Source organism: Bradyrhizobium sp. SZCCHNRI1009, from assembly GCF_032487575.1.
Lineage (GTDB): Bacteria > Pseudomonadota > Alphaproteobacteria > Rhizobiales > Xanthobacteraceae > Bradyrhizobium.
This window is the reverse complement of sequence record NZ_JAUEUL010000005.1, coordinates 230,687-288,357: the sequence shown is the minus strand read 5'-3', so window position 1 is coordinate 288,357 and position 57,671 is coordinate 230,687. Positions and strand designations below refer to the sequence as shown.

44 protein-coding genes (2 of these 44 running past the window's edge) are annotated in these 57,671 nt (G+C 66.3%); 24 read left to right on the top strand and 20 right to left on the bottom strand.

The genetic code is table 11. The features are described from left to right. A protein-coding gene (gene rpoD, locus QX010_RS12180) for an RNA polymerase sigma factor RpoD (protein WP_315802660.1) crosses the window boundary here: on the top strand, window positions 1-1,058 show its 3' portion. It extends 1,051 nt beyond the left edge of the window; only the last 1,058 of its 2,109 coding nucleotides appear in the window; its start codon lies off the left edge, out of view; the stop codon is at window positions 1,056-1,058. Between the two features lie 121 nt (window positions 1,059-1,179). On the opposite strand, the gene QX010_RS33060 is transcribed toward rpoD, so the two are convergent. Further along, window positions 1,180-1,428: a DUF6881 domain-containing protein gene (locus tag QX010_RS33060; protein WP_410051945.1), complete on the bottom strand. Its 249-nt coding sequence runs from the start codon at window positions 1,426-1,428 to the stop codon at window positions 1,180-1,182. Window positions 1,429-1,610: 182 nt separating this feature from the next. Here QX010_RS33060 and QX010_RS12175 point away from each other — a divergent pair, with 182 nt between their 5' ends. The 3 genes from QX010_RS12175 (at window position 1,611) to QX010_RS12165 (ending at window position 5,299) form a co-directional block, all read left to right on the top strand. Beyond that, complete coding sequence (locus tag QX010_RS12175) at window positions 1,611-1,733, top strand: hypothetical protein (RefSeq protein WP_315802661.1); 123 nt, start codon at window positions 1,611-1,613, stop codon at window positions 1,731-1,733. A gap of 41 nt (window positions 1,734-1,774) precedes the next feature. Further along, on the top strand, window positions 1,775-3,958 hold the full coding sequence (locus tag QX010_RS12170; RefSeq protein WP_316179720.1) for a tetratricopeptide repeat protein: 2,184 nt from the start codon (window positions 1,775-1,777) through the stop codon (window positions 3,956-3,958). A gap of 405 nt (window positions 3,959-4,363) precedes the next feature. Next, window positions 4,364-5,299 (top strand): DUF817 domain-containing protein, encoded by a 936-nt coding sequence (locus QX010_RS12165; RefSeq protein WP_316179718.1) that lies wholly within the window; start codon window positions 4,364-4,366, stop codon window positions 5,297-5,299. A 147-nt stretch (window positions 5,300-5,446) separates the two neighbouring features. On the opposite strand, the gene QX010_RS12160 is transcribed toward QX010_RS12165, so the two are convergent. Beyond that, window positions 5,447-5,683 carry a hypothetical protein gene (locus tag QX010_RS12160; protein WP_315802663.1) on the bottom strand — a complete coding sequence of 79 codons (237 nt, stop codon included), beginning with the start codon at window positions 5,681-5,683 and terminating at the stop codon, window positions 5,447-5,449. A gap of 207 nt (window positions 5,684-5,890) precedes the next feature. Here QX010_RS12160 and QX010_RS12155 point away from each other — a divergent pair, with 207 nt between their 5' ends. Next, on the top strand, window positions 5,891-6,265 hold the full coding sequence (locus QX010_RS12155) for a thiol-disulfide oxidoreductase DCC family protein (RefSeq protein ID WP_316179837.1): 375 nt from the start codon (window positions 5,891-5,893) through the stop codon (window positions 6,263-6,265). 100 nt (window positions 6,266-6,365) lie between these two features. Here QX010_RS12155 and QX010_RS12150 read toward each other — a convergent pair whose 3' ends face one another. The 3 genes from QX010_RS12150 to QX010_RS12140 form a co-directional block, all read right to left on the bottom strand. Next, a complete protein-coding gene (locus QX010_RS12150; RefSeq protein WP_316179716.1) occupies window positions 6,366-6,686 on the bottom strand; it encodes a hypothetical protein in 321 nt (106 codons plus the stop codon). Window positions 6,687-6,842: 156 nt separating this feature from the next. Beyond that, window positions 6,843-7,358, bottom strand: a complete 516-nt coding sequence (locus tag QX010_RS12145; RefSeq protein ID WP_316179714.1) for a hypothetical protein — start codon at window positions 7,356-7,358, stop codon at window positions 6,843-6,845. An 83-nt stretch (window positions 7,359-7,441) separates the two neighbouring features. Then, window positions 7,442-8,386 carry an OmpA family protein gene (locus QX010_RS12140; protein ID WP_316179835.1) on the bottom strand — a complete coding sequence of 315 codons (945 nt, stop codon included), beginning with the start codon at window positions 8,384-8,386 and terminating at the stop codon, window positions 7,442-7,444. A 278-nt stretch (window positions 8,387-8,664) separates the two neighbouring features. Here QX010_RS12140 and QX010_RS12135 point away from each other — a divergent pair, with 278 nt between their 5' ends. The 6 genes from QX010_RS12135 (at window position 8,665) to QX010_RS12110 (ending at window position 17,719) form a co-directional block, all read left to right on the top strand. Then, a complete protein-coding gene (locus QX010_RS12135) occupies window positions 8,665-9,471 on the top strand; it encodes a lytic murein transglycosylase (RefSeq protein ID WP_316179712.1) in 807 nt (268 codons plus the stop codon). 75 nt (window positions 9,472-9,546) lie between these two features. Then, window positions 9,547-13,200, top strand: coding sequence for a trifunctional transcriptional regulator/proline dehydrogenase/L-glutamate gamma-semialdehyde dehydrogenase (gene putA / locus QX010_RS12130; protein ID WP_316179710.1), 3,654 nt, complete (start codon window positions 9,547-9,549; stop codon window positions 13,198-13,200). 119 nt (window positions 13,201-13,319) lie between these two features. Beyond that, a complete protein-coding gene (locus QX010_RS12125) occupies window positions 13,320-14,567 on the top strand; it encodes an amidohydrolase family protein (protein ID WP_316179709.1) in 1,248 nt (415 codons plus the stop codon). An 867-nt stretch (window positions 14,568-15,434) separates the two neighbouring features. Further along, window positions 15,435-15,857, top strand: a complete 423-nt coding sequence (locus tag QX010_RS12120; RefSeq protein WP_316179707.1) for a hypothetical protein — start codon at window positions 15,435-15,437, stop codon at window positions 15,855-15,857. 114 nt (window positions 15,858-15,971) lie between these two features. Beyond that, window positions 15,972-16,904, top strand: a complete 933-nt coding sequence (locus QX010_RS12115) for a hypothetical protein (protein WP_316179706.1) — start codon at window positions 15,972-15,974, stop codon at window positions 16,902-16,904. A 254-nt stretch (window positions 16,905-17,158) separates the two neighbouring features. Continuing rightward, the gene (locus QX010_RS12110; RefSeq protein ID WP_316179704.1) at window positions 17,159-17,719 is read left to right on the top strand and encodes a hypothetical protein; all 561 of its coding nucleotides are present in this window, start codon (window positions 17,159-17,161) and stop codon (window positions 17,717-17,719) included. A 246-nt stretch (window positions 17,720-17,965) separates the two neighbouring features. Here the strand turns inward: QX010_RS12110 and QX010_RS12105 are convergent, their stop codons facing one another. Together QX010_RS12105 and QX010_RS12100 are read right to left on the bottom strand one after the other, a co-directional pair. Further along, window positions 17,966-21,118, bottom strand: a complete 3,153-nt coding sequence (locus tag QX010_RS12105) for an efflux RND transporter permease subunit (protein ID WP_316179703.1) — start codon at window positions 21,116-21,118, stop codon at window positions 17,966-17,968. Continuing rightward, window positions 21,111-22,118 carry an efflux RND transporter periplasmic adaptor subunit gene (locus QX010_RS12100; protein WP_316179701.1) on the bottom strand — a complete coding sequence of 336 codons (1,008 nt, stop codon included), beginning with the start codon at window positions 22,116-22,118 and terminating at the stop codon, window positions 21,111-21,113. Before QX010_RS12100 ends, QX010_RS12105 begins: the two co-directional genes overlap by 8 nt. A 766-nt stretch (window positions 22,119-22,884) precedes the next feature. Between QX010_RS12100 and QX010_RS12095 the strand changes: the two genes are divergently transcribed. The 7 genes from QX010_RS12095 to QX010_RS12065 all read left to right on the top strand — a co-directional run bounded on the left by QX010_RS12095 (window position 22,885) and on the right by QX010_RS12065 (window position 35,324). Next, window positions 22,885-28,170 (top strand): AAA family ATPase, encoded by a 5,286-nt coding sequence (locus QX010_RS12095; RefSeq protein WP_316179699.1) that lies wholly within the window; start codon window positions 22,885-22,887, stop codon window positions 28,168-28,170. Between the two features lie 32 nt (window positions 28,171-28,202). Further along, window positions 28,203-29,660 carry a formylglycine-generating enzyme family protein gene (locus QX010_RS12090; RefSeq protein ID WP_316179697.1) on the top strand — a complete coding sequence of 486 codons (1,458 nt, stop codon included), beginning with the start codon at window positions 28,203-28,205 and terminating at the stop codon, window positions 29,658-29,660. A 9-nt stretch (window positions 29,661-29,669) separates the two neighbouring features. Next, on the top strand, window positions 29,670-30,278 hold the full coding sequence (locus QX010_RS12085; protein WP_316179696.1) for a DUF4399 domain-containing protein: 609 nt from the start codon (window positions 29,670-29,672) through the stop codon (window positions 30,276-30,278). A 1,074-nt stretch (window positions 30,279-31,352) separates the two neighbouring features. Further along, on the top strand, window positions 31,353-31,631 hold the full coding sequence (locus QX010_RS12080; RefSeq protein WP_315802676.1) for a PepSY domain-containing protein: 279 nt from the start codon (window positions 31,353-31,355) through the stop codon (window positions 31,629-31,631). A gap of 10 nt (window positions 31,632-31,641) precedes the next feature. Beyond that, window positions 31,642-32,415, top strand: coding sequence for a cytochrome b/b6 domain-containing protein (locus QX010_RS12075; RefSeq protein ID WP_316179695.1), 774 nt, complete (start codon window positions 31,642-31,644; stop codon window positions 32,413-32,415). A gap of 614 nt (window positions 32,416-33,029) precedes the next feature. Next, complete coding sequence (locus QX010_RS12070) at window positions 33,030-33,371, top strand: cupredoxin domain-containing protein (protein ID WP_315802677.1); 342 nt, start codon at window positions 33,030-33,032, stop codon at window positions 33,369-33,371. Between the two features lie 174 nt (window positions 33,372-33,545). Next, entirely contained in the window at window positions 33,546-35,324 is a 1,779-nt protein-coding gene (locus QX010_RS12065) for an outer membrane beta-barrel protein (RefSeq protein ID WP_410051944.1), read from the top strand. Window positions 35,325-35,602: 278 nt separating this feature from the next. Here QX010_RS12065 and QX010_RS12060 read toward each other — a convergent pair whose 3' ends face one another. The 7 genes from QX010_RS12060 to QX010_RS12030 form a co-directional block, all read right to left on the bottom strand. Beyond that, window positions 35,603-36,391 carry an energy transducer TonB gene (locus tag QX010_RS12060; protein WP_315802679.1) on the bottom strand — a complete coding sequence of 263 codons (789 nt, stop codon included), beginning with the start codon at window positions 36,389-36,391 and terminating at the stop codon, window positions 35,603-35,605. 26 nt (window positions 36,392-36,417) lie between these two features. Further along, window positions 36,418-36,867 (bottom strand): TonB system transport protein ExbD, encoded by a 450-nt coding sequence (gene exbD, locus QX010_RS12055; protein ID WP_315736414.1) that lies wholly within the window; start codon window positions 36,865-36,867, stop codon window positions 36,418-36,420. Between the two features lie 4 nt (window positions 36,868-36,871). Beyond that, window positions 36,872-37,912 (bottom strand): tonB-system energizer ExbB, encoded by a 1,041-nt coding sequence (gene exbB, locus QX010_RS12050; RefSeq protein ID WP_316179692.1) that lies wholly within the window; start codon window positions 37,910-37,912, stop codon window positions 36,872-36,874. Window positions 37,913-38,868: 956 nt separating this feature from the next. Further along, entirely contained in the window at window positions 38,869-39,558 is a 690-nt protein-coding gene (locus QX010_RS12045; protein ID WP_315802681.1) for a Fe2+-dependent dioxygenase, read from the bottom strand. Between the two features lie 40 nt (window positions 39,559-39,598). Then, window positions 39,599-42,130 carry a TonB-dependent receptor gene (locus tag QX010_RS12040; RefSeq protein ID WP_316179690.1) on the bottom strand — a complete coding sequence of 844 codons (2,532 nt, stop codon included), beginning with the start codon at window positions 42,128-42,130 and terminating at the stop codon, window positions 39,599-39,601. A 399-nt stretch (window positions 42,131-42,529) separates the two neighbouring features. Beyond that, a complete protein-coding gene (locus QX010_RS12035) occupies window positions 42,530-44,923 on the bottom strand; it encodes a TonB-dependent siderophore receptor (RefSeq protein ID WP_316179688.1) in 2,394 nt (797 codons plus the stop codon). Between the two features lie 271 nt (window positions 44,924-45,194). Continuing rightward, a complete protein-coding gene (locus tag QX010_RS12030; RefSeq protein WP_316179687.1) occupies window positions 45,195-46,313 on the bottom strand; it encodes a ring-opening amidohydrolase in 1,119 nt (372 codons plus the stop codon). A gap of 120 nt (window positions 46,314-46,433) precedes the next feature. On the opposite strand from QX010_RS12030, the gene QX010_RS12025 reads away from it, so the two are divergent. The 4 genes from QX010_RS12025 (at window position 46,434) to QX010_RS12010 (ending at window position 50,303) form a co-directional block, all read left to right on the top strand. Next, window positions 46,434-47,237 (top strand): MBL fold metallo-hydrolase, encoded by an 804-nt coding sequence (locus QX010_RS12025; protein WP_316179686.1) that lies wholly within the window; start codon window positions 46,434-46,436, stop codon window positions 47,235-47,237. Between the two features lie 220 nt (window positions 47,238-47,457). After that, the gene (locus QX010_RS12020; protein WP_316179684.1) at window positions 47,458-49,065 is read left to right on the top strand and encodes a hypothetical protein; all 1,608 of its coding nucleotides are present in this window, start codon (window positions 47,458-47,460) and stop codon (window positions 49,063-49,065) included. A 120-nt stretch (window positions 49,066-49,185) separates the two neighbouring features. Next, window positions 49,186-49,674: a DUF427 domain-containing protein gene (locus QX010_RS12015; RefSeq protein WP_316179682.1), complete on the top strand. Its 489-nt coding sequence runs from the start codon at window positions 49,186-49,188 to the stop codon at window positions 49,672-49,674. Window positions 49,675-49,820: 146 nt separating this feature from the next. Beyond that, window positions 49,821-50,303: a hypothetical protein gene (locus QX010_RS12010; RefSeq protein WP_316179681.1), complete on the top strand. Its 483-nt coding sequence runs from the start codon at window positions 49,821-49,823 to the stop codon at window positions 50,301-50,303. 718 nt (window positions 50,304-51,021) lie between these two features. Here the strand turns inward: QX010_RS12010 and QX010_RS12005 are convergent. The 5 genes from QX010_RS12005 to QX010_RS11985 all read right to left on the bottom strand — a co-directional run bounded on the left by QX010_RS12005 (window position 51,022) and on the right by QX010_RS11985 (window position 54,870). Beyond that, window positions 51,022-51,432: a hypothetical protein gene (locus QX010_RS12005; protein WP_316179679.1), complete on the bottom strand. Its 411-nt coding sequence runs from the start codon at window positions 51,430-51,432 to the stop codon at window positions 51,022-51,024. Window positions 51,433-51,558: 126 nt separating this feature from the next. Then, complete coding sequence (locus QX010_RS12000; protein ID WP_315802691.1) at window positions 51,559-52,209, bottom strand: Mpo1-like protein; 651 nt, start codon at window positions 52,207-52,209, stop codon at window positions 51,559-51,561. Window positions 52,210-52,447: 238 nt separating this feature from the next. Next, window positions 52,448-52,642 carry a DUF2783 domain-containing protein gene (locus QX010_RS11995; protein ID WP_316179677.1) on the bottom strand — a complete coding sequence of 65 codons (195 nt, stop codon included), beginning with the start codon at window positions 52,640-52,642 and terminating at the stop codon, window positions 52,448-52,450. Further along, the gene (locus QX010_RS11990; protein WP_316179676.1) at window positions 52,639-54,276 is read right to left on the bottom strand and encodes an FAD-dependent oxidoreductase; all 1,638 of its coding nucleotides are present in this window, start codon (window positions 54,274-54,276) and stop codon (window positions 52,639-52,641) included. The genes QX010_RS11995 and QX010_RS11990 overlap by 4 nt, the downstream gene beginning before the upstream one ends. Before the next feature lie 51 nt (window positions 54,277-54,327). Continuing rightward, complete coding sequence (locus QX010_RS11985) at window positions 54,328-54,870, bottom strand: VOC family protein (protein ID WP_315802694.1); 543 nt, start codon at window positions 54,868-54,870, stop codon at window positions 54,328-54,330. Window positions 54,871-55,008: 138 nt separating this feature from the next. On the opposite strand from QX010_RS11985, the gene QX010_RS11980 reads away from it, so the two are divergent. After that, complete coding sequence (locus QX010_RS11980; protein WP_315802695.1) at window positions 55,009-55,527, top strand: MarR family winged helix-turn-helix transcriptional regulator; 519 nt, start codon at window positions 55,009-55,011, stop codon at window positions 55,525-55,527. Between the two features lie 68 nt (window positions 55,528-55,595). Continuing rightward, window positions 55,596-57,467: a molecular chaperone HtpG gene (htpG, locus tag QX010_RS11975; protein WP_316179673.1), complete on the top strand. Its 1,872-nt coding sequence runs from the start codon at window positions 55,596-55,598 to the stop codon at window positions 57,465-57,467. Window positions 57,468-57,493: 26 nt separating this feature from the next. On the opposite strand, the gene QX010_RS11970 is transcribed toward htpG, so the two are convergent. Beyond that, window positions 57,494-57,671 carry the 3' portion of a tripartite tricarboxylate transporter substrate binding protein gene (locus QX010_RS11970; protein WP_316179671.1) on the bottom strand. It continues 803 nt past the right edge of the window, so only the last 178 of its 981 coding nucleotides appear in the window; its start codon lies off the right edge, out of view; it ends in the stop codon at window positions 57,494-57,496.

Below are 57,671 nucleotides of genomic sequence, written 5' to 3'. Positions count from 1 at the left end.
ACCAGGCCCGCATCGACAGCCTCGTCGAGCAGCTCTACGACATCAACAAGAAGCTGGTCTCGTTCGAGAGCCGGCTGATGCGGCTTGCCGATTCCCACGGCGTCGCGCGCGAAGACTTCCTGCGCAACTACCAGGGCTCCGAGCTCGATCCGCGCTGGCTCAACCGCGTCTCCAAGCTCTCCGCAAAAGGCTGGAAGAACTTCGTCCATTACGAGAAGGACCGCATCAAGGACCTGCGCCAGGAGGTGCAGGCGATGGCCGCGCTCACCGGTCTCGAGATCGGCGAATTCCGCAAGATCGTGCATTCGGTGCAGAAGGGCGAGCGCGAGGCCCGTCAGGCCAAGAAGGAGATGGTGGAAGCCAACCTCCGTCTCGTGATTTCGATCGCCAAGAAGTACACCAACCGCGGCCTGCAGTTCCTCGACCTGATCCAGGAAGGCAACATCGGCCTGATGAAGGCCGTCGACAAGTTCGAGTACCGCCGCGGCTACAAGTTCTCGACCTACGCCACCTGGTGGATCCGTCAGGCGATCACCCGATCGATCGCCGACCAGGCCCGCACCATCCGCATCCCCGTGCACATGATCGAGACGATCAACAAGATCGTCCGCACCTCGCGCCAGATGCTGAACGAGATCGGCCGCGAGCCGACGCCGGAGGAGCTTGCCGAGAAGCTCGGCATGCCGCTGGAGAAGGTGCGCAAGGTCCTCAAGATCGCCAAGGAGCCGCTCTCGCTCGAAACCCCCGTCGGCGACGAGGAGGATAGCCACCTCGGCGACTTCATCGAGGACAAGAACGCCATCCTGCCGATCGACGCCGCCATCCAGTCGAACCTGCGCGAAACCACCACCCGCGTGCTCGCCTCGCTCACCCCCCGCGAAGAACGCGTGCTGCGCATGCGCTTCGGCATCGGCATGAACACCGACCACACGCTGGAAGAGGTCGGCCAGCAGTTCTCGGTGACGAGAGAGCGTATCCGCCAGATCGAAGCCAAGGCGCTGCGTAAGTTGAAGCATCCGTCGAGGTCAAGGAAGCTGCGGTCGTTCCTGGACAACTAATCACTGCATCAGTCGTCATTGCCGGGCTTGACCCGGCAATCCATCAAGGGACAACGGCGGACCGAGAGGTTCGCCGTTTTAGTTTGTGATCCATGTAAGCCAGGCAATTTGTCGACGTGACCTAACGCGCACGCCTGGCGCTCCAACGGCGCTCGAACTCTTCCTTCGAAATCTCTTCCGCCACGAATTGAGGATCCTGCCCGATCTCGTCGATGGGAGGAACAGCTATCTGTCCGAGCCGCGTCCGATCTGTCGCCTCGGTCGCGGTTGCGAAGCCGATGCTGCCGTCCCGAAAGATCTCCAGCTTTCGCGTCTCGAAGCGCTCGCCGTCGAGTTCGCTCCAGCGTTTTGCAAACCCAGGCGGCGACAGTGATGCGTAGGGTGGGCAAAGGCACGTGCACGGTGTCGAGATTGGCGACGGTGTCGTGCGCCGTGCCTACCGCGGCAGGCGGCCAATTGTGGGCACGCGCCGCCTTCGGCGGCGCTTCGCCCACCGTACGCATTAAGTTGGTACTCTGACGGCGATGGACGTGACGCGCTGCGGAAGGACCAATGACGGCATTCACCCAGCAAATTCCCGCAGAAAACATGGTTAATGAATTGTTTACGCTTGTCATCGAAGGTTCGGCGGGCGACCGAATGACGCCTGCATTCCGGCACTCTGCCCCGTCGTGACAGAACTTGGCGATGGCGGCTGATCCCTGGACGTTTTCAGCATGCAGCCAGCCTTGCGGAAAGGCGATGAGATCGCCGACCTGTTCGCCCGGGCGAGTGCGTTTCACCGCTCCGGCGATCTGGCCAAGGCTCAGGCCGGCTACAAGAAAATCCTCAAGAAGCGGCCGAACCATTTCGGCGCGCTCTATATGTTTGGACTGTCCGAGCACCAGAGCAACAATTCAGAGGCGGCGGAGCGCCTTCTGAAGCGGGCGGTGCTGGCAGACCCGCAAAACGTTGCGGCGAGATATGCGCGGGCCGTCGTCCTGTCCGCGCTCCAGCGCGACGACGAAGCGCTGACCTGCTTCGACGATCTCCTGGCCTTGAAACCGGATTTCTTCGAGGCGCAGCTGGAACGCGGCAAGCTGTTGTCGCGCCTCCAGCGCTTCGCGGAGGCGGTCGTCAGTTTCGACAACGCCCTCCGGATCAATCCGCAGCACCTCGACGTGTTGATGAACAAGGGCGAAGCGCTGCACTATCTCGGCCGGTTCGCCGATGCGATCGCATGCTACGACCAGCTTCTCGCGGCGAAACCCACGCATCTGGCCGCCATCATCAATCGAGGCTGCGCGTTCAAGGATCTGCGTCGATCCGATGAGGCGATCGCCGAATTCAACCGGGCGCTGGCCCTTGCGCCCGACGACACCACGGCGCTGATCAATCGCGGCGAGACGTTCCTCCAGCTCAAGCGTAACGACGACGCGCTCGCTGATTTCGACCGGGTGATCGCGCTCGATCCGCAATTCACCCTGGGCTGGCTCGGCCGCGCCAACGTCCTGATGCTCAACAAGCGGGTGAGCGAGGCGCTGGAGGCCTGCCAGCGCGCCGTTACGATCGAGCCGAACTCCGCGAAAGCGCTGAGCCAGATCGGTCAATGTCATGCGCTGATGGGCGATGCAGAGGCGGCTGTCGCACTTTTCGATCGGGCGCTCGCGATCGACCCGGCCGACGAAGTCGCACTGGCGAACCGCATCTTCTCGTTGGACTTCTGCGATGTGGGCTATGCGGAGCACCAGGCGGCCCGAGCGGAGTGGTGGCGCCGGATCGGATCCAAGATTGCCGAGAGGCATCCGCCTGATCACAGCAATGATCTCGACCCCGACAGACGGATCGTCGTGGGATATGTGTCGGGCGACTTCAAGGAGCATTCCGCCGCCCGCACGATCCGGCCGGTGCTGCAGAACCACGACAAATCGCAGGTCGAGGTGATCTGCTATTCGAACTCGCCGGTCCAGGACGAGATCACCGAGACGTTCCGGGCGGCTGCTGATCGATGGCACGACGTGATGCAATGGTCCGACGATCAGCTCACGGATTGCATCCGGTCCGACCGGGTCGACATTCTCGTCGACCTGTCCGGACACTCCCGCGGCAATCGGCTGGCCACCTTCGCGCGCAAGCCGGCCCCCATCCAGGTCACCGCCTGGGGCCACGCGACCGGCACCGGTCTGGCGACGATGGACTACCTGTTCGGCGATCCCGTCATGGCGCCGCTGGAGGTACGTCACCTGTTCACCGAGCAGATCTATGATCTGCCATGCCTGATCATCATCGAGCCGCCGCCGGCGGGGCTGCGCAGCCTCGAGGCGCCCGTGACGTCCAATGGCCATGTGACTTACGGCGCGTTCACCCGGGCGAACCGCTTATCGAGCGCCGTCCTCGACGTCTGGGCTCGCATCCTGCGCGCCGATGTAAGCGCCCGGTTGCTGGTCAAGGACTATCTGCTTGGCGATGCTGCGATCCAGGCTCGGCTGCTGGCTGACTTCGACGCGCGCGGCATCGCGCCGGATCGCATCGACCTGATGGGGCCGACCTCTCGCGACGAGCATCTGGCCGCCCACCGGCTCATCGACATCTGGCTCGATCCATTTCCCAATGGCGGCGGCGTCTCGGCCTGGGAAGCCCTGCACATGGGCTTGCCGGTCGTGTCGAAGCTCGGCAACGGGATGTGCAGCCGCGCCGGCGGCGCGATCCTGACGGCGATCGGCATGGCCGACTGGGTCGCCACGACCGATGATGAGTATGTGGACATCGCTTTGCGGTCGACGCCGGACCGGCTCAGGATGATCCGTCACCAGCTTCCCGACCTCATCGCCGCACGTTGTGGTCCGGCCATCTACACCAGGGCCGTCGAAGCGGCCTATCGCGAGATGTGGCAGACCTATTGCCGCGGTCGACAGACCTAACAAGAAACAGTCATCGAGAAGCGGGAAGCCAAACGATCGTGCCGCAGGCGCAGCGGCGGTGACTGCGCCCTCGCCCCTTGTGGGAGAGGGCATGTAGGACAGTGCAACGACCTCGGTCGGGTGAGGGGTCTATCTCCCCGAGTTGCGCTCGCGGACAGAACCCCTCACCCAACCGAGCCCGCGGCTCCGCCAGCGCTGCCCTCTCCCACACGGGGCGAGGGCACTGCATCGCGCGGCGGTGGGGAGGTTGCAGGAAGGTTTGGAAGGTGGCGTCGAGGTGACGGGGGCCGACAAGGCCTCTTGTCCGCAGATGTCCGTGCCCTTGCCGCAAGAGGCTGAACTTTGCGCAGACGGCGTTGGGCGATCGACTGCTAGGGATTGGCGTCTCACCGGACGCGGACTCCCATGCACGACAACGAGGTTTCATCGGCCGCAGCGCAGTCCAGTGCCGCCGCCATCTGGCCGCCCCTGCGCCGCTTCATCGCCGCGGAGGCCCGCCTCGCGGCGCGTGCGGCCGAAACGCCGTGGACTGCCTTCCTCTATGAATTCAGTCGCTTCGGCGTGAAGCAGGGCTGGGCCTGCCTGTTCGGCGGCATCGCGCTGGCATTGATGCTTGTGACATGGCGGTTCTATCCGGCCGATGCGCCGCTGGCCCGGTACGACTTTCTCTTCCTCTGCATGCTCGCCGTCCAGGCCGCGCTACTCGCGGCAAAACTCGAGACCTTTGAGGAGGCCAAGGTCATCCTGGTCTATCACCTTGTCGGGACAGCGATGGAGCTGTTCAAGACCGCGACCGGCTCGTGGATCTATCCCGAGCCGAGCCTGATCCGCCTGGGTGGCGTGCCGCTGTTCTCCGGCTTCATGTATTCCTGCATCGGCAGCTATCTCTGCCGCGTCTGGCGGCTGTTCGATTTCCGCTTTACCGGCCATCCGTCGCGGCGCTGGCTGGTCGGGCTGAGCGCTGCGATCTATTTCAACTTCTTCACCGACCATTACAGGCTCGATCTGAGGCTCGTGCTGTTCGGCTGGGCCGCGCTGCTGTTTGCGCCGGCGACCGTCCACTTCAAGGTCTGGCGCGTGCACCGCTCGATGCCGCTGCTGCTCGGGCTGATCCTGGTGTCGCTGTTCATCTGGCTGTCGGAGAATATCGGCACGCTGTCGCGCACCTGGATCTATCCGGCGCAGGCCCAAGGCTGGGCCATGGTGTCGGTCACCAAGCTCGGCTCGTGGTTCTTGCTGCTGATCATCAGCTACACGCTGGTCAGCCTGATCAATCGGCCGCAGGAGATGGACACCCGGGAAAGCGTGCTGTTGCCGGAGCGACAGAAGCAAGCCGCATAGCGCCCTGCCGTAGGGTGGGCAAAGGCGCCTGCACGGTGTTGGGGCTGGCGCAGGTATCGCGTGCCGTGCCCACCGCGTTTCGCGGCAGGCACCTGATGGTGGGCACGCGCTGCGCGCTTTGCCCACCCTACGGCAGCGGGGCTTTCGCTACTTCTTCTTCGCGCCGACCCTCTCCAGCGACTTGATCGCCAGCGGCGGGCGGCCGGACTTTTCGGCGATCTCGCGGTCCTGCTCCATGATGAAGCCGCGGGCCGGCTCGTCGCCGTCGAGGCCGCCGAGCAGCTCGGCCGGCACCCGCCGGTTGGAGCGCTGCGAGCCGTCCTCATAGGTGACGTTGAAGAAGGCGAATTCGCCTTTGGGGTTGGTGCCGGGTTTCTTTGCCATGGTCGGCGGTCTACGGCGGCGGGGCCGGTCCGGTCAATGCAGGAAAATGCTTATCCGCTGCCCGAATTTGACTTTTCCGTCATATGATTTTCGTGGAATCGGAGGAGTGGCCGGGCACGGCCGCGTCCTCTCGAAAACTCCTCGAATTTGCCGGATGACAATGCGTTCATCGCGGCCCCGAACCCGCGGCGAATTCCCGACATGTCGATGCCCCAACTCACCGTCTGGTACAACACGCGCTGCCCGGTCTGCGACGCCGGCATCGACTGGCAGCGCAACAAGCTGCTGGCGCTGGTCAGGTCGGGGCGGGTCGCGTTCAGGGACATCAATGAAGAGCCGGAGGCGCTCGCCGCCTTCGGCGCCGATGTCGACGACGTCCGCCGCCGCCTGCACGCGACCGACGAGGAGGGGCAGTTGATCACCGGCGCCGACGTCGCGCTCTTGTTGTGGGCGCTGACGCCCGGCGAGGGCTGGCTCGCCAAGCTGTTCGGCAACCGTCTGGTGCGGCCACTGACGCGGTTCAGCTACGACCGGTTCGCCGATGTGCTGTTCGCCTGGAACAGGCGGAAGGGGCACTGGTGAGGGCGGCGATTGGACGCAGCGTGTCGCGCCGGCTTCAGTTTAACCTCTCCCCGCAAGCGGGGCGAGGGAGCACACTGCCGATGCGGCGCCCGTTCGCGTCCTAACCGCGCCGCGCCTTCACCCGCGCATGCACCCTTGTGCCGCCGCGCGGCTCGTCGTCATCGTCGCCGCGGCCGAGCGCCATAATCGCGGTGCCCATCGCGGTCGAGCCGAAGGTGACGAAGAACGAGCCGAGCAGCAGGCCGATGGCGACGCCGGGCGAGCGATCGGAGAAGATCAGGTGGCGCAGGCCGAAAGGGTCGAGCGCCAGCAGGCCGCCGACCAGCACCACGGCCATGCCGAGGCCGAGCGCGAGGTTGATCGCGAGCAGGCGGAACAGTGGGATCTGAAGCAGTCTGCGTCGTCGCTGGCCTGGCGGCATCGGCGATCTCCCGCGGATCGTGAACGACTTCGACATGGTAGCACCGGCCGCAATGGGCTCAAGGCCGGAGCCGTCCGGCAGGGACATGGCTGACGCGCCATCGCGGCGCGCCGCTTCGGGACGATGGCGCGCCGGGCAGGCCGCGCGCCGATGACCTCACGCCGCCTCGCCCTCGGCCACGCCATGCTGCTTGGCGATCACGCTCTGCCAGACGCTGGCGATCGCGCGCTGGGTCTCCGGCGCGATCAGGCAATGGCCCTCGGGATCGAAGCCGCAGAACCGCACGGACGGATCGTGCCTCGTCTCGATCAGCGCCTTGTTGATCATGTCCAGCGAGGCCATCACCTGGCCGATGTTCTGCAGCCGCGTATGATGCAGGATGTCGATCAGGCGGAACATCATCACCGGCGGCTGGCCGAGTGCGATGCCCGGGCGGCCGAACTCGAAGAACACGTTCACGGCCGGCAGCACGCCCTGGATCTGCGCCAGGATCTTGGCCGCATCGTCGGCCGAGCACGCCACGAGGTGCGCGCCCGGCTCCGGCAGGGCGGGCGGTGCCGAGGGGGCCTCCGGCCCGAGCCCGAGCCCCGACAGCACCTGGTGCTCGATCCAGCGCCGCACCTCCGGTGGCGCCGAGCGGATCTGGTCGGCGGTCAACGTAATTCCGATCATGGCATCGTCTCCAGTTTGGCCGCGGAGCTTAGGGAGCCACGATGGCGCTGCCTTGACGAGGATCAAGCGGGCCGCGCACCGCCTCAGGGCGCCACCAACTCGACGCGGCGGTTGAGCGCGCGGCCCGCATCGGTGGCATTGCTGCCGACCGGCGCGAGCAGGCCGACGCCCGCGGTGCGCAGCCGCGCCGGCGCGATGCGATAGCTCCGCGCCAGCTCGGCGGCGACCGCCTCGGCGCGCCGCCGCGACAGATCGAGATTGTAGTCGTAGCTGCCCTGGTTGTCGGTATGGCCGACGATGAAGACGCTGAGCTGCGGCTGGCCGGCGAGCAACTGCGCGATCTGCTCCAGCGTCGGCCGGCTCTCCGGCTTCATCGTCGCCTTGTCGGTATCGAAATAGATGCCGTAGAGCGCGATGTGGCCCTTGTCGCCGAGGCCCTTCGCCATCTCGGCGGCGCTCACCATCTTGTTCTCCATCGCGCCGAGCTCGGCGATGGTGAGCTGGGCGTAGATCTGCTGGTTGTTCTGGCTGACCAGCACGCTGGCATAGGTCTCGCGTCCGCCTGCCGCCTTGTGGCCGGCGACATAGCGATAATCGAAGCCGTCGACCCACATCTGCGGCACCGGCAGCGCGTCGATCGCTTCGGTGAACGGGATGGCGCCGCAGCCATCGGTATCGCAGGCGAGGAGCGGCTCGAAGCCGGCCTTGGCGAGCTGGTTCTCGAAATTGCGCGACACTTCAAGGATCGAGGGACCGGGCGCGGTGCGATAGGCGATTCTGACGATGCGGCCTTCCGGGCGCCGCTCGTCGGTCGCCTTGCCATCCTTGAACGGCGCCGCCTGCATGCGCGCCGCATCGAAATCCTTGGCGACGTAGCCGGTGATCACGCTGCCGGCGAAACGGCCGATGCCTGGATAATCCTTGGCTCCCGCGATGTCGCCGGGCTGGGCGGCTGCAGGCGCCAGCGTGTGACAGAGCAGAGCCGCGAACAGCGCGAGCTGCGTCAGTGCGCCGAGTCGGAACGTCATTCTCATGGGGAACCTCTCCAGGCAAAGGGCAGGCAAAGCGGGCTAACGCGTGTGGCGTGCAGAGGGCGCTCGATCAGCGCGCGCAAGGAATGCGACCGCGACGAAGACGCGCCTTGCATATGTGGCGGGGAGGCCGCGTTGCGTTCAAAGGAGCCGAAGACGCAATGCAGATCGGGGGCGATCCCTGCCGGCTGGCCTGCCGTCGCCAAATCGGGCATGGTGACCGCGCTTGGCGCCGCCTGTCCTCATCACGCTCTCATGCAGGGACCTTTCTTCTCATGCTCGTTGTCCGATCCCTCGTAGTTGTTGCGATCCTCTCATTTGCCTCTCCTGCCCTGGCCGCGCGCTGCGGCGGCGACTTCAATACCTTCATCACGAGCTTCTCGGCGGAGGCGCAGGGCGCTGGCGTCTCGGGCGGCACGATCAGCCAGGCGCTGTCGGGCGTGACGCTCGATCCGGCCGTGCTCGCCTTCGACCGCCGCCAGCGCTACACCTTCAACAAGAGCTTCGAGCAGTACGTCTCGACCCGGGTCGGCGCCGGCCGCATCAATGGCGGCCGCGCGATGCTGCAGCGACACGCGGCACTGCTGTCGCGCATCGAGCAGCAATATGGCGTGCCCCGCCAGATCCTGGTCGCGATCTGGGGGCTGGAGACCGATTTCGGCAAGGGCGACATGGGCAAGCTGCCGGTGATCCGCACCTTGGCGACGCTCGCGCATGACTGCCGCCGCAGCGAGCTGTTCCAGGGCGAGCTGCTGGCCGCGCTGAAGATCGTCCAGCGCGGCGATCTCACTCTTCGCGACCTCGTCGGCGCCTTCGCCGGCGAGATCGGCCAGACCCAGTTCCTGCCGTCGTCCTACATCAAATACGGCGTCGACTTCGACGGCGACGGCCGCGTCGACCTGCGCCACTCCACCGCCGACGTGCTGGCCTCGACCGCCAACCTGCTGCACAGCAACGGCTTCAAGATGGGCGCGCCCTACGACGAGGGCTCGGCGAATTTCGAAGCCATGCGCGAGTGGAACAGGGCGGTGATCTACCGCAAGACCATCGGCTACTACGCCGATCAGCTGATCGGGCGGTAGCGCGATCCGTCGCTCGCGGCCTGCGCTCAGGCCGGAGGCATGGCGAGTGACGGGGACCGATTGAGGAGACAGGTCATGTCGCAGCCGCCGCCACGACCGTTCGCGGCGTTCGATGCCCAGGTCCAGCGCCAGAGCGGGCTGCGCGCTGCGATCACCTCGGCCTATCGCCGCGCCGAGCCGGACTGCATCGCGCCGCTGCTCGATCTCGCCGCGCTCCCGGAGTCGTCGTCGGCGCGGGCCGCCGAGCTGGCGCGCGATCTCGTGCTGCGTCTGCGCGGCAAGGCGCAATCCGGCGGCGTCGAGGGACTGATCCACGAATATTCGCTGTCGAGCCAGGAGGGCGTGGCGCTGATGTGCCTGGCCGAGGCGCTGCTGCGGATTCCGGACACCGCGACGCGCGATGCGCTGATCCGCGACAAGATCGCGACCGGCGACTGGCGCGCCCATATCGGGCACAGCCCGTCACTGCTGGTGAACGCCGCGACCTGGGGCCTCATCGTCACCGGCACGCTGACGGCCGCTGCCAGCGAGGACAGCCTGGCCTCGGCGCTGACGCGGCTCATCGCCCGCGGCGGCGAGCCGATCATCCGCAAGGCCGTGACGCTCGCCATGCGCCTGATGGGCGAACAGTTCGTGGCAGGGCAGACCATCGACGAGGCGCTGTCGAACGGCCGGCCGTGGGAAGCGCAGGGCTTCCGCTACTCCTACGACATGCTGGGCGAGGCCGCGACGACGGCGGACGATGCTGCGCGCTACTTCGCGGCCTATGAGACGGCGATCCATGCGATCGGGCGGCATGCGGCCGGTGCCGGCATCTACGACGGACCGGGCATCTCGATCAAGCTGTCGGCGCTGCATCCGCGCTATGTCAGCATCAAGCGCGACCGCGTCATGAACGAGCTGCTGCCGCGGCTGAAGCAGCTGGTGCTGCTCGCGCGGGGATACGACGTCGGCCTCAACATCGACGCCGAGGAAGCCGATCGTCTGGATTTGTCGCTCGATCTGCTCGAGGCGCTCTGCATCGATCCGGACCTCGCCAGCTGGAACGGCATCGGCTTCGTCATCCAGGCCTATCAGAAGCGCTGCGCCTTTGTGGTTGATTGGCTCATCGACCTCGCGCGGCGCACGCAGCGCCGGCTGATGGTGCGCCTCGTCAAGGGCGCCTATTGGGACAGCGAGATCAAGCGCGCGCAGGTCGATGGTCTCCAGGACTTTCCGGTCTTCACGCGCAAGCCCCATACCGATGTGTCGTACCTCGCCTGCGCCCGCAAACTGCTGGCCGCGCCCGACGCCGTGTTCCCGCAGTTCGCGACGCATAATGCGCGCACGCTGGCATCGATCGTGGAGATGGCCGGCCCCAATTACGAGCGCGGCCAGTACGAATTCCAATGCCTGCACGGCATGGGCGAGCCGCTCTACGAGGAGGTTGTCGGACCCGCACGGCTCGGCCGCCCCTGCCGCATCTACGCGCCGGTCGGCTCGCATGAGACGCTGCTGGCCTACCTCGTGCGGCGGCTGCTGGAGAACGGCGCCAACACCTCCTTCGTCAATCGCATCGCCGATCCCGCCGTGTCCGTCGACGATCTGATCGCGGACCCCGTCGCCATCGTTCGCGGGTCGGAACGCCCGGGCGCGCCGCACGACAAGATCAGGCGTCCGCCTGAGCTGTTCGGCCCGGGCCGCGTGAACTCGGCCGGATTCGATCTCTCCGATCAGCGCGCGCTGGCGCGTCTCGGCGAAGGTCTGGTCACAAGTGCGAGCCTCGATTGGACGGCTGCGGCGCCCGGAGCGACGACCAGCGAAGGCGCGCGCCGCATTCGCAATCCCGCCGATCGCCGTGACGTCGTTGGCGCGGTCAGGGATGCCGCGCCTGCCGAGATCGAGGCGGCGCTGTCGCGTGCGGCGAACGCCGCGCCTAGCTGGGCCGCGACCAGCCCCCGCGCGCGCGCCGCATGCCTGCGCGCCGCGGCCGAGGCGATGGAGGCGCGTCGTCTCGTCCTCATCGGCTTGATCGTCCGCGAGGCCGGCAAGACCTTTGCGAATGCCGTCGGCGAGGTGCGCGAAGCCGTCGATTTCCTGCGCTATTATGCGGGCGAGATCGAAGCTCTCGCCGAGGGCGACAGCCCCAAGCCGCTCGGTCCCGTGGTCTGCATCAGCCCGTGGAATTTTCCGCTCGCGATCTTCACCGGCCAGGTCGCGGCCGCACTCGCGGCCGGCAACCCCGTGCTGGCGAAACCTGCCGAGGAGACGCCGCTGATCGCCGCCCAAGCGGTTCGCATCATCCATGAGGCGGGCGTGCCCGCGGATGTCCTGCAATTGCTGCCCGGCGACGGCCGCGTCGGCGCCGCGCTGGTCGGCGATCACAGCGTGCAGGGCGTGATGTTCACGGGATCGACCGACGTCGCGCGGCTGATCCAGAAACAGCTTGCCGAGCGCCTCACCGTCCATGGACAGCCCGTGCCGCTGATTGCCGAGACCGGCGGCCAGAACGCGCTGATCGTGGATTCCTCGGCGCTCGCCGAGCAGGTTGTCGGCGATATCATCGCTTCCGCCTTCGACTCCGCTGGCCAGCGCTGTTCGGCGCTGCGCATCCTCTGCCTGCAGGCGGACGTCGCCGACCGCATCCTGTCGATGCTGCGCGGCGCGCTGCGCGAGCTTGAACTCGGCAATCCCGCGTCGTTGTCGGTCGATGTCGGCCCGGTCATCAGCGGCGAGGCCCGCGACACGCTCGATGCGCATGTCGCCACGATGCAGGCGCGCGGCCATGCCGTGGAGCGGCTGCCGCTGCCACCGCAGGCGGCGCACGGCACGTTCGTCGCGCCGACCATCATCGAAATCAGCAACATCTTCGATGTCGAGCGCGAGGTGTTCGGCCCCGTCCTCCACGTCCTGCGCTACCGCCGCGAGCAGCTCGTTGACCTCGTCGACGCGATCAACCTCACCGGTTATGGCCTGACCTTCGGTATCCATTCGCGGATCACGGAGACGATTGCCCGTGCCTCGAGCCGCAGCGCCGCCGGCAACATCTATGTCAACCGCAATGTCATCGGCGCGGTCGTCGGCGTGCAGCCGTTCGGCGGCTCCGGCCTGTCGGGAACGGGGCCGAAGGCCGGCGGTCCGCTGTATCTGCGCCGGTTGTTCGCGATGCCGCCGCGCCAGCGGCTCATGGCGTCGCAGTCTGACGCGGTCTTGCGCTCTTATCTCGACGGGTTGCGCGCCAGCGGACACGCCGAGGCGGCGCTGGCGTGCGAGGCGCATGGGCCCCAGGTGCTGGCCGGGCTCGAGATCGAGTTGCCAGGACCCGTCGGCGAACAGAACGTCTATCGCATCACCGCGCGCGGCGTCGTCGCTGCACTGGCGAGAAGCGAGCAGGCGTTGCTGGTCCAGATCGGCGTCATTCTGATGACCGGAAACGACGCGTTCGTCGAACGCGCCAGCCCTGCTGGTGCCGTGTTGGGACCGCTCACCAGCCGGCTGCGCGGCCGCCTGCGGATCGTCGACAGCTGGCGGGCTCTCCGCGATCTGCAGGCCGTGCTTTCCGACGGCGAGGCGGATGAATTGATCGCGCTCGGCCGCGACCTCGCCACGCGCCCCGGACCGATCGTCCCGCTCGTCACGCCGCGCGCCAGCGACGGCTGCTACGATCTCGACCGGCTGGTCAACGAGGTCAGTCTCTCCACCAACACCGCGGCCGCCGGCGGCAATGCCAGCCTGATGTCGATCGGCTGAGAAGACAGGTATTCCGTCCCGGGCTGGCTCGAGGCCGCAGGACAGGATAGGGGAGAACACCGTCATCGTCGGCCCGCTCCGCCCGCTGACGCACGCTTCGCTCCGATCGAGGACATCTGATGTCGACCATCCTGTTCAAGAATGCCGCTCTGCTCGACCCGCTGCAGCCGGAGCTGCGCGAAGACCATCACGTGCTGGTCGAGGACGATCTGATCAAGGAGGTCTCGGACAAGCCGCTGCGGACCAGCGTCGACCAGACCATCGATCTCCAAGGCAAGACGCTGATGCCGGGGCTGATCGACCTGCACGTCCATGCGATCGCGGTCGAACTCAATCTTGCCCAGCAAGTGCAGATGCCGAACGTGCTGGTGACCCTGCGCTCGGCGCTGCTGCTCAAGGGCATGCTGCGGCGCGGCTTTACGACGGTGCGCGACGCCGGCGGCGCCGGCTATCCGCTGAAGCAGGCCGTCGACACCGGGCTCACCGAGGGCCCGCGGCTGTTCGTCTCCGGCCGGGCGCTCAGCCAGACCGGCGGCCACGGCGACATGCGGGCGCGGACCGATTTCCTCTCCGACAACGCGCCTTGTCCGTGCTGCGTGCGCGTCGGCGCGCTGGCCCGCGTGGCGGACGGCGTCGATGCCGTGCGCAAGGCGGTGCGCGAGGAGCTGCAGATGGGCGCCGACCAGATCAAGATCATGGCGTCCGGCGGCGTGGCCTCGCCGACCGATCCCGTCGGTGCGTTCGGCTATTCGGAGGACGAGATCCGCGCCATCGTCGCCGAGGCCCGCGCGCGGCAGACCTACGTCCTGGCGCATGCCTACACGGCGGAGGCCATCGCCCGCGCGGTCCACTGCGGTGTGCGCACCATCGAGCATGGCAATCTGGTCGACCTTCCGACCGCGCGGCTGATGGCCGAGAAGGGCGTCTATGTCATACCGACGCTCGTCACCTATGAGGCGCTCGCCAATGAAGGCGCGCAGTATGGCCTGCCGCCGGAGAGCGTCGCCAAGATCGCCGATGTGCGCGATGCCGGCCTGCGCTCGCTCGGCATCTATCGCGACGCCGGCGTCAAGATGGGCTTCGGCAGCGATCTCCTGGGGCCGTCCCAGCGGCTGCAGAGCGATGAATTCCGGATCCGCGCCGAGATCCTCGGTGCCCGCGAGGTCATCGCCAGCGCGACCCTGATCGGCGCCGAGGTGCTGGGAATGCAAGGCAAGCTCGGCTGCATCGCGCCCGGGGCCTTTGCCGACCTGCTCGTGGTCGAGGGCAATCCGCTGCGCGACGTCTCGTGCCTGCTCGGCCAGGGCGATCACATTCCGCTGGTGATGAAGGCCGGCAAGGTGCACATCGACCGGCTGAACGCCTGAGGCGCCTCGGCGCCGAAATCCACCGGGCCAATGGTCGACAGTCCCAGCGTTTGTACGCGCTGTCATGCGGGACGTCCATCGTCTCTCCACCGCCTCGACGCTGCGGGCGCCGACATCTGCGATGAGTGCTTCTTGGAACGCAGTCATTCGGCCTCGCGGCGCTCCGTGCGTCCGAGTTGTGCGGGTCGTTTCGCCCTCATCGACGAAGAGGGCGCAGGGAATGCCGGGAGCTGGCCGCCCCCATGGCCCGCCTGCGAAAAAAATGCAGGCGGCAGGTACCACAGGTTCAGCCGAGACATCCCGGCATTCCCCGCGCGATGGTTGGGCGGCTTATACGTCCTCTCCCCGGGGACCGGCTGTCTTGCCCCCGTCACGAACGGATCATCGTCACCGTCCGCTTGGCCTCAGCACCGGGAGGCCAGGACCCTACGATTTCGCCGGCGCATCGGGCTCGTTCGTCCGCACGATTGCTCGCGCTGCGATCCAATGCACCCACCGCATCCCGCACCCACGTCTCGTGACGATCGCGAAGCGCCCCTCATGGCGGGACGGGATGCGCATAGTCAATCATGTTTTTCTGAAAAACGAAAGTAGAATATTTTCCGTGGGAGGACTGGACAAGGGTGATGTGCTTGAGGCGGTGAGTAAAATCAGATTCTGGGCGCATCGCATCGGAGGTTGTTTTGTCGGTCGTGCGCGCCTGGCTCCGGGCCCGCACGAGTCTCGACAAGCAGATCCGCTCAAGCCCAGCAGGCCGACGTCTTTGGCGGCGGTCGGAAGGTCCGAGAAGGGCGATCATCGGACTCCATTAGCCTCAGCAGACGTGCTTAAATGGTGGCGGCGCTTCGCGCGCGAATGGGGGGAGGAATGAGCACGATTGCCGAAGGCGCTGCCGCCTTAACTGCAGCAATTGGTTTCTCTAAGGAGCTCTTAAACCTGAACAAGGCTCTCACCGAGGCCGAGTTTAAGTTGAAGATAGCCGATCTAACAAGCGCACTTGCGACAGCAAAGATCGCTGTCGCAGATTTCCAGGACGAACTACGCCAAAAGGACGCAGAAATCTCCGCTCTGAAAAAAGCCTTCGAATTCAAGCAGGATCTGATTGAACAGCGAGGATTCAAATACAGAAAGAACGCTGAAGGCAACCCAACCGGCTCAGCTTTCTGTCCGCGTTGTGAACAAAACAAAGGAAGGTTCTATCAGCTGACTGTCGTGCACAAGCCGGGAATGCCCTATGCTTGCCCCGAGTGCAAGGCGGAGTACTCGGGCGACGTGACGTCGTACAGCTAAAGAAAGCTCTCACCGAGATTAACTTCGAACCCGTTGTCACGTCGGTCGTAGCCCTTGAGCGCGTCGACCTTCACGTGGTGGTTCTGCTTCATCACCTTGAGGGAGGCCAATGGCATGGAAGTCGCGGACGCGATTGAGCGCTTCGATTCGCGCGGTAAACGCCTCGCCAATCAAGCTTTGCTATTCTTAGCCTTGGTTTTCCTATTGCTGGTGGGCGGGGTAGCAGCCGTCATCTTAGCTCCGAACTTAACCGCTGGAGACATTGGAAGTCCGACCTACGACGAAAAAATCGTTACCATAAATCGTGAGCAAGCCAAAATCCGTGCGCGCCGGTCGGATCTCGCGGAGCCAGAACGAAAGTGCGGACGAACAGTCATAGAGGCAATTCGCAGGTGGCAACAAGCAGTGCAGCAGCCATCTTCTCAAGAAAGATTCGCTCCAAAGTCGGGATTGGAGGTTGTTTCGAAAGTTGAATCCGCTTTTTCTGACAAACCAGACGTGAACTCAGTGCAGGTTGGCATGTTTATTTGCCACGGTGAGTACGGGTTCTCGATATCTAAACAACAGCTTGACGAGTTTAGGTCCACGTTTCCAATCAAGCTGATTACAGACCAAATCGAGCGTGAAACGGAAATAGCCTCGCTGGAAGCACGATCGAAGTCACTCGATGCAATTACAGATCAGACAAACTTGGAGAAACTAGAAGCTGAGGTTGGACTCATCAAGAGCACTGAAACGTTGCCCAAGAACGGAAGCGACCTGTTTCTGCGTTTGCTGCAGACGAGCGTAACGCGCTTTGGATTATTGGCGGTCATTGGATTTTTCGTCAGCATCCTCGTTTCGCTTTACAGATACAACATTCGATTAGCAGCGTTCTATACAGCCAGAGCCGATCTCTTGCGTCTTCTAGGATCTGGCGCAACAGTCTCCGAGTATAGTCTTCTAGCGGCGGCCTTAACCCCCACTCTCGAATTTGGCAAAGTGCCCCAGCCACCGCTCGGTCAGCTGGCCGAGCTTATAAAGGCTGCAAAAGAAGCGGTAAGATAGGCCGTAGGGCGGATTAGCGGAGCATATCTGCCGTTCGGGAAAATCGGCAGCAGGCATGATGTCATGGCTACGACGGCGGACTACGCCTTCGGCTAATCCGCCCTACTCGCTACGGCTGATGGGCATCGCTTCGTTCCACCGATCTTACGGCCCGGCACTGCTGGAGATTGTTTGCGCGCCAAAATACCAGTGGGTTTACAAGATTGCGCGATGGAGAAATGGTACCTTGCGGAGAGGAAGCAAGGGAAGCTGTCATGGGGATTTTCGGCAAATACCGGCTTTGGGCGGGCGCCATCGGCAATGGCTGCGTTCAATGGATAGGCGAAGCGGTCGTAGGATTGTTGCCGCTTTTCGCATATCTCCTAAATCACGGCTTCGGAAACGACTCATTTTTCACGGCACTGTGCGACGATTCTGCCCACCAACCTTACGCGCTTTATGCAAAGGCTTGTGGTGACTACCCCGATAGCCCGCTCGCAGAGGTATGCGTGTTAGCCGTCGTCATCTCCGGGCTATCTCTCCTCTCAATAGCGCAATTTGCGAGAGGACGACGCCAAACACCCAAGAATGCATTGACATATTTGATGATGCTTTTGGCGATTCTGTCTCTGGTCGCCGGAACGCTTTTTTATGCGCGAATTACCTCACATTCCAACGGCGGGCACGAGGAGTGGACTTACGTCACGCTCGGGGTCGCGCTGGTCAGCTCGTTCGCGCTTGCCATTCAGGAATCGATCGCGGAGTTTCGAACAAGCGACCAGTATCGCCGCGGCGTTGACCTCGAACCTAGCGCGCCTAGCCAACAATCCGAATAATCTTCCACTCTTTGCATGCAAGCTTGTGTGCGTTGTGCGTAGCCTGTCGCACGAAGCCGCCGATCGGGAATGTTCTCGCCACGTCCGCATCGAGCTGAACGCGGACGCCGGTCATTCGGTCGCGAAGGTCTGCAGTTGACCAGGGACAAGCTCGTCAACACGGGGCGGAATTTAATCTCCTTCATCCGGCCCGCACGGTGAAGCGTCGAGCAGTGCGGCGAACGTCGCGGACATCTCACGCCAAGATCAGCTCGCCGCGACATCTCCGCGGGCGTGCACGCCGCGCGCGAACCGTCCGAAGCGCAGCGCCAAGGTCGGCAGCACCAGCAGGTTCAGCGCCATCGAGGTCAGGAGACCGCCCAGGATGACCACGGCCATCGGTCCCTCGATCTCGCGGCCCGGCTCGCCGGCGCCGAGCGCGAGCGGCAGCAGGCCGAGGCCGGTCACCAGCGAGGTCATCAGGATCGGCACCAGGCGGTCGGCGGCACCGGCGATCGCGGTCTCCAGGGTCCAGGCGCGGCCTTCGGCGACGACCAGATGCTCGTAATGCGAGATCATCAGGATCGAGTTGCGCAGCGCGATCCCGAACAGCGTCACGAAGCCCACCATCGAGCCCAGCGACAGCACGCCGCCGGTCAAGGCGACCGCGATGACGCCGCCGACGAAGGCGAACGGCAGGTTGATCAGCACCAGCACCAGGTTGCGCCAGTGCCCGGTGACGAACGACAGCAGCAGCACGATGCCGATCGTCGCCAGCAGCGAGTTCACCAAGAGGTCGCGCCGCGACTTGGCCTGGGCCTCGGCCGCGCCGGTGAACTCGACATGCGCGCCCGGCGGCAGCTTGACCTCCTTGGCGATCTTCCGCTTGGCCGCGGCCACGAAGGATTCGAGATCGCGCCCCGCGACGTTGGCGGTCACGGTCTGGACGCGCTGCCCATTGCGATGAAGCACGACGTAGCGCCCCGCGGTGCCATAGACGTCCGCGACCTGCTTCAGGAGGATGTAGGCGCCGCTCGGCGTCCGGATCGGCATGTTGCCGATCTCGGTCGGGCGTGCGGTCGCATCGGGATCGAGCTTGACGATGACGTTGAAGACCACGTTGCCTTCATAGGCCTGGCCGACCACGTCGCCCTGATAGGCGGTGCGGATCAGCTCCAGCACCTCGACCGCGTCCAGGCCCCAGGATTGCAGGTCGGTGGGGCGCAGCGTCACGTTGACCTGCGGCATGCCCGGCGGCGACTGCTGCTGGATGTCGATCGCGCCCCAGACCTCGCCGAGCTCGCGCGCGATGTCGCGCGCCGCGCGCTCGAGATCGTCGAGATCGGGGCCGAACACGTTGATGACCACGGCGGCGTTGAACCCGGACAGCGTCTCCTCGATGCGCTCGGTCAGGTAGGTCTTGATCGACAGGTTGATGCCGGCGAAGTTGGCGAGCGCGGCGCGGATGCGCTGCTGCGCCAGTTCCTGCTGGTCGCCTGACAGCCCCGGCTTCAGATCGACCTCGATCTCGCTCGAATGCGTGCCCGCGGTATCGACGCCGGCTTCGGCGCGGCCGGCATGCTGCGCCACGCTGCGGACCTCGGGGACACCCTTCAGGGCCTCGGCGATCAGCGTGCCCAGCCGCAGCGATTCGTCGAGCGAGGTCCCCGGCAGTGTCGAGACGTGGAGGATCAGGTGGCCCTCCTTCAGGTCGGGCAGGAAGGTGCCGCCGAAGAACGGCACCAGGCTTGCGCCGCCGGCGGTCACCAGCACGGCCGTCAGCATGACCGACTTGGGAAACCGGCCGAGCCGCCGCAACAGCGTCTCGTAGTGGCGGCGCGACCAGCGCACCAGTGGCGGCTCGCGTTCCTCGCGCGGCTTTTGGCCGGCCAGCAGCAGCATCGACAGCGCCGGTGTGACCGTCAGCGCGACGATCAGCGAGGCGACCACCGCGAGGATATAGGCGATGCCGAGCGGCCCGAACAGCCGGCCGGCGAGGCCCGGCAGCGCAAGGATCGGCACGAACACCAGCAGCACGGCGAAGGTCGCATAGGCGACCGCGCCGCGCACCTCGAGCATGGCATCGTAGACGACGCGCGCTTCGCTGCGCGGCGACGGCAGGCCGCGGTTCTCACGCAGCCGGCGCACCACGTTCTCGACGCCGATCACGGCGTCGTCGACAACCTCGCCGATCGCGATGGCGAGGCCGCCGAGGGTCATCGTGTCCAGGCTCTGTCCCATCCACTGCAGGGCCAGCACGGCCGAGAGCAGCGACAGCGGGATCGCGGTGCAACTGATGACGGAGGTGCGCCAGTCGTAGAGGAACAGGAACAGCACGATGATGACCAGGGCGCCGCCGATCAGCAGGGCGAACAGCACGTTCTCCGTCGCCGCATCGATGAAGGTCGCCGGACGAAACAGATCGGCGTGCAGCCTGACCTTCTCGCTGTCGAGCGCCGGGCGCAGCTCCCGCAGCGCGGCCTCGACGCGCGCCGCGACGTTGCGCGTGTTGGCGCCGAATTGCTGGCTGATCATCATCATGATGCCGGGCTGGCCGTTGATCAGCGCGCCGCCGATCGGCGGCTCCGGCGCGTTCGTGACCGTCGCGACGTCGCCGAGCACCACGCTGGCGCCGCCCTGGTGCAGCAGGACCGTGCGCGCCAACTGCTCGGGTGTGAGCGACTGGCCCTGCGTCTGCAGGATGACCCGTTGATTGGCGGTGTCGACGAAGCCGGCACCGCGCACGCCGGTGGCCTTGCGCGCGGCCGCGACGACGTCGTTCATGCCGACGCCGAAGCGGACCAGGTCGTCGGATCGCACCTGCACCTGCAGCGACCGGATGTCCCGGCCATAGGTCGTGACCTGCGCGACGCCCGCGACGGCCAGCAGCCGCCGGCTCACGGTCCAGTCGGCGATGGTGCGCAGATCCATCAGCGAGCGCTGCTCGGAGGTCAGCCCGATCGCCAGCACGGTGCCGGCCGCGGGCACCAGCGGCGTCATCGATGGCGCCCGCACGCCCTGCGGCAGGCTGCCGGCGACGACCGCGAGTCGCTCGGTCACCAATTGCCGCGCCCGGTAGACCTCGGTGCCGGGCTGGAAAATGACCGAGATGACGGACAGGCCCTGGATCGACGACGACCTCATGCTCTCGACGCCGGCGAGACCGTTGATCGCGGTCTCGATCGGCTGTGTTACCAGCACCTCGACCTGTTCCGGACTGAGCCCGGGGGCCTCGGTCTGGATCGAGACCTGCGGCGGGGCGAATTCGGGAAAGACCGCGTAATTGGCGCTGCCCAGCGAGAAGATGCCGTAGCCGAGAATGGTGCAGGCCAAGGCCAGCACGATGCCGCGAAAGCGGATGGCAAACGAGATCAGCGCCGCCTGGGGGCCGGCCGCGGCGCCGCGAGCGCCGTCAATCATCGTCGCCGCCGCCGCGCAACTCGCTCCTGGCCTCCTCCGACAACAGCACCTGCGCGCCGCGCAGGACGATCTCGGAGCCCGACGGAATGTCCTGCACGACATAGTCGTCGTCGGACACCGGCTGATCGGTGCGGATCGGATGGCGCTTGAAGATCTCCGGACCGGCGCGCAAATAGACCCACGAGCGGCCCTGCCATTGCACGATCGCCGTGTCCTCGATGAACACGCCGTCGAACGACTTGCCCGAGGGCACATAGGCGGTGGTGTTCATTCCCGGCAGCAATCCGCTGTCGCCGGCGGCGACGAAGTAATAGCTCACGCCCTGGATGCGCGGATCGGTTCGCGGCGCAGCCGACAGATAGCGCAGATCGATGTTGGCGCTGCGGGTCGGCGCCTGCGCCAGCGCGGCGCGCGGCGGCTCGGCCAGAGTGACGCCGGGCGGCAGCGTGACCTGCACCAGCAACTGCTCGCGTTCGATCAGTTGCACGACCTGCGGCGAGCGCTCGATGATGCCCTTTCCGATGACCGCGCCCCATTCCTGCCGCGCCGTCGCCATCAAGGTCTTCACTTGCGATTCCGCCGCGGCCAGGGAGGCTTGATCGGTCCGGAACGTGCCCTCCGCCGCCTCGGCGTCCTTGCGCGGCATGGCCGCCGACTGCACGAGGTCGCGGGCGCGCTCGAATGCGAGCCTTGCGACGTCGAGCTTCGCTTGCGCCGTCTGCAGCTGCGCCTGCGCATTGGCGTAGTTGTTGGTCAAATCGGTCAGCCTGGCGACGTCCAGCACCGTGCCGTAGGCGCGAAATTGCTCGGGATGGGATTCCGCCGTCAGGACGGCGGTCTGGAGCCCGATCTGCTTTTGTTGCGTCGCGGAAAGCTTGACCGACGCAGGTTCGCGCTCGGCCGGACCGGCAGTCTGCGCCTGCGCGCGCGACGGCAGCGAAACCAGCGTGAACAGCACGGCACCGCATGCGGCCGCAGCCCTCGTCCGTTGCCTCACCATGCAGTCCCGGCCCCATCGATCGGGAAACGTCTGGACGACGTCGATGTCATTGCAACAACAGCTACTTCAGCTTCGAGGGTGTTTCAAGCAGCGTCGGCTGCAGAGCCATCGCATGGGATCCGGCGACATCCCCGGGCTTCTTTGGCGGGCCATCGTGTGGGGCACGGCGACGCCGTTTCGGTCGGATGCAATCACCGTATTCGGGGAGGGAACGACGCGGTGCCATGCACGCTGGCGCCAATGCTTGTGGCGCCGCCCCCTGCATGCGAGCCGCATACGCGGCGGGCTCGTGGCCGAACGGGGCCCTCAGCCGTGCTGCGGCGTGGACATCGGACGTTCGGCATGCGTCTCGATATTTCTTCTTGAGCGTTAGAAGTATTCTTAGACACATTCCAGCGTATTCGTCCGCAACCCAAGCTTGTTGTCGGCCACGCGCGCGACGCTACACAAAAAGCCAAGACTAACAAACTTCTTAGCTAAGATTTTCCTCATCGAATGACCCGGGATTTTTTCCCGATTCTCCGACGGGAGCGAGAATCGTCACATTCATCTACCTGTCGGGTCATTGATGTGACCTCACTTCGCCATACCCCTCCGCAACGAGTCGGGAGTTCCGTCGACGTTGCAGCGAGGCAAGCTTGTCCACTCTGAACCCACTCTCCGATCGCCCGGCGCACCGTGATCATGCGCAGGGCCATCCTTGTCGGTCAGCCTCTCGCCGAGCTTCCGCCGACGTTGCGGCCGACTTCAGAGAAGGATCTGTGCGATGAGCCAGCTGGTGAATGTGCGGCCCAACGAGGCCGGCGCGGGCGATCGCAAGGCGCAGGGCAGTGCAGCCGATCACGGCATGCGGCTGCTTGGTGCTATCGGCGCGGCAGCCCTGGAGCCGCAGTCGCCGACCGACGCCTGGGCGTCCTCGACGAGCGAAGCACTCGGCATGGGATCGGTCGTCGAGCCGTTGCAGGATGTGCTCGGCAGTCTGACCGAGATCATTCGTGCCGAGGGCTCCCCGGCGGAGCGTCAGCCGGATCATCCATTCGCCGACGATCATGGCTTCGCGCTCGACCAGGAGGAGCTGGCGGGCCTGCCGGGCGTGGTGATCAATACCTTCGATGTCGACGGTCCGGTCTGGCTCGCCGTCGAGGCGCTTGCCGCGACGGAGCCGCCTGCCATCGACTACGATCTCAAGACCTGGGTCGAGCCGTCGTCCGACCCCGACCGCCGTCCATCGCCGCACGAGAGCATCGTGGTCACGGTCGATGAGATCGAGAAGAACCGCCTCACCTTTGCCCGCCACGCGCGGCCCGAGGATTTTTCGCCGGCCCCGGAGCTGGGCGCCTGGACTGGACGGCTGCGCCTGGAGCAGCGTCCTGACCTCGTGCAGCGGATCGAGCGCTATATCAGCGGGCCATGGACCGCCTGGGCCGACACCGAGCGCATGCGCCGCCGGACCATGTCGATCCACCAGCGGCTGCGCGACATGGCGGCCACGGCCGGCGCCGATCAGGTCATGGAGGTCATGTGGGGCGTCGCGCTGTCGTCTTGGCGGCAGGGCGGGCGGGAATTCGAGTTGCCGCTGTTCGAGCGCGCGGTCGAGATCGAGATCATCGCGCGCCCGGATGCCGAGGTCAGGGTCCGGCCGCGTTTCGTCGGCGCAACCGTCAATTTGAGGGCGCTCGATGCCGTGGCGCCGGACGCCGCGCTTGCCGTGCGCGACAAGCCGGATCGCCTGGTCGAGGCGCTGGAGCAGCGCGCAGAGCTGTCGCCGTTCACGCCGATCGGGACCGATCAGATCCTGAGCGCCGCAGGCGTGCAATCCGGTAACAGGACGTCGCGCGATCCCGTGTCGTCGGACGGCACGCCGGCCATGGAGGCCGCCATCGCGGCGGGACGCTGGGTCATATCCGCGCGGCGGCGGCCGGAGAGCCTCGCCCTGCGCGACATCGACAGTCTCAAGACCGCGATCGAGCATGCGCCGCAGAGTGAGTGCTGCCTGTCGGGAGCCGTGAACGCGCTGCTCTCGCAGCCGGATGGACGTGGCCACGCCAATGCGCGCCGGCACCTGTCCGGCATCGTCGGGGGCCCCATCGACATTGCGCCTGCGCCAAAGCCTGCCGCGGTCGAGCAGGGTGATCTGTTCTTCCCGCTGCCGGCTGTCGCGGAGGATGTCGAGGTCGTGCGCGAGCTGTCGCGGTCGGATGGCCTGATGGTCCAGTCTGTCGCACGCGACGATCGGATCGCGGCGCTCGTCAACGTCGTCTGCCATCACCTCGCGCTCGGCTCGCGCGTCCTCGTCGTGTCCAGGGACGAGGCTGCACTTTCCCTGCTGCATCAGAAGCTGCCGCCGGCCATTCGCGAGCTGACCGTCAGCTCGACCGGCTCCGACAAGGACGTGCTCAGGAAGGCCGAAGCCCTGGCCGGCCGGCTGCAATCGATCCTGGACACGCCGAATCTGCGCGATCAGGTCGGTCAGATCGGCCGGCTCGAACGCGACATCATCTCGAAGCGCACGCAGATCGCATCGCTCGACGACGAGATCGCCGAGATCGTCCAGCGCAACCTGCGAGTCGCCGGCGGCTTGCCGGAGCTGCCGTTCGATCTGTTCAAGGCGCTGATCGGCGAACAGGCCGCCCATGCCTGGTTCACCGACCGGCCGCAGCGCCTGCTCGCGGCCACCGACCCGCTCGTTGTGGCGGTCGACAAGGCACGCGAGGCGCGGCTGCGGCTGGCCTCCGATCTCAAGCACATCGACGACGAGCTGCCGGACCCCGCAGTGCTGCCCGACACCGCCGCGATCCTGCGGCTGCACGCGGAGCTGCAGCACCAGGCAGGGCTGACGTCGGACGCGGGCCGCGACGAGGATCTCGCGCTCGACGCCATCGCGACCTTCGGGCTCGACGCAACCAACCGCCTGGCGGCCGATCTCGATGCGCTGGTGACTGGCCATCGCGCCATCGCGGAGGCGCCCTGGCTCGCGCGTCTGTCGCCGCTCGGCACCGCCAAGGCCGACGAGCCCGTGGCTCTCGACAAGGTCGTGGGCTGGGCGCGTGATGCGTCGTTCCAGCTGTCCCGAAGCGCCGAATTCACGAGGCGTCAGGTGCAGGCGCCGGTCGAGGCGTTCACCAGGAGGGATGCGATTCGCGTGGTCGAACGGCTTGCGGCCGGCGAGAAGCCGTTCGCGCGGTTCTCGGCCTCGCGCCGCGCGCTGAAGGCCGCCGTCGAGGCCATCACGGTGGACGGGGCTGCGCCGTCGAAGCCGGCGGACTGGCAATATGTCGGGCGCTTCCTGCTGTGGCGTCACGACCTGCATGCGTTGCGCGCGCGCTGGACGTCGATCGCAACGCAGATCGATGCACCCGCGCTTCAACTGGAATCGGCGCGCGCGTTCGATGACCTCGGGCACATCGTCAAGAGCGTCGAGGCCGCCGTCGTGACGGCCGCGCTCGCCGTCCGCAACGTGGCCGATGCCTGCTCCAAGCTGTCGATGCCGGACGGCGACGTCAGGGCGATGCTGGCCGATGCACAGCGGCTGGCCGCGTTCGGCGCGGCGATCCGGACCGTCATGACGCGCGTATCGGGACCGCTGGTCGAGCTCGCTCGCCTGGGCGAGTTGTTCGCCCGGGCGGGAGAACTCGCCGTCTCTGTTCAGGATGACGTGCTGTCGCGGGTCGGTGACGCCGAGACGGAGCCCCAGGAGCTCGAAACGCGGTGGACAGGCATTCTCGCAACCATGGAGAAGATCCGCGAGGCCGGCCCGGACTACGAACTCGTCAGGACCGCCTGCCGGATGGCGACTGCAGCGGGCGCGCCGAGTCTGGCGCAGCGGCTGCGGTCCGCGCCGGCCGTTGGCGAGGCGAAGGATATGGCGACGCTCGCGGAATGGGGGTCGGCCTGGAATTGGGCCGTGCTGATGCGGATCGAAAGTCCGGAGGAGCGTCAGCTGCTGCATGATCTCGCGGCTCAGCGCGCGCGGCTGGAGACGCGCTCGCTCGCGCTGTTCGAAGCGGTGATCGGCACCCGCATGTCGCTGGCCATCGCGCAGAATGCCGGCGGCGCCGTCAGGCAGGCGTTGAAGCGGTTCAGGGACACGATGCAGAAGATGGCGTCGGCGTGCTCCGGTCCGACCGCGCGCCGGCTTCGGTTTGCCGCGCGCAGGTCTCTGGACGGCTGGCTCGAGGAGATCCCCTGTCACGTGATGCCGGCCTGGCGTGTCGCCGAGTTGCTGCCGGCCCGGATCGGCACCTTCGATCTGCTGGTCGTCGACCACGCCTCGCGCTCCGATCTGCGCGAGCTGACGGCGATGCTGCGGGCTCGCAAGGTTCTGATCAGCGACGCGCGTCACGACGACGAAGCCTCGGTCGAAACCGGCCGCAACGATGCCGGTGTCAGACACACCGAGGCGACCGCGCTGCGCCGCGTTCCGCCGGCGCTGCGGCGGCTGCTGATGCCCGGTGCCTCGCTTCGCGATCTCGCCGAGATCCTGTTTCCCGATCGCATGATCGAGCTGCGTGCGCGCCCTGCCGGCGTCGAGGCGGCCTCGGTCACAGCTCAGCTGCTGCCCGCCGATACGTCCAGATCGGCCGATGCACCAGCCGCCGAGCTGCCGCGGCCGGCCCGCGCGGCTGCGCCGGCGCCGAAGCAGCGGCCGCAGCCGCGGCAGGTCATCACGACGCACTCGCTCGAAGAGGAGATCGCCACTGTCGCGAAATATCTCTCGATGGCGCGCCGCTCGGGGACGGACATCGCCACGTCTGCCGCGGGCAAGCCGAGCGCGCCCGCGATAGCGCAGCGTGCCGAGAGCCGCGCGGCTGCGCCCAAGCCCTCGCCGGAGATTCGCGTTCTGCGCCGGCGTCCGCCGCGCGAGCTGGCCGCGGACATCGTGACGCCGGCTTCGGCTCCGCCCGAGCTTCCGGCCGTCGAGGAGCCGGCCACGGTCGAGCCGACCCAACCGCGCGCGACCATCGTCGCCGAAGCGCCGATCATTGTCGCCGATCGGCTCGCGGTACCGCAGCGCCCTGGCGAAAGCAAGGTGGTCACAGCAGAGATCGACGCGAAGCCCACGAGCGCCGCGTCGGCAGAGCCCGTGAAGACAGGCGTCGTTGCGACATCCGCTGCGGCAGCGGCTTCTGCCACCACTGAGCCTGCCGCCGCTGCCGCGGCTCCAGCCTCTGTTGCGGAGTCCGTAACGCTGGCGGCAGAGATCAAGATTCACCCTTCTCTCGTCGAGATGGCGTTCAAGGCGACGGAGAACGCCGCGGCACCACGCCGCCGTGTGCCGAGCCGGCGCGTGATGGCAGTTGCCGCGGCCGGGCTGCTGGCGATCGTCGGTGCGGCGGTGTCCTGGGAGCGCGCGTCGGAATGGATCCAGCCGGCCCTGAGCGGTGCGACGGCAGCGTCCGCGCTGCCGAGCGAACCGGGCGCCCGCAAGGTCAATGCCGAGCGGATCACGCCGGAGGCCAAGCCGGCGATCGCCGCTGCGGCCGAGGAGCATGCCACCGTCGGCATGAGCGTGCCGGTCAGCACGCCGGCGCAGGCGTTCCTCTATCACGAGGATCCGCAGGATCCGAAGGGCAAGCGTTATCCTGGCAAGGTCACCTGGTCGATCGAGCAGAGCAAGGGGCCGCGAGTCGATGCGGCGCCGGCGATCAAGGGGGAGATCGAGATCGAGAACGGCACCAAGGCCACGATCTCGCTGCGGCGGAACGCCGACATGGAGATGCCGGCGAGCCACATCATGGAGCTCAAGTTCGACTGGCCGGATCAGTCGGTGAGCGGCCTGACCAGCCTGAGGGGCATCGGCCTGAAGGGCGAGGAGGCCGAGCGCGGGACGGCGCTGGTGACCCAGACCGCCCGCGTGACGCCGAAGTACTTCATGGTCGCGCTGTCCGCCAACGAGGTCGATACCAAGCGCAACCTGATGCTTCTCAAGGGCAAGCAGTGGTTCGACATTCCGATCGTCTACGAGGGCGGCAACCGGGCGCTGCTGTCGATCGAGAAGGGATCCGACGGCGACCGCGTGTTCAAGGACGTGTTCGCCAGCTGGGGTCAGTAACGGGGTTGGCGGGCATCACGAGCGAGGACAGCATGAGCGAGAGTTCAGCGTTGCAATGGCTGCGGGCTCCCAAGCTCGCCGAGGATGCGCTGCCGGAGGATTCCCGCGCGGTGGCTTGCCGGCGCTGCGGCCGCACGGTGCAGGTCTCGCTCAGCCCGATGCGTCCGCCGAGCTTCCTGCGCGTCGAGGATCAGGTCGAGTGTCCCGAGGTGCAGGAGCGCTGGACCGGCAAGAGCGAAGGCGGGCTGCTGCTGATGATGTGCGGCGCGCTCGAGCAGTCGCTCGATGCCGAATGGGAGACCGCAGAGCCGGAGGGTGCGGCTCGACGAGAAGCTGCGCCAGTCTCTCCGGTGCGCCCGTCGCTTGCGCCGGCGGCGTCCGGTCCGGACAGATGGGACGACGGCAGCGACGATGATCAGGAGGAGACGGGTGAGGGCGGCCGGCTGAACGTCCTCCTCGCACCGGCTCCAGGAAGTCGCAAGAAGCTGATCCGCGGAGCGCTCGGCGTCGGGGTCCTCGGCATCGTCTTCCTCGGCGGCGTGCTGCTGCCGTTACGCGAGATCAGGCTGCTGATTCAGGCGCCGCCTGGGTCAGGATCATCGAGCTCGCAGCAGGAGGCGCAGTCCGCCGTGCCGCTGCCTCCGCCGCGCCGGATCCTGCTGGAAGCCGCCAGCGCGCCCCAGGACGTTGCGCGATCGCCGTCCAGCGCCTTCATCGCGCCGCGTCAGCCGGCTCCTGCACTCGAGGCAACGCTGGCGCGATCATCCGGCACCGCGGCGATCCCGCCGGCGCCGGACGCCGAGCCGAAGCTGCTCGTGCCCGAGCTGGTTGCGATCGCCGGCGGCAGTTTTGCGATGGGCGGCGACGACGAGTCCGAGCAGCCGTCGCATCAGGTCAGCGTGCGACCGTTCTCGCTCGGCAAGCATCCCGTGACGATCGGCGAGTGGAAGCAGTGTGTCGCGGCGGCAAGCTGCGCCGACATCGCGGCCGGTGCGGATGATCGTCCGGTCACCAACCTGAGCTACGACGACACGCAGGCCTATCTCGCCTGGCTGTCGAAGGCGACCGGCAAGGCGTTCCGGCTGCCGACCGAGGCCGAGTGGGAATATGCCGCGCGCGGCGGCCAGCGCACCCGCTATTGGTGGGGCGATCGCATGCGCCCGGGGATGGCCAGTTGCAAGGGCTGCAACGGCACGGGGGACGCCGAGACGGATCAGCCGCCGAAGATCGGCAGTGTCCAGGCCAATCCTTACGGCCTGTTCGACATGGGCGGCGGCGTCGGCCAGTGGGTCGCCGACAACTGGCATAAGAACTACAGGGGCGCGCCGGCGGATGGATCGGCCTGGCTCGAGGAGGGCAGCTATGCCCGCGTCATCCGCTCGGGATCGTGGAAGAACGGCGCCGCCGATGCGCGGGCCGGCAGTCGCGACCGCTATGACGGCCGCATCCGGCATCCGACCCTGGGTTTCCGCGTCGCGCTCTCACCATAGGGGATTTGCATGCTGCCGAGGTCTGCGCGACTCTGCCTTATCCTGACCGCATCGCTCGTGCTCGCGCCGTCATTGGCGCCAGCCAAGGGAACGAAGGCTGCGAAGGATGCCCGCGTCTATTTCATCTCTCCTGCGGATGGGGAGACGGTGACCGGGCCCTTTATCGCTCGCTTCGGACTGCGCAACATGGGCGTCACCCATGCGGGCGACGATTTCGCCGGCAGTGGCCATCATCATCTTCTCGTCGACGTCGACGAGACGATGCAGGCCGGCGAGGAGATTCCGCGTGACAAGAAACACGTTCATTACGCAGCGGGGGAGACCGAGGCGCGGATCGAATTGTCGCCCGGCAAGCACACGCTGCAGCTCGTGCTGGGTGACACCAGGCATCTCAACTTCGATCCGCCGGTGATCTCCGAGAAGATCATGATCACGGTGAGCAAGCCGAACGGAGGCGAGCAGGAGGCGCGCGCGACACGCAGCGTCACCGCCCGAAACCGACCGCAGATCCGATCCGTGCCGGCAGAGCCGCCGGCCCAGCCCGAGCCGTCGCCGGAGATGACGAAGTCCCCCGAGAGCTCCGACTTCATCAGCCGCGTCTTCTCCGGGACGAAGTGACGACCTCTCCATTCCCAACCAGGGCTATCGCATATGAAGATCTGAGTGTTTCGCTGCGCTGCCTCCACGTTGTCATGCCCGGGCTCCGTCCCGGGCATCCACGTCCTTCCCAGGATGCCGAACGACGTGGATGGCCGGGACGGAGCCCGGCCATGACGGTGTGGAAGGAGCCGACCTCAAACTTGTATCGTCAAGTGCGATAGCCCTGATTCCCAACGGCCGGGCGCGTGATGCGCGTCGGCTTGCGCGCGACCGTGGGACGCAAGCTCGGTCGCTCCGCGAGGATCCATCGCTGAGGGCGGCGCCTGTCGCGCGATGGCGGCAAGGACGATCCGCCATCCGGCAACGGCCGCTCGTCCGGACGCGCGTCCATGGCAGATCCCGGCGCAAGCGGGGACGTCGTTGCCGAGGCATCCGAGACGTCGTTTTCCTGCAGCGACTCGCCATCCTGGTCGGCAGTCCGTGTCGGCAAGAGTATCGCCCGCGTCCAGGATCAGGATGGCCTTGCCGTTGTCCGCACGGATGTGCGTCTGACGGCCGCGAGATCCGTTCGCAAGCAGCCGCATCGTCATCGTCCACCACCGATCTCGATCTGGTCGTGCGAACGATCGCGATGCTCAGAAAATTTTTCTGAGGCTTAAGGTCGCAGCCTTGTCGCTGTCGGTTCCTTTCTCGCCTCATCATGGTCACAGCGGCAATCGGGCGGGAGTGTGGTCCCGCACGCCGCGCCGGCCACGCCTTGTGCGGGAGCAAAGCGCATACGCCTCACGACGATGCTGCTACATCCTTGCGAATCAATATCAGTTGCAACGCGCAGGGAACCCGGCACGGGGTCGAGTCCTGAAGAGATCAGTAGCCTGTTGACATGGTTCGATCCTGACTGGACCGCATGTGAGTTCGCATCTCAGCGACATTGCGGCCGGATGCGGAACGTTTCGAGCCGCGCCTGCGTGGTCGAGGCCATCCACCGCGGACGATGACGTCCAAGTTTCGTTGAAATCTCCCTCCCCTTTGTAGTCCGCGCATCGAGCGCTGTTGGCGCCGATGGCGCAGTCTTCGAGGAGGAATTTCATAATGAAGGTCATCAAACTGTTAGGCGTGGTCTTGGCGGCGGGTCTGGCGTCGGGCTCCGCGGCGCTCGCCGACGGCTACAAGGATTGCACCAGGCTCGACAAGGCGTCGTGGAAGACCACCGCCGAAGCCGAGGCGAAGGCGAAGGCCGCGGGCTACGAGGTTCGGCAGACCAAGATCGAGGGCACCTGCTACGAGGTTTACGGTGTCAAGGGCGGCAAGCTCTATGAGCTGTTTTACAGCCCCGAGGACCTCGCGCTGAAGCACACCAAGGCGAAGTGATCTGATGGTCATGCGTGACGCAGGCCCGGCGCAGCGGAGCGTCGTCTCCCCGACGCCGGCGAACTCACGTCCGGGGAGCGTGGCGGTCTGGGATTTTCCGCTGCGTGTCTGGCACTGGTCGCTCGCGGGCTTCGTGCTCGTCGCCTGCGTCACGCCCAACACCTTCGATCGCCTGCACCGCCTGGCGGGCTATGCCGTCATCGGTCTTGTCGCCTTCAGGCTGATCTGGGGACTGATCGGCAGCCGCCACTCGCTGTTTGCGCGGATCGGCCTCAAGCTGCGGGCGGCGCCTCAGTACATCGTGGGCATGCTGCGCGGAGAGACGGGACGCTATCTCGGGCTGAACCCGGCAGGGGCCGCGATGCTGGTGGTGATGCTTGCGCTTCTGATCGTCTCGACCATCAGCGGCGTCATGCAGGTCTCGGTCCGGTTCTTCGGCGTGGGCTGGATCGAGCAGGCGCATGCGCTGTCGTCCAATGCCATCATCGCCCTGATCGCCGTGCATGTGCTCGGCACGGTGTGGATGAGCTTGCTGCAGCGGGAGAACCTGATGCGCGCGATGGTCACGGGACGCAAGCGCGTGCCGGGCATCATGCGCGCCGCGCCGGCGCGCAGCGTCGCACGCCAGAGCCCGGAGCCCGAGCCCGTGGCGGACGAGGAGCAAATATCCGTCGTCCCCGATCTGCCGCCCCTGCGCGTGAATCCGGCGCCCGGCGCCGCGAAGCCTGCGCGTATGCCGCGATCCCTCAGCGTTCACGACAGGCGGCTGGGGGTCGGCAGATGAGACGGCGGGCATCGGTCGTGTGCGCTCGCCGGCGATATGGGCGAGCAGGCCCGCGCCTGATTTCATTTCTGGTGCGCGCGAGGCTCGTCCGCACACGGCTCGAGCTGGATGGGCGCACACGCATATTGCGGTCCATGCCGCATGAGACCAGTGCGAGCGCGTTCCTTCGTGCATCTCGCTCGTACTCGTCTCGATGAGCCGGTGCATGAGAATCATGCAGGTGCTGTACGCAGCGTAAGCGGTCGATCGTGAGCCTCGTGTGGTTCGCGGCGTGCGCGACGGCGCTGCATGACCTGTCGTGTCTCATATCAGCACAGCTGCGAACTCAGGTGATCGTGCTGCTCCCGACCGCGGAGACCGCTGATGTTCGTCATTGTCATTCGGCGCGCATCGGCGATGCTCGAGCCGACGCGTCTGCGCGGCGCCTCGACGCCGAACAACTAATAAATTCGCGCGCTTTGTCGCACACAACGATGTTGTCAAATTTCGACACGGCAAATTGCCGCATTCGGGACTTCATAGTCGTTCTATGAAGTGTCGGAGACTCGTCGAAGCAGGCGAGCGCCGGAAGACGTTCGGCACATTCGGGTGAATTCGGGACAGGGACATACATCATGAATCTCTTTGGGAAGGGACAGGCAGCGGGAGCCGCCGTGCTGTTGATCGCGGCGTTCGCGCTGCCGGCAGGAGCGGCTGAGACGACCATCGAGATATCGGTCAAGGACAACAAGTTTCAGCCGGCGGAGATGAAGGCGCCGGCCAACACGCCGATCGTGTTCAAGGTCAAGAATCTGGATGGCGCGCCGGTCGAGTTCGAGAGCGAGCCGCTGGAGTTCGAAACGGTGATCAAGCCGAACATGGAAGGCGTCGTGAAGGTCAAGGCGCAGAAGCCGGGACGCTACGAATTCTTCGACGATTTCCATCAGGGCAACAAGGGCGCGCTGATCATCGAGTGATCCGGCTTCCGGTCCCGCGGCGCCGTGATGCCGGAATGCGTCACGCCGCGGGCGCCGCGCTTCGCAGGTTGCCGAACTCGACGGAGACGAGGCTTTTTGGAACGGGCAGCACGAGAGACGGTCGCTTCCAGACGTGGCATCGGTCGCGACGTCTCACGGTGTCAGGAGGAGACGGTGGCGATCACCGTGCTGCTCGTGACGCTGCTTGGAGCCGCGCCGTCGTCCGCTGAGACCGTCGTTCCGGGCAGCCAGGTGAGAGCCTATGCAGATCCCGGAGCCTCCGACGCCGGACCGGTGGTAGTCGTGCCCAATCGCCGCCGGCAGCCGGCGCGGCCTGCCAACGGCAACGGACCGCTGGTCATTCCGCAGGTGATCGTTTCGCCTGGTGGCGTCGAGCCGGAGCCCAAGGCGGCCACCCAGGTGGACGAGGCTCCACCGCCGCGGCCGCGATCTCCGGTCGATGCCGGAGCGGGCGCGCTTCCGCAGGCCGCGCGCCGCGAGCCGGCGCCGCGCCTGGCGCCTGTCCGCAATGGCTTCTTCGGCACACCGTCAGCCGGCCTTCTGGTCGGTGGCTGCCTGTCGACGCCGGGCCGGTTGTCGGTCACGAACGTCCCCAATCGCTGCCTGGACGCGCTGGCGTTCGCCGTCAGTCCGCCGCCGGCGACGCGCGGCGTGCTGCCGCGCAATCTGCCGCCGATTCCGCGACAGGATGCACAGCCGATTCCGCCCGTTCTGGCCGACAAGCCGAAGATGCGGCTGCCGCCGGTGAACAAGGGGCAGAAGCCGCAGGATGAGCCGCAGCCGCCGATGATGGAGGAAGACCCCTATGAGCCCAAGGGCATCACGGTGGGAAACTTCATCCTCAAGCCTGCGTTCGAAATGTCCTCAGGCTTCGACAGCAATCCCGGCCGTGTGCCGCAGGGCAAGGGCTCGGCCTTCGTCAGCGTTGCGCCGGTCCTGCTCGTGCGCTCTCAGTTCGAGCGGCATCTGCTCAACGCCGATGTGCGCGTCGGCTACATCGACTATGCAAAGCTCCGGCAGCTCAGCAGGCCTACCGTCGACGCCAAGGTGAATGGGCGCTACGACATCACCGATACGTTTGCGCTCAACGGCGAGGGCCACGTTGCCGTCGATGCCGATGATCCCGGCACGCCGCGCTTCGCCGGCCGGTTCGCCAGGATTCCGCTGGCCTCCACCGTCGGCGGCTCCGCCGGCGTCACCAAGCGGTTCGAGGAGGTCGAGGTCTCGACCAAGGCCGCCATCGACCGCGTCGCGTTCCAGAACGCGCCGCTCGTCGACGGCCAGATCGTCAGCAATGCCGATCGCAACTTCGTCCAATACGGCTCGCAGAGCCGCATCACCTACAATCTGACGCCGGAGATTCGTCCTTTCGTCGACGTCGCCGTCGATCGCCGCGTTCACGACATCGCGGTCGATGCCGAAGGCTTCCGCCGCGACTCCACCGGGACGGCCGTCGAGGCCGGCGTGACATTCAACTACGCCGACAAGCTGACCGGCGACGTCGCCGTCGGCTACCTGACGCGCCGCTACCAGGATCCGATGCTCAAGCCGGTCAACGGCTTCATTGCCGATGCCAATCTGACATGGCAGTTCGCCAAGGAGACGGCGATCGCGCTGGGGGCCAAGTCGCAGGTGGTGGAGATTACGGAGCCCGGCATTTCCGGCGTGCTCAAGCGCGACGTCACCGTCGGCGTCGAGCATCAGTTCGAGCCCTGGCTCATCGGCACGTTCCTCGCCGGCTATGGCGAGGACGCGTTCACCGGCACGACGCGGGTCGACAACCGCTATCTGGTCGAGCTCGGCATGCTCTACAAGTTCTCGCGCCTGCTTCAGCTCAGGGCCAGCGTCCGGCGCGAGGAGACGCGCTCCAACTTCCGCGAAAACAATCTGTCGGCGACCGTGGTGCAGGTCGGCGCCCGGGTGCAGTACTGATCGGCAGCCCGGCACGCACCCGCGCGCGGCATCTGTGGTCTTCTGAGGACGTGCCTGGAGATCGCGCTTCTTGTCGTGACGCAGCCAACAGTCATCCCCCGGGCAAGGCCGCAAGCCTGGAAGCCGGAGTTTCCCGCTCTGGCTTCGCCGTGTAGTACAGCTCCCCTGCAACGGGTGGACGCGCGGCGGGAGTGTCCGGCTCCAGTCTCCAAAATGAAATGCAGCGCCCACGACGTGAGCGCTGCCAAGTCCGGATCTGCGCGGCAGTCCGGCCGCGACTATTTCTTCTGATTGAAGTTCACGTCGAGGCTGAAGCTGAACTGATCGTCCGTCAGTCCGGACGGCGGTGCAGGCACAGGGTCGGAGCGGCGGATCATCGCCAGCGCGGCATCATCGAACATCGAGTCGCCGCACGACTGCATGACGGACGCGGACACCACCTTGCCGGCCCGGCTCAGCACCAGCGCCACCTTGACCGTGCCATTGTGCTTCTTGCCTTCCGGATAGCGCTTGTGCAGCTCGAAATAGGCGCTGATCTTGCGGCCCCAATCGTTGGTCAGCTTCTGCTTGTCCTTGCCCATTCCCGGATTGGGGGCCTTGGCCGTCTCGGCCGGCGGCGCGGCCTCGTCCAGCGCCTTGCGGGCCGATTCCTCCTGCGCGGCAGATGCGACCGACGCCTCGGCCTGCTGGGTCGCCTGCTGCTGTTCCTCCTTCTCCGGCTTCTTGGGTTCGTTCTGCGTGACGACCCGATCGGCCTCCTCCTCGGTTTCGGTCGGCTTGTCCTTGACGGCGTCGGACTCCTTGACTTCGGCGGTCTGCTGCATCTGCTCCGGCGCAGCTTCGGCCGCGTCGCTGTCGGGACCCGGCGGAAGATCGTTGTCCTCGACCTGGGGCGAGGCTATCTCGAGCGCGAATTCGGCGCCGGCCGCGCCGAGGCCGCCGTCCACGTCATTGCCGCTGAGATGGACGACCGCGAGCGCGGCGCCGCCACCGTGCAACATGAGGGCGCCGATCGCGGCTGAGATCCACAAGCGGCGCGACGCTCCCTGATACTTGTGTTCGACCATTCTTCAGTTCCGTCGTTTCACTGGTTTCAATGTGCAGCCTGGGCGGCGGCCTGTGAGACGCCTTCGACAGTCACGAGCTTGATCTTCGGATAGCCGCCGGTCCGCAGCAGCTCCATCACGTCCATCAGCTCTCCATACGCCACGCCCCGGTCGGCGCGCAGGAAGATGAACTTGTCCTTTGCGGCCTCGGGGATGTGCTCGAGCGTGCTCACCAGGCTCGCCCGCTTCACCTGCTCCTCGCCGACGAACAGTGTCAGATCCGGCTTGATGCTGACATAGATCGGCTTGTCCGGCTTCTTCTGCGGCGTGGCCGTCGATGTCGGCAGATCGACCGGCACGTCGACCGTCGACAGCGGTGCCGCCACCATGAAGATGATCAGCAGCACCAGGATGACGTCGATGAAGGGCGTGACATTGATGTCGCTGGTCTCGCCGAGATCATCGTCGCCATCGCCTTCCGAGAGAGAAACGGCCATGCGGCTACTCCGCTGCCAGCGCCATCGGAGGCGCGGAGTGGACGTGGATCGGCTCGAAGCGCTCGCCGTGATGGCTCTGGCCGCGATCGAGGTCGCGCGACAGCATCCGAGCGGTGGCGCCGGAGGACCGGTTCACGAGCTCCATGTAGCCCTTCGTCACCCGCGTGAAGTGATTGTAGATGATCACGGCCGGGATCGCGGCGACGAGGCCGATGGCGGTGGCGAGCAGCGCCTCGGCGATGCCGGGCGCGACGACGGCGAGGTTGGTGGTCTGCGACTTCGAGATGCCGATGAAGCTGTTCATGATGCCCCAGACCGTGCCGAACAGGCCGACGAAGGGCGAGATCGAGCCGATCGTGGCGAGCAGGCCCATGCCGGTCCGGCAACGCCGGCCCTCGGCACGCACGATCTCGGAGAAACTCGACGCAGCGCGCTCGTTGACGCCGTGAGACGGCAGCTCGGACGACATCCTGATTTCGTGCATAGCGGCATCGATCAGGGTCGTCAGCACGTTCTGCCGTGATCCCAGCGCGAGCTTGGCTTCCGACAGCCAGCGTACGTCATCGACCTTGCGCAGCGCGCTGCTCAGCTTCCGGCGCAGGATGGAGAACTCGATGGTCTTGGCGATGAAGACGGTCCAGGTCGCGAGCGAGGCGAGCGCGAGCCCCATCATGACCGACTTCACGAGAATGTCGGCGGCCAGGAACATCGACCATGGCGACAGATCATGCGGAACGTGAGCTGACGGCTGCGCGCCGCCTTGCGCCGGCTTCTCTGCCTGGTCCTTCGCCTTGTCGCCCGCTGCCGCGTCAGTCACGGCTTCGGCCGCCGTCGACGGCTGGGTATCGGTCGTTGCGGCCGCCGGCGGCTGGCTCGGTGCCGCGGCTTGCGGCGTGGAAGCAGACGGAGCCGGCGCAGCCGTCGGTGCGACGCCGCTGGTCGTCGGAGCCGCGGGCGCAGGCGCAGCGACCTGCGGCGCGGGCGCGGCCTGGGCAACGGCCGGCGCCGTGGATGTCTGTCCCGTCGTCACCGGTTTCGGTGCCATGCTTTGAGCCGGAGCCGCATGCGCAGCGGCGGCCGGCGCACCGGCCGCGGTGTTGACGGGCGCAACTGCAGGCGTCTGCGTGGCGGCGGCTGTCGTCGCAGTCTGAACGGCCTTTGCTCCGGTCGCATTCGCTGGATTTGATGCTGTGGTCTGCGGCGCTGTTGCAGCCTGGCCAGGTCTCGGCGATGTGGCCGGCTGCTCGGCATGCGCCATGGCGCCGGCCGAAACCGCTGCGATCACCGCTCCTACTTGAAGAACGATCCTGAACATGTTGCTGAACACCCCTTGGTAGTTAACCGCTCCGTAATGTTTCCAGTCCTAACCCGGCTGTTTTGAGACGCCGCGTTGACTCAAAGCGGGAACATCGACGCCGGCAGTTGCCGCCGTGGGTGCGATGCCAAACGAAAAATCGAATCGTGCGACCTGCGTAACAGCCCGCGATGGCGTGCATCGCGTCTTAACTCCCTGAAAGTCCTGCTGTGAGGCGGATGCGCCTTGCGCAGCGTCGCCAATGCGGCTGCCTGTCACGCAAATGCCGCCGTTCGGTCTTCCATCAATTCTAATTAGTCGGTGCGGGCGTGATGGGCCCGTTCGGCCGGTGAGAGCACTTGTGCGTGCATCTGTGATGCCGTCCGACAAGCCAGAAGGCCTCGGGACCGAATCATAGTGCTGCTGAGATCGGCACGGTTCGAAAGATAGCGTGCGCCGCGCGACTCTCGTTTCGTCGTGATCAACGTCGATGTCGGCCGCAAGGGAATGGCGGTAGTTCGCGAAACGCACAATCTCTCCGGCATAGCTGCCGAATGTGAGCTCGGATGGCGGTCCATCGCGAGCGCGCCGAGAACAGTGCTGCAGCGAGCGGTCGCCATCCAAACGAATGAGCCGGGCTGCATCTCGTGCAACCCGGCTCAAAGGCGATCGAACTCAACGTGATCGGCGCGATTGGGGACGGAAGTTCAGTTCTCCGCCCAGTAGCGGATCAGGTTGTGATAAAGGCCGGTCAGCCGCACCATTTCCGGATCGTCGCGCCCCATCCGCTGCGACAAACCCTGGATCGTCGTATCGAGATCGAAGATCATGCTGCGCGCGAGGGGATCGCGGATCATGCTCTGCAGCCAGAAGAACGAGGCGACGCGGACGCCGCGCGTCACCGGGGTGACCATGTGCAGGCTCGAGGCGGGGTACAGCACGAGGTCGCCGGCCGGCAGCTTCACCTCGTGCGAGCCGTACAGATCCTCGATCACCAGCTCGCCGCCGTCGTAGTCCTCCGGCTCGGAGAGGAACAGCGTGACCGAAAGGTCGGTGCGAATGCGCAGGCCGGTGAGCTTGTCGCCGCGCACCGCGTTGTCGACGTGGATGCCGAAATGGTGGCCCGACTCCGCGCTGTAGCGGTTGAACAGCGGCGGGAAGATCTGCTGCGGGATCGCGGCGGCGAGAAAGCGCGGATTGGCGGTCATCGCCGAGATGATGCGGTGGCCGAGCTTGCGCGCCACCTCGCTGTCGGGCGGCAACTGCTCGTTGCGCTTGACCATGGCCGACTGGGCGCCGGCCGTCGAGCGGCCGTCCTCCCAGTCGCTGGAGTCCATGATGCGGCGGAAATCCGCCACATCGTCTTTGCTCAGAATTCCGGGGACACAGATCAGCATGAACTCATCACTTGATGTAGGCCCCGGCTTGGGTGAGCGATCAGAACCGTCCTGACAGGACGATCGATGCGCTTCGTCCCGGGCCGACGAGCACGAACGGCGTGGCACTCTGATAGAGAGCGTCGTAGTAGAGCTTGTCGAAGATGTTGGCAACAAACAGCTTCGCCGTCCAGTTCTTGTCGATCTTGGCCTCCGCGAACGCATCGAAGCGCCAGTAGCTCGGCAGCTCCGTGCCCTGGTTCGCAGCGAGCCAAGTACCGCCGAAGATCTTCGAGCGGTACACTGCCTGGCCGCCGATCTCCCAGGTGTCGTTGATCTGGTACTTCGTCAGCAGGCTGAACGACTGGTGCGCGGTGTTGGCGAGCTGCAGGCCGACATTGCTGGTGAACAGCGCGGTGTTGGCCGGCGGGATGTTCGACTTCGTGACCTCCGACTGCATCAGCACGATGCCGCCGAAGATGCTCCATTTGTCAGTCAGCTTGCCGCCCGCCTGCAGATCGATGCCGCGGATGCGGTAGGCGGCACCGGCCGAGAGACACGGCACGGAGCCGACGGTGCCTGCCGGATACGGGCAGTCCGCGGTGGCCTGCGCGGCGCTGGTGATGTTGCGCGACTCGCGGGCATTCTCCTTCTCGGTCTGGAACAAGGCGCCCGTGACCAGCAGGCGGCCGTCGAGCAGCTCCCATTTGGTGCCGATCTCGATCGAGGTGTTCTTCTCCGGCCCGAAGATCTGGTTGGCGCCGCCATTGGTCACCGCCGACAGGCCGCCATATTGCGGGCTGAGACCGTCGAACTCGGCGCCGACCGGGTTCGACGACGTGGCATAGGCCGCATAGAAGCTGGCGTAGGGCACCGGCTTCAACGTCATGCCGACGTTGAAGTTCGGCATGCCGCTGGAGGCCGCGGTCGAGCCCGGCGTGTTGGCGACGCCGTTGACCGTCCCGAAGCCATCGACCCGAACGTCGTATTTGTCATAGCGCACGCCGCCGTTGAGGATGACGAGATCGCGGTAGTTGACGCTGTCCAGGGCGTAGACGCTCGCCGAGTCGATCTTCACGTTCGTCGGGAATTGTCCCAGCGACGGAATGCCGAACGGCAGGTTGGTGAACTGCGGGTTGAACACGCTCACGCCCGACAGCGAACCGCTGCCGGCGAACGCGAGGCCTTGCTGCTCGGAGGTCAGGCCGGTGTAGCTGTTGATGAGCGCCTTTTCCTGCGAGACCTCGAGGCCGGCGAGCACGGTATGCCTGAAGTTGCCGGTGTCGAACTTGTAGGTCGCCTCGAGCTGGTTGGCGAGCACGTCGGTCTGCTGGAAGCGGCTCTGCGGATTGGCCCGGATCACCGAGTTCGAGAGAGGATTGGTGAGCGTCGGGCCTTCCGGCAGAGTGCCGATATAGTTCAGGGTCGAGCGCGATACCCGGAACTTGTCGGAGATCGTCAGGTCGGGGGTGACCTTCACCTCGGCATTGAGCGTGCCGATGTCCTGTCCGACGCGCGAGAAGTCGCGGTTGACGAAGCCGTACCAGGCGTTGCGCGGAGCGCCGACCTCGGGGAACGGCGCGCCGGCGGTGAGCGTGCTCGGCCGATAATACGGTACGCCGAAGTCCGGACGTCCCGTCACCTCGTTGTGGATGTAGTTGGCGGACAGCGTCACGGTGTCGAGCGGCGTCCACTTGGTGGCGATGAAGCCGCCGTTGCGGTTGTCGGTGACGTAGTCGCGGCCTGCGACGCCGGCATCCTGAAACAGGCCGCCGACGCGCGCGGCGAAGGTCGGCGTGATCTTCTGGTTGACGTCGATCACCACGCGCTTGGTGCGGTCGGTGCCGAGCGTGGTGTCCATGTTGTAGAAGCTGTTCTCGGTCGTGGCCTGCTTGGTCACGATGTTGATGGCGCCGCCGGTGGTGCCGCGGCCGGCGAACGAGGAGTTCGGGCCGCGCAGGATCTCGACCTGCTCGGTGAAGAAGTTCTCGCGCACGGAGACGCCGGCGTCACGCACGCCGTCGATGAAGACGTCGTTGCGGGCGTCGAAGCCGCGGATGAAGAAGCGGTCGCCGAACGCGTTGCCGCCTTCGCCGGTGCCGAGCGTCACGCCGGCGGTGGAAAGCACGGCGGATTTGAGGCTGGTGGAGTTCTTGTCGGCCAGGATCTCCTTGCTCAGCACCGTCACCGTCTTCGGCGTGTTGAGCAGCTTCTCCGGAAACTTGCCGGAGGCCTGCAGCCGCTCGCCCTTGTAGTCGGAGGCGGGGCTGGAATAGGGGTTGCGGTCGGGCGGCAGATTGCTCTTCGGCGCCGCGGCCTGCTGCTGTTGTTGCTGGCGGGCGGCGCGGCGCATCGCGTCGCGGGCGCGGACCTGGTCCGCGGTCGGGCGCGAGGCGGCCGGCTTGGGACGCGCGACCGGGGCTTCGACGTTGACGGACGGCAGCGGCGCCTGCTGGGCTTCGGCACTGGAGAACGAGGCAACCGCGATCAGGCTCGCGACTGCCGAGACTTTCACACCGGAAATCTCGGGAGATGGCTCCCACTCGTGCCCGCTTGCCCCTCGCAAGCTCCTTGGAAAGATTGCCTTACCCATACTCGACCACCCCATTCGTTACGCAAAACTCTGACTTGGGTTCGTTTGAACGCCCGCAACCGGCGCGTGCCTGTTGCGAATGCAAGTCAAGAAGCGGGGGAAAGCGGTCCAAAGCTGGTTCCGCCGGTGGCCGGAATGCGAAAAGTTTCCATCCATTTCTGAAAATGAGAGTTGTTCGCAAAGTGTCGCGTCACGGCAACACTTGAAACCTCCTGGTTGAGCTGATCTCCGTCATTCAATTGCTGATGGGAGAATTGGCCGGCCTTCACCCCGTCCCGCGAGGTAAATCGTGCGCTTGATGATCACTTCGGCGATCTTCGGTTCGAGCTGCCTCCCGCCGCATCGCGAGATGCGGCGGGAATCTGGCGAATCTGTTTCCCGACCGGGACGCGCGCGGCGTTAGAACTTCGCCGTCGTGATCAGGTAGAACGCACGGCCGGGAGCGACCTGGGTGAACGGCACGTTGCTGCGGTAGAAGGTGTCGTAATAGAGCTGGTTGGTGAGGTTCTGGGCATAGACCTTCATGCTCCAGTTCTTGTCGATCTGCTTCTCCACGAAGGCATCGAACCGCCAGTAGCTCGGCAGCTCGTTGCCGGTGTTGGCCGCGAACGTGCCGCCGAACACTTTCGAGCGGTAGACGGCCTGGCCGCCGATCTCCCAGCCGTCGTCGAACTTGTACTTGGTCAGCACGCTCAGCGACTGGTGCGCGATGTTGGCGAGCTGCAGTCCGGTATTGGACGCGACGCCGCTCTGCGTCACCTTGGACTGCATCAGCACGAGGCCGCCGAAGATGCTCCAGCGGTCGGTGAGCTTGCCTTCCGCCTCGATGTCGATGCCCTGGATGCGGTAGGCGGCGCCGGAGGTCAAAAGCCCGTTGACGGTCTCGCGGGCGTTCTCCTTCACCGTCTGGAACAGCGCGCCGGTCACCAGCAGATGGCGGTCGACCAGCTCCCATTTGGTGCCGATCTCGGCGCCCTTGTTGCGCTCCGGCCCGAGGATGATGGTGCTGTTCGGCGGAATGCCGCCGTAGTCGGTCGCGGTGCCGTCGAGCTCGGAGCCGAACGGATTGGCGGAGGTCGCATAGGCGGCATAGAGGCTGCCGATCGGCAGCGGCTTGTAGACGAGGCCGAGATTGTAGTTGATCAGGTCGGAATCGACGGTCGCCGAGGCGGTGTTGTTCGACGAGCGCATCGCATAGCCGTCATAGCGCAGGCCGCCGGTGAGGATGATGGTGTCGCGCCAGTTCGCGGTGTCGATCACATAGGCGCTCTTGCTGTCGACATCGTAGCGAGTCGGATTACCGGTCAGGAACGGCACGGTCGTGAACGGCAGGTTGGTGTAGGCGGGGCTGAACATGTTCTGGTTCTGCAAGCCCCCGCCGGTGGTGCCCTGCGAGCCGAACGCCTCCGAGGTCAGCCCGGCGTAGCGGTCGATCGAGATGTTCTCCTTGGAGAACTCCGTGCCGACCACGGTGGTGTGCTTGACCGGGCCGGTGTCGTATTTGAACGTGAGGTCGTTCTGGTTGGCCCAGTTGTCGACGGTCTGATAGCGGCTCTGCGCGCTGGCATTGAAGAACCATTTGGTCGGATCGGGGCTGGCCGTTCCCGCCACGCTCGCATTCGGCAGGGTGCCGATGTAGTTCAGCTCGGAATGCTCGCCGCGCAGCTTGCTCGTGAAGGTGACGCTGTCGCTGAGCTTGAGCTCGCCGGCCAGCGTGCCGAAATCCTGCCGCGCCGCCTGGAAGTCGCGGTTGAGGAAGCCGTACCAATTGTTGCGCGGGATGCCGGCCGAGGTCGCCGGAATGTTGCCCTGCTTGTAGAACGGCACGCCGAAGTCCGGATAGCCGGACAGGTCGGTGTGGACGTAGTTGGTCGTGACCTTCAGCGAGTCCGTCGGAGTCCACTTGGTTGAGATGAAGCCGCCCCAGCGGTCGTCGGTGACGTGGTCGCGTCCCGCGACATTGGCGTCCTGGAACAGGCCGCCGGTGCGCACCGAGAAGGTCGGCGAGATCGTCTGGTTGACGTCGAGCGTCACGCGCTTGGTCTGGTCGGTGCCCAGCGTCGACTCCGCGTTGGTGAAATTGCGGTCGCCGGCCTGCTTGGTGATGATGTTGATGGCGCCTCCCGCGGTGCCGCGCCCGGCATAGGCCGAGGCGGGGCCGCGCAGGATCTCGACCTGCTCGGTGAAGAAGTTCTCGCGCACCGACACGGCGGGATCGCGGATGCCGTCGATGAAGATGTCGTTGCGGGCGTCGAAGCCGCGGATGAAGAAGCGGTCGCCGAACGCGTTGCCGCCTTCGCCCGAGCCGAGCGTGACGCCCGCGGTCGAGCGGCCGACCTCCTTCAGCGTGGTGACGTGCTTGTCCTCCAGCACCTCCTTGCTCATCACGGTGATGGTCTTCGGCGTGTTCACCAGCTTCTCGGTGAACTTGCCGGAAGCAACGCGGTCGACCTTGTAGGGCGCGGCCGCGTCCGCGTAAGGGTTGGCGTCGGGCGGCGTCTGCGGTCCGGTCTGAGCCGGCGGCTGCTGCGGCTGGCGGGCCGCGCGGCGCAGCGCGCTGCGGGCGCGGACCTGGTCGGCCGACGGCCGCGACGGCGCCGGCTTGGTGCGCGCGGCCGGCGCTTCGACGGTCACGGAGGGCAGGGGCGCCTGCTGCGCCTCGGCGCCGGAGAACGAGGCGACGGCGATCAGCCCCGCGACCGCCGACACCTTGACCCCCGATACATCAGCGGAGGGATCGCCTCGAAGCGCGGTGCCCCCGCGCAAGCTTGCTGGAAAGACGGCTCGACCCATACTCAACCACCCCAATGGCTACTCAAGGACAAATCTTGTTCGTGGATTCGCCATCAGGATCACTCCTGTTGCGAACGCCTCTCAACAAGTCCTCGAAATTCGACCAAAACGGGTTGCGCTGGTGGCCCGCCTGGGATGATCGTACCTAATGCATGTGATAATCAGTCGCAGGTAAGGGTCTGTTGGTTATTCGTTACCGGTCGCGCCCAAACTCCCGCGAGGTCTCCGCAAACCGCGGGAGCGGCGCCTGCCGGATCTCGATACCGCCGATCTAGCCGCGCGCGACGATCACCGCGACCGGCCCGCCGCCGTCAGGGCCCTGGTGCTCAGCGCCGCCCGAGACGAACAGGTCGGTGAAGCCGAACAGCCCGGCCAGCGCGCCGCCGACGAAGGCGCGGGCATGGCGGGTGGAGGAGACGTCGCTGTCGTCCAGCATGGTATGCCGCTGGCCGCGCAGCCGGCCGCTCTGCGCCGCCTCCGCCTTGGCGAGCACCGCGGCGATGCGGCTGCGGTCGGCCGCCGGCACCTGGCCCGTCACGTTCAGGCCGAGCCGGGCGAGCGCCTGCCGCGCCGGCTCGATGTCGATGGCATCGCCCATGACGGCATGATCGATCGCGAGCGGCCCGCTCCACTTGGCCGACATGCCGGCCACCATGATCTCGTGGTCGAGCAGCTCGACGCCGCCCGAGGTGGCGGCGCGCCCGCTGTAGCGCGAGACATCGGCGCAGATCGCCGCATCGGAGAGATCGCCGGCTGCGAGCTCGCCGAGCGCGACGGCGACCCCGAGCGCCGAGGCGCCGCGCGAAAAGCCCATCGACTTCAGCGTATTGCGCACGGCGGTGCGCTGTCCCCGGGCCTCGACCGCCTCGATCCGCTCCATCGTCAGCAGCGGGCATTTCACCTGTACGTAGTGAACGTCGGCGGGATCGTCGATGCCGGCATCGGCCATCGCCGCGCGCACGCCGGCGGCCACGAGCTCGACCTGCTGCATGCGGCCGAGATGCTCGCCCGCCAGCACCGGCGTGCGCGCGCGCCCTAGCGCCAGCGATGTCGGGACATCGCGTGGCTCTGCGGCGTCCCCGCCGTCGCGTGCCTCGAACACGATCATGTGCGGCGACAGCGCGCCCTCGGTGCCGCCGGACATCACCATCGCGATCTGCCGCACGGCGTCCGCCGCAAGATATCGGCCGAGCAGCGCCTCCAGCGAGCGCACGGCGAAGGCGCGGGTGAAGTCGTTGACGCAGCCATTGCCCTCGGTCTTGCCGAGAATGGCGATGATCCCTGCGGGATCGATCGCGCCTTGCGCGATCCCGGCCTCGAGCGCGCCGACATCGTCCGGGCTCCGCATCGGCAGGCGGTGAACGTAGGCGCGGCGCAGCCGGGTCGGCATGTCGAGAACTCCTCTGGTGCGGTCCGGCGACACTAGGCAATCACGAAGCCGCGCGCGACGGTGTTCCGAGATGGCCCGCATGCTATCCTTGGCATTCCCAACCCGGACGACCGGTGATCCATGCCTCTCTGGACCTGCTTTCAATGCGGCGCGCAGTTTCCCGATACGCCAGCACCGCCCGGCCATTGCGTCGTCTGCGAGGACGAGCGGCAATATGTGAACTGGAAGGGACAGAGCTTCCTCAGCCGCGACGACCTCGCCGAACGGCATCAGGTCGCCTGGCGCGAGGATGACGGCCTCACCGGCCTTGCTCTGGAGCCGGGCTTCGCGATCGGTCAGCGCGCGCTGCTCGTTCCCGAGCCGGACGGCTGCGTGATGTGGGACTGCATTCCGCTGGCGACGGATGCGGCCATTGCCCATGTCCGCTCGCTGGGCGGGCTGAAGGCCATCGCCGTGTCGCATCCGCACTATTATGGCGCGGTCGCCGATTGGAGCGCCGCGTTCGGCAATGCGCCGGTCTATCTGCACGGCGACGACGCGGCCTTCGTCACCCGTCCGCATCCTGCGATCGTGCCGTGGACCGGCGACCGCCTCGCGCTCTCGGACGACGTCGTGCTGCTGCGGACCGGCGGGCATTTCGCCGGCGCCACCATCCTGCATTGGCGGAAGGGAGCCGAGGACAGGGGCGCGCTGTTGACCGGCGACATCGCCATGGTGGCGATGGATCGCCGCCATGTCAGCTTCATGTACTCCTATCCGAACTACATCCCGCTCGGCGCCGCCGCCGTGCGCCGCATCGCCGATGCGGTCGCGCCGCTCGCCTTCGATCGCATCTACGGCGCCTGGTGGCAGAAGAACATCGCCGACGATGCCAAGGCGGCGTTCGATCGCTCGGTGCGGCGTTATCTCCAGGCGATCGCTTGAGCCGACGGTTTCGCGGAATCCCCGTAAAGTAACGGAGCATTAGGCACAACCAGAAGGTTGCCTCAGGACATCTTGCAGTCTTTGGTCGGATGGTATCGAAGTATCCCGGGCGGAATGGGGTACCTCAATGCATTTGCCATCGTGCTCGCCGGCGACTGGCGCCATCGCGCCGGCCAGCCTCCTCGTGCATTCAGACTTCCGATCAGTCCCCCATCCTCCCGTGTCCGCCTCCAGCGCCGGCGAGCTGCCCTGGCGCTGGATCCTGCTGGCGCTGGTGCTCGCCATCGTGCTCGCGGTACCGTTTCTGTTGGTCGATGTCCCGCCGGTGCTCGACTATCCGAACCACCTCGCGCGGCTGTTCGTGCTGGCGCATCCCGACGATCCCGTGCTGTCGCAGATGTACGCGCCGAACTGGCGCATCCTGCCCAATCTCGGCATGGACGTGATCGGCGTCGCGCTGCTGCGCATCACCGACGTTCATGTCGGCGGCCGCATCCTGCTCGCGCTCAGCCTGTTCGCGCCGCTCCTCGGGGTCATCGCCTATCACCGCGCGGTGTTCGGCCGGCTGTCCTTATGGCCGCTGGCGGCCGGCATCGTCGCCTATGACGGCGTCTTCCTGCTCGGCTTCATGAATTTCCAGCTCTCGCTCGGTCTTGCCCTCGGCGGCGCCGCCGGCTGGGTGGCGCTGCGCCGTCGGGGCGGCTGGCTGCCGGCGATCGCCTGGGGGGCCATCACTACGTCGGCTGCCTTCCTCTGCCACATCTTCGGCTTGCTGTTCTTCGCGGTCCTGATCGGCGCCGGAGAGGCCGATCGGCTGTGGCGGCTGCGCCGGTCGGCGGTCCTGACGCGGGAGCTGGCGGTCGCGGCCTGTGCGCTCGGACTCACGCTCAGCCCGGCCGTGCTGCTCTATGGGCTCTGTCCGCTGGGCGAGGGAGGGTTGCAACTCGGCGACTGGGACGGACCGCCGAAGCTGTGGCGCATCATGACGCCGTTCCTGACCACCAGCGCCGAGCTGACGATCATCACGACCGTCGTGGTGATGTCGGTGCTGGTTCTCGTCCGGCGCCAGCTCGTCATCGCGCCGGGCATTCCGCTGGCGCTGGCGGCGCTGTTCACGGCCTTCGTCGCGGCGCCCTGGACGGCGCTGGGAGGAACGCTGATCGACATGCGCTTTGCCGCGATGGGCGGCCTGCTGCTGTTCGCCGGCCTGCATCCGGTCGTGTCCGGCAGGAAGGCGGCGCTCGTCGGCATCGTCCACGCAGGGCTGATGCTGGTTCGGACCGCGGATATCGCATCGGCCTGGATCGATCACCGGGTCGACCTCGCCGAACTGCGCGCGGCGATCGCGCATGTGCAGCCCGGCGCGCGCGTCATCGCCGCGCATGGCCACGAGCAGCCCGTCTCCAGCCGGCGCGAGCGCATCCTGCCCGGCTTCCGTTATGTCGATTCCCATATGGCGGCGCTGCTCGTGATCGAGCGGCGGGCGTTCTGGCCGCTGATGTTCGCCCATCCGAACCAGCAGCCCGTCACGGTGCGTCCCTCTTTCGCGCGTCTCGCGCAGCCGCTGGCCGAGCCCGCCGCGTGGCGCTGGCTGCAGCCGGACACGCCGCCCGCCGACGTGTTGCCGCTCGCGCGCTATCTGGCCGGCTGGCGCTCGAACTTCGATGCTGTCCTGCTGCTCGACCCGCCGGTCCCGGAGCAGCCGGTCGCCGGCCTCTCGCCGCTCTATCTCGGCAGCTACATCCAACTGTTCCGCATTGGGCAGGGCAACGGCAAGGCCGCGGTGCGCGAGCCTGAACCCGCTCTGCCGGCAGCCTCGCCGTCCTGAGGCTGGGGCGACGGCCGCCGTCCCCATCAGTCCCGGGTGATCCTTCGTCTCCGCTTGGTCGTTGCCTGGTGCTTGGTCGTGCGCTGCGCGCGGTCGGCGGCGCCACCACGGAGAAGGGACATGCAGCGCATCGTGCCGGGGCCGGGACAGGAATCGGTGTGGGACTATCCGCGGCCGCCGCGGCTGGAGCGCTGCATGGCGCGGCTGCGCGTCGCATTCGCCGGCGTCACCATCGCCGACACGCAGGACGGGTATCGCGTGCTCGAGACCAGCCATCCGCCCGTCTACTATATCCCATCGCAGGATGTCGCGATGCAGTGGCTGCGGCGCGCGCCCGGCGGGTCGTTCTGCGAGTTCAAGGGCGTCGCCGGCTACTGGACGCTGGAGGTCGGCGGCCGCGTGTCCGAGCAGGCGGCCTGGAGCTACGAGCAGCCGACGGCGCCGTTCGCGCCGATCGCGGGCCATCTTGCGTTCTATGCCTCTCGGGTCGAGGCCTGCTTCGTCGGCGACGAGCGCGTTGCCGCGCAAGAGGGCGATTTCTACGGCGGCTGGATCACCTCCCGCGTCGTCGGACCGTTCAAGGGCGGGCCGGGTACGCGGCACTGGTAGAGACAGGCGCTCGTCCCGATGCGTGATCCGATGGCCGGTCTTGATCGTATGGGTGACGGCAGCCCGCGCATGCAGCGTGGCTTGACCTGGCAGGGGCAGCGAGCCTTGCTGGACGAGATATCATCTTCACGACGTCGGGGAATGCCATGCGACGGTTGATGAAGTTCCTGCACACGATGGGCGCGATCGGCATGATGGGCGCGATGGCCTGCCTCGTCGTGCTGCTCGGCCTGATCCCGCAGCCGTCGGTGTCGCTGTCGCATTACGCCGAGATGCGCGCCGCGATGGGCGCCATCGTGCGTTACGTGTTCTTCCCCTCGCTCGGCCTGACCCTGATCGCCGGCCTGCTCGCGATCGCGATCAACCGCGCGCTGCATAGCGCCGGCTGGGCGCTTGCCAAGCTGGCCTCCGGCATCCTGGTCTTCGAATGGGGTTTTGCCGCCGTGCAGGGTCCGATGCAGGAGGCGGCCGAGGAGGCCGCCCGCGCCGTCGCCGGCCAGATCGACCCGGCGACGCTTGCGCCCAACTTCGGCACCGAGCAGGGCGCCATCTGGGTCATGCTCGGCGTCGCCACGGTGAACGTGATCCTGGGCGTCTGGCGCCCGAAGTTTACGAATTTGCCGGATTGAACGGCGACGCGATTGTCCGACGTCGGTTGCGGTCAGCTTCCAGCATTCTGCGCCGCGAGTGCGGCTCTCGCGTCTCCCCTCCCCGCAAGGGGGAGGGGAAAACACTGCCACCGCCGAAGAGAAGTTGCGGATTTTGCGAAATCGTTCTTGCTATTTTTCCGAAGTCGTGTTTATCTGACTCCATCCCGCCTCGTGCAGAGGGACGTACGCGTCGTCACGAACGTTGAGGTGGGCTGCGATGGACGCGGCGGCTGTGCCAGACGAGCGCAGGTCGGCGCGGACGGCGAAGTCGTGTGGTCCTGGCCTCTCGATGCTGAGGTCAAGTCCGCGTTCGATGCTGTGACGGCTCGGGTGGGCGATGGGGGCAAGAAAGCCGATCCCCAGGGAGAGCACGAAGGACACCGTTAAAACCGTTCGCGCGGGGGAGGCCGGTTGTCAGGCCCGACCTGTGGTGACTGCCGCCTGCTTTTCTTGTTGCAGGCGGGCCATGGGCCGCGGTCAGCACCCGGCCTTCCCCGCGCCCTCTCGTCGAGAGGGCTGACGGCCGCATCACCCGGGCACCGATCGTGCCGCGGGATCGCGAGCACGCATGCAAGATCACATGTTCAGGATGACATCAGGGGGCGGGCGCGCAGCCTTCGACGACGCGCATTGTCTTCAGCCGGTCATGCCCGATGTCAGCGCCGCCTCGGCGCTGACGCCGGCCATGTCGACGTCTTCAGAGCTGCGTCGCCCGCAGCTCGATCGTGAGCGGCGTGGTCGTGCGCCGGGCGGCCGGGTCGGCCGGCATCTGCACCACGCGGGCGCGCTGGCCGGTGGCCAGGTCGGTGACCTTGACGATCCGGCCATTGGAGAATTCGAGCGCATCGTGATGTTCAGTCGGCTTGTTGGTGTCGACCTGGCGGAAGCGGGCGAGATGCGCCCCGACCTTGCGGCGGAAGAAGAAGCCCTTGAGGCGCACGTCGCCCTCGAAGGCGAGTTCGGTGCCTGGACGCAGGCACACCGCGGTCAACGGGTCGTCCTTGGTGCAGAAGCCGCGGGTCTCCGTGCCGGGAAATCGACAGGAGACCAGCACGTCGGCAGTCTTGGCGTCACGGGAAGCAACAGTATGGAGGCTGTAGTCACACATGGAAAGCTCCTGAAGGCCACCAGCACTAAGCCCGCAACGGCGCAGCAGGAGAGTCGTTCCACGGTGTTGAAGCCCGTCACTCCGACGACGCCCGCCGCGGGACGGTCCCGCGGCGGGAACTCGCGATCAGGTGAGATGCGCGGCTTCTTCGGCCTCGTCCTCGGCGGCGCCCCAATGCGAGGCGTCCTTGATGGTCGGATCGATCAACTCGCCACGCAGCAGCGCCAGCGGCGACTTCCAGTACAGCGCGATGTTGTGGAACGGGTCGGTCAGCACCTTGAAGGCCCAGATCAGGCCGGTCGGGACATCCTGCGTCGCAAACAGCTGGATGACGCGAAACAGACCGCCGCCGATGCCGACCGCGAGCCAGAGCAGGCCGACGTGGCGGACGAAGTCCATCCGGCCGGCCGGCTCGGCGAACAGGCCGAACAGCGTCGGAAACGCGAACAGCGCCACCGGCACCAGGCCCCACACCGTCAGCAGCACGATCTTGCGGGTCTGATTGTAGCCGACCTTGACCGCCTCCTTGTAGTCATTGCTGACGCCGTTGACGTGGTCATAGCCGTTCGGTTCGAAGAAGAAGTGCCCGGTCTGCCGCGTCAGCATCGCCAGCCAGCCGACCAGGCCGGCCATCGCCGGATCCTTGAACAGCAGCGCATAGCACACGAGGAAGATCACGGCGCTGATCAGGTGCAGCGTCTGATTGATCCGGCTCTGATGATAGTAGCGATAGTCGTCGAAGCGCTGCGTCTGCAGCGTCTTGTAGTAGCGCGACATGCGAATCCCCGTGCCGTTGTGGAACGAGGCGAAGACGTAGAGGGCCTCAGTGAAGGTGGCGTGACATTATGATGTTGTCACAGTGAAACCGGCCGGGAGCGGATCAGGAGCCGCAATGTGCCGGACTCTGTGCCGGAGCACGACTCGCAGGCAGGTTTCTCTGTCTGCCGCAGAATGCGGAGAAACGGCTTTGATCCGGATCAAAGCCGGCGGCCGATGTGACGTGTTGCGGCCTGCATCAGCCGGCGGGCGACCTTGCCAGCCGGATCGCCTCGCTCAGGATCGCGCGGTCACCGATATGGTTGGCGAGCAGCAGCACGAGCCTGGCGTTCATGCGCAGGGCCTCGTCCTCGCTGAGGTCGCGCTGGCCACCGATCAGCTCGGCATAGAAGTCGTCGGGATCGCGAATGTTCGGGGTGAGGGTGAGGCTCATGCTGCAAGCTCCTGCTGGACCGCGCCGCACTTGCCGCAGGCGCGCCGGACCGCATCCGTGATCGCGTCCCCGTCGAACTGCGGCCAGCGGGCGGTGACATATTGATCGGGGCGGAACAGATAGGTCGTGCCGGGCGAGGCGCCGTATCGTGCCGCGAGCAGGCCCTTGGGATCGGCGAGGTCGCGGCCGACGACGAGCACCCGCGCCGTGATGCCGTCGATGCTGAGCTGCTCGGCGGTGACGGCGTTGTCGAAGGTGACAACCGTGAAGCCCGAGCCGAGGCAGTTCAGGAACCAGCCGGGCTCGCCCGCGACCATCACCGGCGCGTCCGCGGCATTGGTCCCAGGCGTCATCGCGCCGGGGACGCCCCCGCCGTCGGGCGTGTTCAGGGACGATGTGGCATAGGGCGTCGGCGTCGACAGCCGGCCGCTGTTGACCAGCGGCCGCGCAAAAGCGTGATGCTGCGCGAGGTCGAGCACGGCGTCGCGGAAGGTGCGGCTCGCTTGTGTCTTCGGCGTGATGAAATCGGTCGCCCGTGTCGAGTTCAGGATGTTGTCGTCGGCGGCAAAGGCGCGTTCCTCGTGATAGCTGTCGATCAGGCTCTCCGGTGCCTCGCCGCGCAGCACCATTGCCAGCTTCCAGGCGAGGTTGTCGATGTCCTGCACGCCGGTGTTGGCGCCGCGGGCGCCGAACGGCGACACCTGGTGCGCTGCGTCGCCGGCGAACAGCACGCGTCCCCGGCGGAAATTGTCGATCCTTCGGCAGGCGAACTGATAGATCGACACCCATTCCAGCTCGAACTCGGCGGTCTCGCCGAGCATCGCCCGGATGCGCGGAATCACGCGCTCGGGCTTCTTCTCCTCGTCCGGATTGGCGTCCCAGCCGAGCTGGAAGTCGATGCGCCAGATGTTGTCCGATTGGCGATGCAGCAGCACCGACTGTCCCGGGTGGAACGGCGGGTCGAACCAGAACCAGCGCTCGGTGGGGAAGTCCGCCTTCATCCTGACGTCGGCGATCAGGAAGCGGTCCTGGAAGAACTGGCCGGTGAACTCGGCGCCGACCATCCGGCGGGTGTCGGAATTGGCGCCGTCGCAGGCGATCACCCATTGCGCCTCCATGGTGAAGATGCCGTCGGGCGTCTCCACCGCGAGCTGCGCGCAATCCTCGCTCTGCTTCAGGCTGACGAGGCGATGCTTCCAGCGCAGATCGACCAGCGGGCTCCTGCTGCAGGCGTCGACCAGGATCTCCTCCAGATAGTATTGCTGCAGGTTGATCATCGCCGGCCAGCGATGGTCGGGCTCGGGCAGCAGGTCGAACTGATAGGAGAGCTGGTCGCGGAAGAACACCTTGCCGATGTTCCAGCTCACGCCTTTCTCGACCATCGGCGCGGCACAGCCGAGCCGGTCCCAGATCTCCAGCGGGCGCTTGGCGTAGCACACCGCGCGCGAGCCGATGCTGACGGTGTCGTTGTCGTCGAGCACGACCACCGGCTGGCCGCGGGCGGCGACATCGAGCGCCGCGGTGAGGCCGATCGGCCCGGCGCCGATCACGACGATCGGATGGCGGCGGGTCTCGCCGCTGCGCTGCTCCGCCGAGCAGACATAGGGAAATCGCGGATAGACATAGTTGCTCATGGCTGCCTCGCCTGGCGCGTTGCGGTCGGGACTGTCGGAACGAGCAATCGCTCAGTCGCTGCCGGCGAATTCCTTCTCGTGCATCCAGGCGGTGTGCCGCGGCGGCTTCCTGGTCGTGGCCCATTCGTCGACCATGGCGTGGGCGACCGACTTCATCCGCGTGATCTGCTCCGGCGTCGCGGTCCAGGCCGCGATCTCCAGCCGGTGGCCGCTCGGATCATGGAAATAGATCGACTTGAAGATGGTGTGGTCGGTGATGCCGACGACGTCGAGACCGGCGGCCTCGGCGCGGGCCTTGGCTTCCTCGAGCTCCTCCATGTCCTTCACCTGGAAGGCGATGTGCTGGGTCCATTCCGGCGTGTTCGGATCGCGCCCCATCGGCGGCGAGTTCGGCAGCTCGAAGAAGGCGAGGATGTTGCCGTTCCCGGCATCGAGGAAGATGTGCATGTAGGGATCTGGCGCCTTGGTCGAGGGCACCTTGTCCTCGGCGATCGCGCCGAGCAGGTCCATGTTGAGGACCTTCTTATAGAACTCGACGGTGGCCTTGGCGTCGACGCAGCGATAGGCGACGTGATGAATCTTCTCGATCTGCACGATGGTCCTCCCATGATCATTGTTGGCAGGATAGTAACGAATGATACGATTGTGTGGCTTTGATCCAGATCAACCCGATGTGGATCTGATCGAGGTCGCCGGGACGAGCGCCTGGAACGGACGAAGGCAGGGGATGCGATGACGAAGGTGGCCAACGAGACCCGCGGCCGGACAAATGGAGAGGGGGCCGCCGAGCCCGAGCTTCGGCTGCAGCGCTATTTTCCCTACCGGCTTGCCCGGCTCGCCGAGCAGGTGTCGCTGGCGGTGGCGGAGGTCTATGCCGACCGCTTCGCGCTGTCGCGCCAGGAATGGCGGATCCTGGCGGCGCTCGGCGAGCAGCCGCGGCTGCCGACCAAGGAGATCGGCCGGCTGACGACTCTCGACAAGATGAATGTCAGCCGCGCCATGCAGAGCCTGGAGGCCCGCGGCATCGTCAGCCGGAGCCGCGATCCCGCGGACGGCCGCGAGCGGATCGTGGCGTTGACGGCTGCCGGCAGAGGGCTGTACCGCAGGATCGTGCCCCATGCGCTGGCGCGCGAGGCCGATCTGCTGAGCGTGCTTTCGGCCGCCGAGATCGCGACCCTCGACACGGTCATCGACAAGCTGCTCGCGGCCGCCGAACGATCGGTCGACGATCCCCCTGGCCGAAAGGCTTGATCGGTGCCGCCGCCGCGCTATATCGACGGTCTCTCTCCACCCCTGATAGCATGGGCCAACGTACGACGATGACCGACACCGCCACCGTTAGCCATTCCTTCCAGGCCGAAGTCTCCGAGCTGCTCCATCTGATGGTGCATTCGGTCTACTCCGAGACCGACATTTTCCTGCGCGAGCTGATTTCGAATGCCTCGGACGCCTGTGACAAGCTGCGTTACGAGGCGATCGCCAGGCCCGATCTGATCGGCGACGGCGAGGCGCCGCAGATCCGCATCATCCCGAACAAGGCCGCCGACACGCTGACCATTGCCGACAGCGGCATCGGCATGGAGCGCCAGGAGCTGATCGACCATCTCGGCACCATCGCCCGCTCCGGCACCAAGGCGTTCGTGCAGAAGCTGGCCGAGGCCAAGGACGGCACCGGCCTGATCGGCCAGTTCGGCGTCGGCTTCTATTCGGCCTTCATGGTCGCCGACCGCATCCAGGTGATCAGCCGCCGCGCCGGCGGCGGCGAGGTCTGGACCTGGACCTCGTCGGGCGGGGCGGGCTTCGAGGTGGCGCCCGCGTCCGAGGAGGATGCCAAGCGGGTTGCGCGCGGCACCGAGATCGTGCTGCACCTCAAGGACGACGCGAAGAAATATCTCGAAACCTATGAGATCGAGCGCATCGTCACCGCCTATTCCGACAACATCCAGTTCCCGATCATGCTAGTGCCGGAGGAGGGCGAGCCGCGCCAGATCAACTCCGCCAGCGCGCTATGGCAGCGCTCCAAATCCGAGCTGACGCCGGAGGACTACAGCAAGGCCTACAAGTCGATCGCGCATGCGTTCGACGAGCCGGCGATGACGCTGCACTACCGCGCCGAGGGCCGCTATTCCTATGCCGTGCTGCTGTTCGCGCCCTCGACCAAGCCGTTCGACCTGTTCGAGCCGGCGCGCAAGGGCAAGGTCAAACTCTATGTCCGCCGCGTCTTCATCACCGACGACGCCGACCTGATGCCGGCGTACCTGCGCTTCATCCGCGGCGTGATCGACAGTGAGGATCTGCCGCTCAATCTGTCGCGCGAGATGCTGCAGAACAATCCGCAGCTGGCGCAGATCCGCAAAGCGGTGACGACGCGGGTGATCAGCGAGCTGGAGCAGCTGGCCGAGAAGGACGCCGAGAACTTCGACAAGATCTGGGACTCCTTCGGCGCCGTCATCAAGGAGGGACTCTACGAGGACTTCGAGCGCCGTGACAAGCTGCTGGCGCTGGCGCGCTTCACCACGACGACCGGCGAGAAGCGCTCGCTGAAGCAATATGTCGAGGGCCTCAAGGAGAACCAGACCGAGATCTACTTCCTGGTCGGTGACAGCATCGAGCGGCTGAAGTCCAATCCGCGGCTCGAGGCGGCCAAGGCACGTGGCGTCGAGGTGCTGCTCTTGACCGATCCGGTCGATGCGTTCTGGACCTCGGCGCGGCTCGAATATGACGGCAAGCCGCTGAAGTCGCTGAGCCAGGGCGACATCAACTTCGATCCGATCCCGGTGACGGAGCCGAAGGCCGAGGACGAGGCGCAGCCGGCGGCCGACGAGGCCAACACGATCGCGTTGATCAAGGCGAGCCTCGGCGATCACGTCACCGACGTGAAGGTCTCGACCCGGCTCACCACCAGCGCGTCGTGCCTGGTGGCCGGCAGCCATGGTCCCGATCGCGAGCTGGAGCGCATCCTCTCGCAGCAGGCGCGCGGGGCGCGCACCAAGCCGATCCTCGAGATCAATCTGCGCCATCCGCTGGTCGTGGCGGTCGCCAAGGCCGCCGCCGACAAGGCCAAGGTCGACGATCTGTCGTTCCTGCTGCTCGAGCAGGCGCAGATCCTCGACGGCGAACTGCCGGAGGATCCGGCCGCCTTCGCGGCCCGTCTCAACCGGCTGGTGCTGCAGGGCGTCGCGGGGGCCTGAGGCAGGCGGGTCGCCGGGCGCGGAGGTCAGTTCTTCGCGCTCACCTGCGGCACCAGCTTGCGCCAGTGCATGATCTCGGCGCGGTAGGTCGCGGTGTAGACGCCGACGTCGCCGATGAGCGGCGTGGCGCCGACCTCGGCGAACTGCCTGCTGATGTCGGGATCGGCCAGCGCGGCGTTGATCTCGCGGTTGAGCAGCTCGACG

Bases quoted from the DNA above. Each gene is read 5' to 3' on its own strand.
- QX010_RS12175 (WP_315802661.1), top strand. From the start codon at position 1,611: ATGACGGCATTCACCCAGCAAATTCCCGCAGAAAACATGGTTAATGAA.
- QX010_RS12170 (WP_316179720.1), top strand. From the start codon at position 1,775: ATGCAGCCAGCCTTGCGGAAAGGCGATGAGATCGCCGACCTGTTCGCC.
- QX010_RS12165 (WP_316179718.1), top strand. From the start codon at position 4,364: ATGCACGACAACGAGGTTTCATCGGCCGCAGCGCAGTCCAGTGCCGCC.
- QX010_RS12160 (WP_315802663.1), bottom strand. From the start codon at position 5,683: ATGGCAAAGAAACCCGGCACCAACCCCAAAGGCGAATTCGCCTTCTTC.
- QX010_RS12155 (WP_316179837.1), top strand. From the start codon at position 5,891: ATGCCCCAACTCACCGTCTGGTACAACACGCGCTGCCCGGTCTGCGAC.
- QX010_RS12150 (WP_316179716.1), bottom strand. From the start codon at position 6,686: ATGCCGCCAGGCCAGCGACGACGCAGACTGCTTCAGATCCCACTGTTC.
- QX010_RS12145 (WP_316179714.1), bottom strand. From the start codon at position 7,358: ATGATCGGAATTACGTTGACCGCCGACCAGATCCGCTCGGCGCCACCG.
- QX010_RS12140 (WP_316179835.1), bottom strand. From the start codon at position 8,386: ATGACGTTCCGACTCGGCGCACTGACGCAGCTCGCGCTGTTCGCGGCT.
- QX010_RS12135 (WP_316179712.1), top strand. From the start codon at position 8,665: ATGCTCGTTGTCCGATCCCTCGTAGTTGTTGCGATCCTCTCATTTGCC.
- putA (WP_316179710.1), top strand. From the start codon at position 9,547: ATGTCGCAGCCGCCGCCACGACCGTTCGCGGCGTTCGATGCCCAGGTC.
- QX010_RS12125 (WP_316179709.1), top strand. From the start codon at position 13,320: ATGTCGACCATCCTGTTCAAGAATGCCGCTCTGCTCGACCCGCTGCAG.
- QX010_RS12120 (WP_316179707.1), top strand. From the start codon at position 15,435: ATGAGCACGATTGCCGAAGGCGCTGCCGCCTTAACTGCAGCAATTGGT.
- QX010_RS12115 (WP_316179706.1), top strand. From the start codon at position 15,972: ATGGAAGTCGCGGACGCGATTGAGCGCTTCGATTCGCGCGGTAAACGC.
- QX010_RS12110 (WP_316179704.1), top strand. From the start codon at position 17,159: ATGGGGATTTTCGGCAAATACCGGCTTTGGGCGGGCGCCATCGGCAAT.
- QX010_RS12105 (WP_316179703.1), bottom strand. From the start codon at position 21,118: ATGATTGACGGCGCTCGCGGCGCCGCGGCCGGCCCCCAGGCGGCGCTG.
- QX010_RS12100 (WP_316179701.1), bottom strand. From the start codon at position 22,118: ATGGTGAGGCAACGGACGAGGGCTGCGGCCGCATGCGGTGCCGTGCTG.
- QX010_RS12095 (WP_316179699.1), top strand. From the start codon at position 22,885: ATGAGCCAGCTGGTGAATGTGCGGCCCAACGAGGCCGGCGCGGGCGAT.
- QX010_RS12090 (WP_316179697.1), top strand. From the start codon at position 28,203: ATGAGCGAGAGTTCAGCGTTGCAATGGCTGCGGGCTCCCAAGCTCGCC.
- QX010_RS12085 (WP_316179696.1), top strand. From the start codon at position 29,670: ATGCTGCCGAGGTCTGCGCGACTCTGCCTTATCCTGACCGCATCGCTC.
- QX010_RS12080 (WP_315802676.1), top strand. From the start codon at position 31,353: ATGAAGGTCATCAAACTGTTAGGCGTGGTCTTGGCGGCGGGTCTGGCG.
- QX010_RS12075 (WP_316179695.1), top strand. From the start codon at position 31,642: ATGCGTGACGCAGGCCCGGCGCAGCGGAGCGTCGTCTCCCCGACGCCG.
- QX010_RS12070 (WP_315802677.1), top strand. From the start codon at position 33,030: ATGAATCTCTTTGGGAAGGGACAGGCAGCGGGAGCCGCCGTGCTGTTG.
- QX010_RS12060 (WP_315802679.1), bottom strand. From the start codon at position 36,391: ATGGTCGAACACAAGTATCAGGGAGCGTCGCGCCGCTTGTGGATCTCA.
- exbD (WP_315736414.1), bottom strand. From the start codon at position 36,867: ATGGCCGTTTCTCTCTCGGAAGGCGATGGCGACGATGATCTCGGCGAG.
- exbB (WP_316179692.1), bottom strand. From the start codon at position 37,912: ATGGCACCGAAACCGGTGACGACGGGACAGACATCCACGGCGCCGGCC.
- QX010_RS12045 (WP_315802681.1), bottom strand. From the start codon at position 39,558: ATGCTGATCTGTGTCCCCGGAATTCTGAGCAAAGACGATGTGGCGGAT.
- QX010_RS12040 (WP_316179690.1), bottom strand. From the start codon at position 42,130: ATGGGTAAGGCAATCTTTCCAAGGAGCTTGCGAGGGGCAAGCGGGCAC.
- QX010_RS12035 (WP_316179688.1), bottom strand. From the start codon at position 44,923: ATGGGTCGAGCCGTCTTTCCAGCAAGCTTGCGCGGGGGCACCGCGCTT.
- QX010_RS12030 (WP_316179687.1), bottom strand. From the start codon at position 46,313: ATGCCGACCCGGCTGCGCCGCGCCTACGTTCACCGCCTGCCGATGCGG.
- QX010_RS12025 (WP_316179686.1), top strand. From the start codon at position 46,434: ATGCCTCTCTGGACCTGCTTTCAATGCGGCGCGCAGTTTCCCGATACG.
- QX010_RS12015 (WP_316179682.1), top strand. From the start codon at position 49,186: ATGCAGCGCATCGTGCCGGGGCCGGGACAGGAATCGGTGTGGGACTAT.
- QX010_RS12010 (WP_316179681.1), top strand. From the start codon at position 49,821: ATGCGACGGTTGATGAAGTTCCTGCACACGATGGGCGCGATCGGCATG.
- QX010_RS12005 (WP_316179679.1), bottom strand. From the start codon at position 51,432: ATGTGTGACTACAGCCTCCATACTGTTGCTTCCCGTGACGCCAAGACT.
- QX010_RS12000 (WP_315802691.1), bottom strand. From the start codon at position 52,209: ATGTCGCGCTACTACAAGACGCTGCAGACGCAGCGCTTCGACGACTAT.
- QX010_RS11995 (WP_316179677.1), bottom strand. From the start codon at position 52,642: ATGAGCCTCACCCTCACCCCGAACATTCGCGATCCCGACGACTTCTAT.
- QX010_RS11990 (WP_316179676.1), bottom strand. From the start codon at position 54,276: ATGAGCAACTATGTCTATCCGCGATTTCCCTATGTCTGCTCGGCGGAG.
- QX010_RS11980 (WP_315802695.1), top strand. From the start codon at position 55,009: ATGACGAAGGTGGCCAACGAGACCCGCGGCCGGACAAATGGAGAGGGG.
- htpG (WP_316179673.1), top strand. From the start codon at position 55,596: ATGACCGACACCGCCACCGTTAGCCATTCCTTCCAGGCCGAAGTCTCC.